This is a genomic window from Micromonospora taraxaci (genome assembly GCF_007830095.1).
Classification (GTDB): domain Bacteria; phylum Actinomycetota; class Actinomycetes; order Mycobacteriales; family Micromonosporaceae; genus Micromonospora; species Micromonospora taraxaci.
Genome location: NZ_VIWZ01000001.1, coordinates 4,448,165 through 4,505,835, shown reverse-complemented (window position 1 = coordinate 4,505,835; position 57,671 = coordinate 4,448,165). Strand labels below are relative to the sequence as shown.

The following is a 57,671-nucleotide window of genomic DNA, read 5'->3' as shown; positions in this document are numbered from 1 at the left end:
CACCGGGCGGTGGCGTTCGGTCGGGCCGCGCTGGAAGCCCTCGCCGCCGGCGAGCAGGACCCCGCTCTGGTCACCGGCGTGCCGGTGACCGGCCGGACGGCGTTCGTGTTCTCCGGCCAGGGCTCGCAGCGCCCCGGCATGGGCCTGGCCCTCTACGGAACCTTCCCGGTGTACGCGGAAGCGTTCGACGCTGCCTGCGCCGAACTGGACAGGCACCTGGACCGGCCGATCCGCGACGTCATCGCCGAGGGTGACGACCTGGACCAGACGGTCTACACGCAGTCGGCGTTGTTCGCCGTCGAGGTCGCGTTGTTCCGCCTGGTGGAGTCGTTCGGTGTCACCCCGGACTACCTGGTGGGGCATTCGATCGGTGAGATCGCCGCCGCGCACGTCGCCGGGGTGCTGTCCCTGCCTGATGCGGCGAGGCTGGTCACCGCCCGAGGTCGCCTCATGCAGGCCCTCCCGGCGGGCGGTGTCATGGTCGCGGTGCGGGCCACCGAGGCCGAGGTGCTGCCGTTGCTGTCCGACGGTGTGAGCATCGCCGCGATCAACGGACCTCGTTCGGTGGTGCTGTCCGGAGTGGCGGACGAGGTCGCGGCCGTCGCGGCGACGTTCAAGTCCAAGCGGCTGCGGGTGAGTCACGCGTTCCATTCGGTGTTGATGGAGCCGATGCTGGCCGAGTTCGCCTCGGTCGCGGCGACGCTGACCTACGAGTCGCCGCGCATCCCGATCGTGTCGAACGTGACCGGGCAGGTCGCGTCGACACAGGACGCCGCGTACTGGGTGCGGCACGTCCGCGAGGCGGTGCGCTTCGCCGACGGGATCACCACACTGGAGAGCCTGGGTGTCAGCACCTTTGTGGAGATCGGCCCGGACGGGGTGCTGTCGGCCATGGGTGCGGACTGCGTCAGCGACGCGGTGTTCGTACCAGTGCAACGCTCCGACCGGGACCAACCGACCACGCTGCTCACCGCCCTCGCGCAGGCTTTCGTGCGCGGCGTCGCTGTCGACTGGACGCCCTGCCTGACCGGCGGACGGTTGATCGACCTGCCCACCTACGCCTTCCAACGCCGCCGCTACTGGCCGGCCGCCGCCGTCGGCGAGGCCGGCGCCGGCACGCATCCGCTACTCGGCGCGATGGTCCCGCTGGCCGGCAGCGACGACGAGCGGGTACACACCGGCCACTGGAGCACCGGCTCGGTGCCCTGGCTGGCCGACCACCGCATCGCCGGCTCGGTCGTCGTGCCCGGCACCGCGCTGCTCGAACTGGTCCTCGCGGCCGGCACCGAGGCCGGCTGCGACCACGTCGACGACCTCGTGCTCTCCGCCCCGGTGGTGGCCGGCGAACGCGGCGTGCAGCTCCAGGTCCGGGTCGGCCCGGCCGACGACGCCGGACGTCGACCGGTCGCGGTGCACGCCACCACCGACGGGGTCCGGTGGGCGGCACACGCCACCGGTACGGTCAGCCCCGCCACAGTGCCCGCCCCGGACACCGACGAATGGCCGCCGCCCGGCGCGACCCCGCTCGACCTCGGCGACCTCTACCACGACCTGGCCGACCGTGGCCTCGACTACGGTCCCGCCTTCCGGGGGCTGCGCGGGGCCTGGCGCGCCACCGACGGCACCCTCCACGCCGATCTGGCCCTCGACGGTGACGCCGACGGGTACGCGGCGCACCCGGCGCTTCTGGACTCCGCCCTGCACGTCCTCGGCCTGACCGGCGACGCCGGCCGGGAGGCCAAGGTGCCGTTCTCCTGGACCGGTGTCACCCGCCACGGTCAGACCGGCAGCGCCGCCCGCGCCCGGCTGACCCGGACCGCCACCGACACCGTCCGGATCGATCTGACCGACGACCTCGGTCGCCCCACGGTCAGCGTGGAGTCCCTGCTCCTGCGGCCGTACGCCCCGCCGTCGGTGCTGCACACGCTGGCGTGGTCGCCGATCCCGGTGCCCGTGGAGTCGACCGCGCAGGACCTGACCGTGCTGCGCGTCCCGCAGGTCCCGGGCGACCAGGCCGCTGCCGCGCACGCGGTGACGGTGGAGGCGCTCGCCGCCGCGCAGGCCGTGCTCGCGCAGGACGACGCCCGTCTGCTCGTGCTCACCACCGGGGCGGTGGCCGCGAACCCGGACGACACGGTCCCGAACCCGGCCGGCGCCGCGGTCTGGGGCCTGATCCGCAGCGCCCAGTCCGAGAACCCGGGCCGCTTCCTGCTGGCCGACGCCGAACCCGGTGACGACCCGGACGACACCCGACTGGCAGCCATCGCCGCAGCCGGAGAGGACCAGGTCGCGGTACGCGGTGGCGCTGTCCTCGTACCCCGGCTCGTTCCGCACCGCCCGACCGGCGACGGCCCGGACTTCGGCACCGGGACCGTACTGGTCACCGGTGCCCTGGGCGCCCTCGGCAGGATCGTCACCCGGCACCTGGCGACCCGTCACGGCTGCACCGACCTGATCCTGCTCGGTCGCCGCGGCACGGACACGCCCGGTGCCGCCGAGCTGGTCGCCGACCTGGCCGGCCTCGGCGCCACCGCGATGGTGGTGGCCGCCGACGCGGCCGACCGGGACGCCCTCGCGGCGGTCCTCGCCGCAGCGCCCGACCTGACCGCCGTCGTCCACATCGCCGGAGTCCTCGACGACTGTACGATCGACCGCCTCACCCCGGACCGCACCGCCGCCGTCCTGCGACCGAAGGTCGACGCGGCCTGGCACCTGCACGAACTCACCAGCGACCGGGACCTCTCCGCCTTCGTGTTGTTCTCCTCCGCCGCCGGCGTCTTCGGCGGCCCGGGGCAGGGCAACTACGCCGCCGCCAACGCCTTCCTCGACGCCCTCGCGGCGCACCGGCGCGCCGCCGGCCTGCCCGCGACCTCGCTGGCCTGGGGACCGTGGGCGGACGGCATGGCCGCCGGTCTCGCCCCGGCGGAACTGGACCGGATGGCCCGCTCCGGTGTGCTGCCGCTGCCGACCGACGTGGCGCTCACCGCGCTGGACCAGGCCGGCGCCGACGGCCAGGCCCTGCTCGTACCGGTCCGGCTCGACCCGTCGGCGACCCCGTCGCACGTCCCCGGCGTGCTGCGCGGCATGGTCCGCGCGATCCCCCGGCAACGCGCGGGTCGGGCGTCCGGCGACGCCGCCCTGGTGCGCCGGCTCGCCGGTCTGGCACCGGCCGCACGCCGCGACCAACTGCTCGATCTGGTACGCACCCACGTGGCCGGCGTGCTGGGCCACGGCTCCGGACGGGCCGTTGTCGCCGACCGCCCGTTCAGCGAGTTCGGCTTCGACTCACTCGCCGCCGTCGAGCTGCGCAATGGGCTGAACGCCGCGACCGGGCTGCGGTTGGCCGCCACCCTGGTCTTCGACTACCCGACCCCAGTCGCCCTGGCCGACCACCTGAACACCGCTCTCGGCGGTGGCGACGACGGCCCCACGGCCGGTGTGAGCAGGGCGGTCACGGCCGACGAACCCATCGCGATCGTCGGCATGGCCTGCCGCTACCCCGGCGGTGTGACGACCCCCGAGGACCTGTGGCAGCTGGTCGACACCGGTGGTGACGCGATCGGGGAGTTCCCCCCTGACCGGGGCTGGGATGTAGGGGTGTTGTTCGATCCCGATCCTGACAATCCTGGGACCACGTACACCAAGGAGGGCGGTTTCCTCTACGACGCGGGCGACTTCGACGCGGGATTCTTCGGGATCTCGCCACGGGAGGCGCTCGCCATGGATCCGCAGCAGCGGCTGTTGTTGGAGACCTCCTGGGAGGCGTTCGAGCGGGCCGGGATCGACCCGGCGGTCGTACGGGGAGCGCAGGTGGGTGTGTTCGCTGGGGTGATGTACCACGACTACGTCAGCCGGCTCGGCTCGGCTGACGGAGTCGAGGGTCTGCTGGGTGTCGGCAACGCCGGCAGTGTGGTCTCCGGCCGGGTGGCGTACACCTTCGGTCTGGAGGGCCCGGCGGTCACCGTGGACACCGCGTGCTCGTCCTCCCTGGTGGCACTGCACCTCGCGGTGCGGGCGCTGCGCAACGGCGAGTGCGTCATGGCACTGGCTGGTGGGGTGACGGTGATGGCCACCCCGGGTACGTTCGTCGACTTCTCCCGGCAGCGCGGCCTGGCCCCCGACGGCCGGTGCAAGTCCTTCTCCGACGACGCCGACGGAACCGGCTGGGCGGAGGGCGCCGGCGTGCTGCTCGTCGAGCGGCTCTCCGACGCGGTCCGCAACGGTCACCGGGTGCTCGCCGTGGTACGCGGCACCGCTGTCAACCAGGACGGCGCGTCGAACGGGCTCACCGCCCCGAACGGCCCGTCGCAGCAGCGCGTCATCCGCGCCGCGTTGGCCGACGCCGGCCTGACCACCGCCGACGTGGACGCGGTCGAGGCGCACGGCACGGGCACCCGACTCGGCGATCCGATCGAGGCGCAGGCGTTGCTCGCCACCTACGGTCAGGATCGGCCCACCGACCAGCCGCTGTGGCTCGGCTCGATCAAGTCGAACATCGGGCACACCCAGGCCGCCGCCGGTGTCGCCGGGATCATCAAGATGCTGATGGCGATGCGGCACGACACCATGCCGCGGACCGTCCACGTCGAGCGGCCCACCGGGCACGTCGACTGGTCCGACGGTGCGGTGGAGCTGCTCGTCGACCCGAGGCCGTGGCCGGCCAGGGAGCGCCCGCGCCGGGCGGGAGTCTCGTCGTTCGGGGTGTCCGGCACCAACGCCCACGTGATCATCGAGGAGCCGCCGGTCATACCTGTGGCCGAGTCGGTCGCGACGGATCCCGGTGCGCCCTGGTTGTTGTCGGCGCGCAGCGCGACGGCGGTCGCCGGGCAGGCGCAACGGCTCGCGGCGTGGGACGGCGATGCCGGGGAAGCGGCGTACTCGCTGGCCGCTTCGCGTGCTGTCTTCGACCACCGCGCGGTGGTGCTCGGCCCGGACCATCGGGCCGGTCTTGCCGCGTTGGCCGACGGGTTGCCGTCCAGCGCTGTGGTGTCCGGTGTGGCCCGTTCCGCCGGTGTGGTGTTCGTGTTCCCCGGTCAGGGGTCCCAGTGGGTCGGGATGGCCGCCGGGTTGTTGGATGCCGAGCCGGTGTTCGCGGCTCGGATCGCGGAGTGTGCGGCGGCGCTGGCGCCGTTCGTGGACTGGAACCTCCTGGACGTGCTGCGCTCCGACGATCCGTTGGAGCGGGTGGACGTGGTGCAGCCGGTCCTCTGGGCGGTGCATGTCGCGTTGGCCGAGGTGTGGCGGTCCAGGGGTGTGACCCCCGATGCGGTGATCGGTCACTCGCAGGGCGAGATCGCGGCGGCCTGTGTGGCCGGGGCGCTGTCGCTGGGTGACGCCGCGAAGGTCGTCGCCCTGCGCAGTCAGGCCCTGCTGGCGATCGCCGGTAGTGGCGGGATGGTGTCGGTCAGCGCCGGCCTGGACGTGGTCACCCCGTTGTTGACCGAGGGTGTCAGTGTCGCGGTCGTCAACGGCCCGACCAGCGTCGTGGTGGCCGGTGCGGACCTGGATGCGTTCCTGGCCGCTGCGGAGGTGGCTGGGGTGCGGGCCAAGCGGGTCAAGGTGGACTACGCGTCGCACTGCGCGTTGGTCGAGCCGGTGGAGGCCGACCTGGCCCGCCTGCTCGACGGGGTGCAGCCCTTGCCCGGCACGGTGCCGGTGTTTTCCACTGTGGAGGACGGCGGTGTCATGGACGCCGCCTACTGGTACCGCAACCTGCGTCAACCGGTACGCCTGGACCTGGCGGTGCAGGCCGCACAGGCGGCGGGGCACCGGATCTTCATCGAGGTCAGCGCCCACCCGGTGCTCACCGGGGCGATCGAGGCCACCACCGTCGGCACGCTGCGCCGCGACGAAGGCGGCCCCGAGCGATTCGTGCGGTCGCTGGCCGAGGCATGGGTGCAGGGCGCACCCGTCGACTGGAACACCGTCATCCCCGCCACCCGGACCGTCGACCTGCCCACCTACCCCTTCCAACACCAGCGTTACTGGCCGGCCGGCGACACACCGGTGCCCGTCGTCGACCCGGTTGACAGCGAGTTCTGGCAGGCGGTGGAGAACGGCGACCTCACCCCCCTCGGGATCACCAACGACGGCGACGCCCTGCTGCCCGCCCTCACCGCCTGGCGGCGTACCCGCAAGGAACGCGGCACCACCGACACCTGGCGCTACACCGTCGGCTGGACCGCCCTGCCCGAGCCGCCCGACGCGTTGCTCACCGGCACCTGGCTGCTGATCACCACCGCCAACGCCCCGGCCGAGACCGAATTCGCCAGCGCCGCGATCGAGCAGGCTGGCGGCACTGCCGTCATCGTCGAGGTCGACCCGGCGACGACCGACCGGGCCACACTGACCGCACAGCTGAGAGCCGCGACCGGCCCCGAGCCCGCCGTCACCGGCGTGCTGTCCCTCCTGGCGGTCGCCCCGGACACCGACGGAGCCGTCCCGCGGTGCCTCACCGCGACAGTGCTGTTGGTCCAGGCCCTGGCCGACGCCGGAATCCCCGGCCGGCTCCGGATCGTCACCCGCGGCGCGGTCACCGTCGCCGCCACCGACGAGCCGCCGCTGACCGGGCCCGCCCAGGTCTGGGCCACCGGCCGGGTACTCGGCCTGGAACAGCCGGACCGCTGGGGCGCCCTGATCGACCTGCCGGCCCGGCTCGACAACGCCGCCCTCACCCGCTTCCAGGCAGCCGTCGCCGGCATCGACGACGAGGACCAGATCGCGGTACGCGAGGACGCCGTCCACGCCCGACGCCTCCGCCCCGCCCCCCTCGACAACCCGGCACCACCGAACGGGTGGACGCCCACCGGCACCACCCTGATCACCGGCGGCACCGGCGCGATCGGCGCACACGTGGCCCGCTGGCTGGCCGGACGCGGTGCCGAGCACCTGGTGCTCACCAGCCGTCGAGGCCCGGACGCCCCGGGCGCCGACGAGCTGCGTACCCACCTGGAACAGCTCGGTGCCCGGGTGACCATCGTCGCCTGCGACGCGGCCGACCGGGACGCGCTCACCAGCCTGCTCGACGGCATCGACGATCTCACCGCGGTCTTCCACGCCGCCGGCGTCGCCCGCTCGGCGCCGCTGGCCGACACCCGCCTGGACGAGTTCGCCGACGTGGTCAACGGCAAGGCGGCAGGTGCCGCAGTGCTCGACGACCTCGTCGGAGACGTCAGCGCGTTCGTTCTGTTCTCCTCCAACGCCGGGGTCTGGGGCGGGGGAGGGCAGGGCGCGTACGCGGCGGCCAACGCGTACCTCGACGCGCTCGCGGCCCGTCGCCGGGCCCGTGGTCTGCGCGCCACCTCGATCGCCTGGGGTGTGTGGGACGGCGGCGGCATGTCCGACGCCGTGATCGTCGAGCAGTTGCGCCGACGTGGCCTCGCCGCGATGGCGCCCGACCTGGCCATCGCCGCCATGGCCCGCACCCTGGACCACGACGAGACCTTCGTCGCCATCGCCGACGTGGACTGGCAGCGGTTCGCGCCCGCCTACGAGTCGGCCCGGCCCCGGCCGCTGCTGCACGAACTGCCGCAGGTACGCCGGATCCGCGACGCCGACCAGGCCGCGATCGGTGGCCAGGGGGCGTCCGCGCTCTACACCCGGCTACGCGACAGGTCTCGCGGCGAACGGCACCGGGCCCTGCTCCAGACGGTACGGGCGGAGGCCGCCGCTGTCCTCGGCCACCCGTCGGCCGATTCCGTCGAACCCGAGCGCGCGTTCCGGGAGTTGGGCTTCGACTCGGCGACCGCGATCGAGATGCGCAACCGGCTCAACGCGAGTACCGGCCTGCGGCTCGCCACCACCCTCATCTTCGACTACCCCAGCGCCCTGGTCCTCGCCGAGCACCTGCACGACGAGCTGTTCGGACCGGACGACCTCGACGACGACGCCCGCATCCGGCAGGCGCTCGCCGCGATCTCCCCGGCCCGGCTGCGTGCCGCCGGGTTGCTCGATGCGCTGTTGCGCCTCACCGACGGCGACGACGCCGAACCCGCCGCCGGGGAACCCGACGGCACCGACCTCGACGGGCTGGATGAGGACGACCTCATCCGGCTGGCGCTCGATTCCTCTCGCTGAACCACCGACGTGCGGAGCTCATGATGGCCACCTCCAGCGACAAGCTCGTCGAGGCACTGCGCTCCTCCCTGAAGGAGAACGAGCGTCTGCGCCACCAGCACCGCCGGCTCACCGAGGCGCAGCGGGAACCCATCGCTGTCGTCGGTATGGCCTGCCGGTATCCCGGCGGCGTCGACTCGCCCGAGGCCCTGTGGCGACTCGTCGCCGACGGCGCCAACGCCCTGTCGGGCTTCCCGGACGACCGTGGCTGGGACCCGGCCGCCTCGTACGCCCGCCCGGCGGGGTTCCTCGACGCGGCCGGTGAGTTCGACGCGGCGCTGTTCGGCATCTCGCCGCGCGAGGCCGTCGCCATGGACCCGCAGCAGCGGCTCCTCATGGAGACCGCCTGGGAGGCCCTGGAGCGCGGCGGCGTCGACCCGCTGTCGCTGCGCGGCCGCCAGGTCGGCGTCTTCGTCGGCTCCAACACCCAGGACTACGCGTCGGTCCTGATGCGGACGCCGATCGCCGACGAAGGTCACCTGCTGACCGGAAACGCGGCAGCCGTGGTCTCCGGCCGCCTGTCGTACTTCTTCGGCCTCGAAGGCCCGGCCATCACCGTCGACACCGCCTGCTCGTCCTCGCTGGTCGCGCTGCACCTGGCGGTCCAGTCGCTGCGGCAGGGCGAGTGCACGATGGCGCTGGCGGGCGGCGCGACAGTCATGTGCACCACCGGCGCGTTCGAGGAGTTCGAACGGCAGGGCGGCCTCGCGGCGGACGGCCGCTGCAAGTCCTTCGCCTCGGCCGCCGACGGCACCGGCTGGGGTGAGGGCGTCGGCCTGCTGCTGGTGGAACGTCTCAGCGACGCCCGCCGCAACGGCCACCAGGTGCTCGCCGTCATCCGGGGCACCGCCGTCAACCAGGACGGCGCGTCCAACGGCCTCACCGCACCGAACGGGCCGTCCCAGCAGCGGGTCATCCGGGCCGCCCTGGACAACGCCGGGCTGACCGGCGCCGACGTGGACGTGGTCGAGGCGCACGGCACCGGCACCGTCCTCGGTGACCCGATCGAGGCGCAGGCGCTGCTCGCCACGTACGGCCGTGACCGAGGGGAGCGCGACCCGCTCTGGCTCGGCTCGATCAAGTCGAACATCGGCCACACCCAGGCCGCCGCCGGTGTCGCCGGGATCATCAAGATGGTCATGGCGATGCGGCACCGCACGCTGCCGCAGACCCTGCACGTCGACGCGCCCACCCCGCACGTCGACTGGTCGGCCGGTGCGGTGGAGCTGCTCACCGAGGCCCGCCCCTGGCTGTCCGGCGACCAGCCGGCGCGAGCGGGTGTCTCCGCCTTCGGCGTCTCCGGGACCAACGCCCACGTCATCGTCGAGCAGGCCCCGGCCGGCGACGAGGAGGCGGGCCGCGAGCCGGCCACCGTCCCGGCGCCGCTGCTGCTCTCCGGCCACGATGACGCCGCCCTGCACGCCCAGGCGGCCCGCCTCGCCCGCCACCTCACCGACAGCGATGCCGACCCCGGCGACGTCGCGCACTCACTGGCCACCACCCGCGCCGGCCTGCGGCACCGCGCCGCAATCACCAGCACCGACCCGGCGGAACGGCTCGCCGCGTTGACGGCGCTCGCCGAGGGTCGCGGCGCGGCTGGCGTGGTGCGAGGCACCGTCTCCCGTGGCCCCCTCGCGTTCGTGTTCTCCGGTCAGGGCTCCCAGCGGCCGGGAATGGGCCTGGCGCTGGCCGACACGTTCCCGGTGTACGCGGAGGCGTTCGACGCGGCCTGCGCCGAACTGGACCGGCACCTCGACCGGCCGATCCGCGACGTCATCGCCCAGGGCGACGACCTCGACCAGACCGTCTACACCCAAGCGGCGTTGTTCGCCGTCGAGGTCGCGTTGTTCCGCCTGGTGGAGTCGTTCAGCGTCAGGCCGGACTACCTGGTCGGGCATTCGATCGGTGAGATCGCCGCCGCGCACGTCGCCGGGGTCATGTCGCTGGCCGACGCGGCGACGCTGGTCACCGCCCGAGGCCGCCTCATGCAGGCCCTCCCGACCGGCGGCGTCATGGTCGCCGTACGGGCCACCGAGGCCGAGGTGCTGCCGCTACTCACCGACGGCGTGACCATCGCCGCGATCAACGGCCCCCGCTCGGTCGTCCTCTCCGGTGTCGCCGACGAGGTCACGACGGTGGCGGCGCACTTCGAGAAGTCGAAGCAGCTGCGGGTGAGCCACGCGTTCCACTCGGTGTTGATGGAGCCGATGTTGGAGGCTTTCACCGAGGTCGCCGAGACGCTGACCTATGAGTCGCCGCGCATCCCGATCGTGTCGAACCTGACCGGGCAGGTCGCCGAGACACCTGACGCCGCGTACTGGGTGCGGCACGTCCGCGAGGCGGTCCGCTTCGCCGACGGCATCACCACACTGGAAGCCCTTGGCGTCAGCACGTTCGTGGAGATCGGGCCCGACGGGGTCCTGTCCGCGATGGGCGCGGACTGCGTCAGCGAAGCGGTGTTCGTACCCGTGCAACGCTCCGACCGGGACCAACCTGCCACGCTGCTCACCGCCCTCGCGCAGGCCTTCGTACGCGGCGTCGCCGTGGACTGGACGCCGTGCCACCCGGGCGCCCGCACGATCGACCTGCCCACCTACGCCTTCCAACGCCGCTACTACTGGCCGGACCTGCCGAAACCCACGAGCGACACCCCCGACCAGTGGCGTTACCGGGAGACCTGGCAGCCCGTCGACGCCCCACCCGTCGGCACCCTCGCCGGGGTGTGGCGCATCGTCGCCGACCCGGCGGACCCGACCGCGCAACAGCTGCACGACCTGCTGACCCGACACGGGGCCACCCCGGAGATCGGCAGCGCCAGGCACCTCAGCGACGAGGTGGCCGGCATCCTCCACGTGCCCTCGCGTACCGGCGATCTCGACGCCACGGCCGACCTGCTCGCCCTGGTCCAGGCGGCGGCCACCGCCGGGATCACCGCGCCGATCTGGACCGTCACCACCGCAGCCGTCACCACGGGCACCGACGACATCGCACCCGACCCCGCCCAGGCCGCGATCTGGGGCCTCGGCCGGGTGGCCGCCCTCGAACACCCGGACACCTGGGGCGGCCTCGTCGACCTGACCGGCGACGTCACCGACCAGCTCATCGCCGTCCTGGCCGGGAGCACCGGAGAAGACCAGGTCGCGATCCGTGCCGACGGCCTGCACGCCCGTCGCATCGACCGCGCCCCCGCCCCGGCGGCCACCGAACCCTGGCAGCCGACCGGCACCGTCCTGGTCACCGGCGGCACCGGCGCGCTCGGCGCCCACGTCGCCCGCTGGGCCGCGCACAACGGCGCCGAGCGGGTCGTCCTGGTCAGCCGCCGGGGCGCGAACGCCCCCGGCCTGGACGCACTGACCGCCGACCTGGCCGGGACCGGCTGCCACATCACCGCCGTAGCCTGCGACGTCACCGACCGCGAAGCCCTCGCCGCCCTCGTCGCGACGCTCCGCGCGGACGGCACCCCGGTCCGTTCGGTCGTGCACACCGCAGGCGTCGCCCACCTGACCCCACTGGCCGGACTGGACCCCACCGAGATCGGTGAACTCGGCGCCGCGAAGGTGCTCGGTGCCCGGCACCTCGACGAACTCCTCGGCGACGAACTCGACGCCTTCGTGCTCTTCTCGTCCATCGCGGGCGTGTGGGGCAGCGGGGACCAGGGCGGATACGCCGCCGCGAACGCGTACCTCGACGCCCTCGCCGCCCGCCGGGCCGCCCAGGGCCGCCCCGCCACCGCCATCGCCTGGGGCCCGTGGGCCGGCGGCGGCATGGCCGACGCCGGCGTCTCCGCCCAGCTCGCGCGGCGCGGCGTCACCGCGATGAACCCCGCCCGCGCCATCGCCGCGCTGACCCACGCCGTCTCCGCCGGCGACACCACAGTGGTGGTCGCCGACGTGGACTGGTCACGCTTCGGACCCGCCTTCACGGTACGACGCAACAGCCCCCTGCTCAGCCCGCTGCTCACCGACGTCGAGGAGCAGCCGCAGTCCACCGGCCCGGCCACCGACCTGCTGGCCGGCCGTACCGTCGAGGAGCGCCGCGCGTACCTGCTGCACCTGGTACGCAGCGAGGCCGCCGCAGTCCTCGGTCACGACTCCGCCGACGCCGTCCCGGCCGACCGCCCCTTCCGGGAACTCGGCTTCGACTCGCTGACCGCTGTGGAGCTGCGCAGCCGCCTCGCCGCCGCGACCGGCCTGCGCCTGCCGACCACCGTCGCCTTCGACTACCCGTACGCCGCCGTCCTCGCCGCCGAACTGGACACCCTGCTGTCCGGGACGGAACGCGCTGCGCAGACCGTCGCACCGTCCGCCGGTGTTACCGACGAGCCGATCGCCATCATCGGGATGGCCTGCCGCTACCCGGGCGACGTCGGCTCACCCGAGGACCTGTGGCGTCTCGTCGAGTCCGGCGCCGACGCGATCGCCGGGTTCCCCGCCGACCGTGGCTGGGACCTGGACGCCCTCTACGACCCCGACCCGGACCAGCCCGGCGCCTCCTACACCCGCGCCGGTGGGTTCGTCGCCGACGTCGCCGGTTTCGACGCGGCGTTCTTCGGCATCTCACCGCGCGAGGCGCTGGCCATGGACCCGCAGCAGCGACTGCTGATGGAGACCGCGTGGGAGGCTGTCGAGCGGGCCGGTATCGACCCCGCCGGCCTGCGCGGCGAACCCGCGGGTGTCTTCGTCGGAGCGTCCTTCTCCGGCTACGGCACCGGTGACCAGATCGCCGACGGGGTCGAGGGGTACCGACTCACCGGCACCGCGGCAAGTGTCACTTCCGGCCGGATCGCGTACACCCTCGGCTGGGAGGGCCCGGCCGTCACCGTGGACACCGCCTGCTCGTCGTCGCTGGTGGCGCTGCACCTGGCCGTCCGCTCGCTACGGTCGGGTGAGTGCTCCCTCGCGCTGGCCGGTGGCGTCACGGTGATGGCCAGCCCGGACGCGTTCGTGGAGTTCTCCCGCCAGCGGGGCCTGTCCGCCGACGGCCGCTGCAAGTCGTTCGCAGCGGGCGCGGACGGCACCGGCTGGTCCGAGGGCGCGGGCATCCTCTTGGTCGAGCGGCTCTCCGACGCCGTCCGCAACGGCCACCGCGTCCTCGCCGTGGTCCGGGGCACCGCCGTGAACCAGGACGGCGCCTCCAACGGCCTGACCGCCCCGAACGGCCCCGCCCAGCAGCGGGTCATCCGGGCCGCGCTGGCCGACGCCGGCCTCGCCCCGACCGACGTGGACGCTGTCGAGGCACACGGCACCGGCACCCGGCTCGGTGACCCGATCGAGGCGCAGGCGTTGCTCAGCGCGTACGGGCAGGACCGCCCGACCGGTCGGCCGCTCTGGCTCGGCTCGGTCAAGTCGAACATCGGGCACACCGTCGCGGCGGCCGGCGTCGCCGGGATCATCAAGATGGTCATGGCGATGCGGCACCGGGTGCTGCCCCGCACGCTGCACGTGGACGAACCCACCCCGCACGTCGACTGGGCCTCCGGGGCGGTGTCGCTGCTGACCGAGCCGCAGCCGTGGCCCGAGGCGGACCGTCCAGCCCGCGCCGCCGTGTCCTCCTTCGGTATCAGCGGCACCAACGCCCACGCGATCCTGGAAGCGCCCCCGACGCCGGAACCCCAGACCGCGCCGCCGACGCCGGTTGCCCTGCCGGTGCCGTGGACCCTGGGCGCCGCCGAGCCGGGCGCGTTGAGCGCCCAGGCCGGAAGGCTGCTGCCGTACCGCGACGCGAACCCGGTCGACCTGGGCCACTCCCTCACCCGACGCGGCAGCTTCCCGCACCGGGCCGTGGTGTTCGGCCCGGACGCCCTGGAGGCGCTCGCCGAGGGCCGCACCGATGCCGGCCTGGTGACCGGTGACGTGGTCGACGGCAAGCTCGCGTTCGTCTTCTCCGGCCAGGGTTCGCAACGACCGGGCATGGGCCTGGCACTGGCCGACACGTTCCCGGTGTACGCGGAAGCGTTCGACGCGGCCTGCGCCGAACTGGACCGCCACCTCGACCGGCCGGTCCGTGAGGTGATCGCCGACGGCGACGACCTGGATCAGACGGTCTACACCCAGGCGGCGTTGTTCGCCGTCGAGGTCGCGTTGTTCCGCCTGGTCGAGTCGTTCGGGGTAACGCCGGACTACCTCGTCGGGCACTCGATCGGTGAGATCGCCGCCGCGCACGTGGCCGGGGTGCTGTCCCTGGCCGACGCGGCGAGGCTGGTCACCGCCCGGGGCCGGTTGATGCAGGCGTTGCCGGTCGGCGGTGTCATGGTCGCCGTACGGGCCACCGAGGCGGAGGTCTTGCCGCTGCTGACCGGCGGGGTGTCGGTCGCGGCGATCAACGGCCCGCGGTCGATCGTGCTGTCCGGTGTGGCCGACGAGGTCACCGATGTAGCAGCGCACTTCGAGAAGTCGAAGCGGTTGCGGGTCAGTCACGCGTTCCATTCGGTGTTGATGGAGCCGATGCTGAAGGCTTTCACCGAGGTTGCCGAGACGCTGACCTACGAGTCGCCGCGCATCCCGATCGTGTCGAACGTGACCGGGCAGGTCGCCGAGGCGCAGGACGCCGCCTACTGGGTGCGGCACGTCCGGGAAGCGGTCCGCTTCGCCGACGGCATCACCACACTGGAAGGCCTCGGGGTCAGCACGTACGTGGAGATCGGCCCGGACGGGGTGCTGTCCGCCATGGGCGCGGACTGCGTCACCGACGCGGTGTTCGTACCAGTGCAACGCTCTGACCGCGACCAACCTGCCACGCTGCTGACCGCTCTCGCGCAGGCTTTCGTGCGCGGCGTCGCTGTCGACTGGACGCCCTGCCTGACCGGCGGGCGGTTGATCGACCTGCCCACCTACGCCTTCCAGCACCAGCGCTACTGGCCCGCCGCCACGGTGACCGGCAACGGCGACGCCGTCGACCACCCGCTGCTCGGCGGCACGCTCACCCTCGCCGGCGACAGCGACGAACGGATCTTCACCGGCCGCTGGTCGCGGACCGCCCTGCCGTGGCTCACCGACCACCAGGTCGCCGGCGACGTCGTCGTCCCCGGCACCGCGCTGCTCGAACTCGCCCTCGCCGCCGGCGTCGAGGTCGGCTGTGACCGCGTCGACGACCTCGTCCTGGCCGCCCCGCTGGTGCTCGGCGAGCAACGGATCGAGGTCCAGGTCCGCACCGGCGCCGACGACGGTTCCGGCCGTCGCACCGTCACCGTCCACGCCAGCCCGGACGGCAGCCGGTGGACCACCCACGCCACCGGCACCCTCAGCACCGCCGAAACCCTCGACGAGGCCACGCCGACCACCTGGCCACCCGCCGGATCTGACGCGATCGACACCACCGGTCTCTACGACGCCCTGCGCCGTCGAGGTCTCGACTATGGTCCCGCGTTCCGCGGGCTGCGCCAGGCCTGGCTGGACGCCGACGGTGCCGTCCACGCCGAGGTGGAGCTGCCCACCTCAGTGGACGGCAGCAGGTACGGCGTACACCCGGCGTTGCTGGACACCGCCCTGCACCCACTCGGCCTCGGCGTCCTGGGCGACGACGACGGTCAGGCCCGGGTGCCGTTCGCCTGGTCCGGCGTCACACTGCGGGCCTCCGGCGCGGTGACCGCCCGGGTGCGGCTGGCCGACGCCGGCACCGACGCCGTCAGCGTCCACCTCACCGACACCCTCGGGCGGACCCTGTTGACCGCCGACTCCCTGGTGCTGCGCCGGTACGCCGAGCGCACCGCCAACACCGACGGCCTGCACCGGCTCGACTGGATTCCGGTCGAGGCACCCGGCACCTCCGACCGCACCGGGACCGAGGTGCTGCGCGTACCCGCCACCGCCACCGACGACCCGGTCACCGCCACCCATGCCACCACCACCGCCGTCCTGGCCGCGCTGCGCGACGCCGTCGAGCGGGACATCCGACTCGCTGTCGTCACCAGCGGCGCGGTCGCCAGCGGCCCCGACGACGCGGTCACCGATCTGGCCGGTGCGGCCGTCTGGGGTCTGGTCCGCAGCGCCCAGACCGAGAACCCCGGCCGGTTCCTGCTCGTCGACACCGACGGCGACGACCACCTGGGCGCCGTCCTCGCCACCGGCGAGGAGCAGATCGCCGTCCGCGACGGCATGCTGCGCGCACCCCGCCTGGCCCGGGTCACCGAACCCGCAGACGGTCACGACTTCGGCACCGGCACGGTAGTGGTCACCGGCGCGTTCGGCACCCTCGGCCGGCTGCTCACCCGCCACCTGGTCACCCGGTACGGCGTCACCGACCTGCTGCTGCTCAGCCGCCGTGGCCCGGACGCCCCGGAGGCCGCCGACCTGACCGCGGAGCTCGCCGAACTCGGCGCGACGAGCACCGTCCTGGCCTGCGACCTGGCCGACCGCGCCGCCCTCGCCGCCGCCATCGACGGCGCCGGCAGCCTGACCGGGGTCCTGCACATCGCCGGGGTGATCGACGACGGTGTGGTCACCGCGCTCACCCCCGAACGCCTCGCCGCGGTGCTCCGCCCGAAGGTCGACGCCGCCTGGCACCTGCACGAACTCACCGCCGGGCACCCAGTGACCGCCTTCGTGACGTTCTCCTCGGCTGCCGGTCTGCTCGGCAGCCCCGGCCAGGCCAACTACGCGGCCGCGAACGCCTTCCTCGACGCCCTCGCCGACCTACGCCACCAGGCCGGCCTGCCGGCCTCGTCGCTCGCCTGGGGGCCGTGGGCCGCCGGAATGGCCGCCGACCTGGACCCGGACGCGGTCCAGCGACTCAGCCGGGGCGGCCTCGCCCTGATCACACCCGAGGACGGTCTCGGGCTCTTCGACGCGGCCGGCCAACACACCACTGTCGTCCCCCTCCGGCTCACCTCCGGCCGTCACGCGCCGGCCACCGTCCACCCGCTGCTGCGCAACCTCATCCGAGTTACGCGACGGGGCACCGCGCGGGCCGCCACCGGCGACGACTCCCTGGTCCGGCGACTCGCGGCACTGCGTCCGGCCGACCAACGGGAAGTCCTCCTCGACCTGGTCCGCACCCACGTCGCGAGCGTGCTGGGCCACGGCTCGGGGCAGGCGGTCGCCCCCGGCAAGGCGTTCCAGGAAACCGGTTTCGATTCGCTCGCCGCCGTCGAGCTCCGTAACGGCCTGAACGCCGCGACCGGCCTGCGGCTGCCGGCCACCCTCGTCTTCGACCACCCGACCCCGGCCGCCCTCGCCGCCCACCTGCACGAGACGCTGATCGGCGCCGACCGTCCCGACACCCCGGAGGTCGCCGCGTCCGGCCACGCCGACGAGCCGATCGCCATCGTCGGCATGGCCTGCCGCTACCCCGGCGGAATCAGCTCACCCGAGGACCTGTGGCGACTCGTCGAGACCGGCAGCGACGCGATCGGCGACTTCCCCGCCGACCGAGGCTGGGACGTGGACCGCCTCTACCACGCCGACCCGGATCACCCCGGCACCTCGTACACCCGGTCCGGCGGCTTCCTCGCCGACGCCGCCGACTTCGACGCCCCGTTCTTCGGGCTCGGCCCGCGCGAGGCCCTCGCCACGGACCCCCAACAGCGGCTGCTGTTGGAAACCTCGTGGGAGGCCTTCGAACGGGCCGGCATCGACCCGGCGACCGTACGCGGCAGCCGCACCGGTGTCTTCGCCGGCGTCATGTACCACGACTACGTGTCCCGCCTCGACCCCGACGGCGACGCCGTCGAAGGTCTGCTCGGTATCGGCAACGCGGGCAGCGTCATCTCCGGCCGGATCGCGTACACCTTCGGGCTGGAAGGCCCGGCGGTCACCGTGGACACCGCCTGCTCGTCGTCGCTGGTGGCGCTGCACCTGGCCGTCCAGGCGATCCGCACCGGCGAGTGCACCATGGCGCTCGCCGGTGGCGTCACCGTCATGGCCACCCCGGGCACCTTCATCGAGTTCTCCCGTCAGCGCGGGCTCTCCGCCGACGGCCGCTGCAAGTCCTTCGGTGCGGGGGCGGACGGCACCGGCTGGTCCGAGGGCGTCGGCATGCTCGTTGTCGAACGCCTCTCCGACGCCCACCGCAACGGCCACCCGATCCTCGCCGTGATCCGGGGCAGCGCCGTCAACTCCGACGGCGCCTCCAACGGCCTGACCGCCCCCAACGGCCCCGCCCAGCAGCGGGTCATCCGCGCCGCGCTGGCCAGCGCCGGCCTGAGCACCGCCGACGTCGACACCGTCGAGGCGCACGGCACCGGCACCGTGCTCGGTGACCCGATCGAGGCGCAGGCGCTGCTCGCCACCTACGGCCAGGACCGCCCGGACGACCAACCACTGTGGCTCGGCTCGATCAAGTCGAACATGGGCCACACCCAGGCTGCCGCCGGTGTCGCCGGCATCATCAAGATGATCGAGGCGATGCGGCACGGCATCCTGCCCCGCACCCTGCACGCCGATGACCCGTCCCCGCACATCGACTGGTCGGCCGGAGCGGTCTCGCTGCTCACCGAGGAACGGCAGTGGACAGTGCCGGGCCGCCCGCGTCGCGCTGCGGTGTCCTCGTTCGGCGTCTCCGGAACCAACGCCCACGTCATCCTGGAAGCCGCCCCCGAACCGACACCCGTGCCCCGACACGCGGGCAGCGGGCCGGCGGTCTGGCCGCTCACCGCGACCACCCCCGACGGTCTCCGCGACCAGGGCACCCGGCTGCTGACCCATCTGGAGACCCACCCCGCGCTGGACCCCGCCGACGTCGGGCACACCCTCACCACGCGCGGCGCGTTCCCGCACCGGGCTGTGGTGTTCGGCCCGGACGCCCTGGAAGCGCTCGCCGAGGGCCGCACCGATGCCGGTCTGGTGACCGGTGACGTGGTCGACGGCAAGCTCGCGTTCGTCTTCTCCGGCCAGGGTTCGCAACGACCGGGCATGGGCCTGGATCTTTACGACACGTTCCCGGTGTACGCGGAGGCGTTCGACGCGGCCTGCGCCGAGCTGGACCGGCACCTCGATCGGCCGATCCGCGAGGTCATCGCCCAGGGTGACGACCTCGACCAGACCGTCTACACCCAGGCGGCGTTGTTCGCCGTCGAGGTCGCGTTGTTCCGCCTCGTCGAGTCGTTCGGGGTCACCCCGGACTTCCTGGTGGGGCACTCGATCGGTGAGATCGCCGCCGCGCGCGTGGCCGGGGTGCTGTCCCTGGCTGATGCGGCGACGCTGGTCACCGCCCGGGGCCGCCTGATGCAGGCGCTTCCGGCCGGTGGGGTGATGGTCGCGGTGCGGGCCACCGAGGCAGAGGTGCTGCCGTTGCTGACCGACGGGGTGAGCATCGCCGCGATCAACGGCCCCCGCTCGGTGGTGCTGTCTGGTGCTGCCGACGAGGTGGCGGCCGTGGCAGCGAGTTTCAAGTCGAAGCAGTTGCGGGTCAGCCACGCGTTCCACTCCGTGCTGATGGAGCCGATGCTGGCCGAGTTCGCCCAGGTCGCCGAAACCCTCACCTACGAGTCCCCGCGCATCCCCGTCGTGTCCAACGTGACCGGACAGGTCGCGTCGACACAGGATGCCGCCTACTGGGTGCGGCACGTCCGCGAAGCGGTCCGCTTCGCCGACGGCATTGCCACACTGGAGAGCCTGGGTGTCAGCACGTTCGTGGAGATCGGCCCCGACGGGGTCCTGTCCGCGATGGGTGCGGACTGCGTCACCGACGCGGTGTTCGTACCAGTGCAACGCTCTGACCGCGACCAACCTGCCACGCTGCTGACCGCCCTCGCGCAGGCTTTCGTGCGCGGCGTCGCTGTCGACTGGGCGCCGTGCCACCCCGGCGGACGGCTGGTCGACCTGCCCACCTACGCCTTCCAGCACCGCCGCTACTGGCCGGCCGGCCCGGCCGCCGAGCGCCGCGACCGCACCGGCCACCCGCTCTTCGACACCGCGATCACCCTCGCCGAGGCGAGCGGGGAACGCGTCCTCACCGGCCACTGGTCCGTCGCGACAGTGCCGTGGCTCGCCGACCACCGGGTCGACGGCGCCCTCCTGGTCCCCGGCACCGCGCTCGTGGAGGCCGCCCTCGCGGCCGGCACCGGTGACCGGCTGGACGACCTGGTCCTCGCCGCCCCGCTCGTCCTCGACGACGGAGGTGCCCAGATCCAGGTGCGGGTCGGCCCGGCCACCGACGACGGCCGCCGGCCGGTCACCATCCACGCCAGCACCGACGGTACGAACTGGACCGCCCACGCCACCGGCACCCTCGCACCCCCCGACGAGACGCCAGTCGTCCCGGTGGGCCGCTCGGCCGCCGCGGCACCACTGGACGTGGACGGGCTCTACGACGAGCTGCTCCGGCGCGGCCTCGACTACGGGCCGGCGTTCCAGGGCGTCCGGACCGCCTGGCGCGACACCGACGGCACAGTGCACGCCGACGTCGTGCTCCCCGACGACGTGGGCGTCGACGGCTACGGCATCCACCCGGCCCTGCTCGACGCCGCCCTGCACGCTCTCGGCCTCGACGACCAGACCGGCGACGGCGCTGCCAAGGTGCCGTTCGCGTGGTCCGGCGTCACCGTCCACCAGCCCGGCGTCACCGCCGGCCAGGTCCGTCTGAGCGTCAGCGACGCCATCCAGGTCACGCTGGCCGACGCCGTCGGCGACCCGGTCGTCTCCGTGGCCGCCCTGCGGCTGCGGGCGTACGCGCCGCCGTCGGTGCTGCACCGCCTCGACTGGACGCCGATCGACCTGCCCGCCACCGGCGACCGCGACACCGTCATCCTGCGGATCCCGGCGGACGGCACCGACCCCGTGGCCGCCACGCGCACCGCGACCGCCCGCACGCTCGCCGCCCTCCAGTCGGCCGTCGACACCGACACCCGTCTCACAGTGGTCACCGCCGGAGCCACCCACGGCGACATCACCCACCTCTCCGGAGCCGCCGTCTGGGGTCTCGTCCGTGCCGCCCAGTCGGAGCACCCCGGCCGGTTCACGCTCGTCGACGCCGAGCCCGGCACCGGCGAGGCGGAGATCCAGGCCGCAGCGGCAGCCGAGCAGTCCCAGATCGCCATCGGCGTGGACGGCGTCTTCACCCCCGTCCTCACGCCGTACGCGACGGGCAGCGACGAGACCGCCGGACTGGGCACCGGCACCGTGCTGGTCACCGGCGGCCTCGGTGGACTCGGCCGGGTCGTCGCCCGCCACCTGGTCACCCGGCACGGCGTCACCGACCTGGTGCTGCTCAGCCGGCAGGGCCCGGACGCCCCGGGCGCCGACACCCTGGTGCGCGACCTCGCCGCCGCCGGAGCCACCGCGACAGTGGTCGCCTGCGACGCCGCCGACCGCACCGCGCTGGCCGAGGTACTCGACGGCCTCACCAACCTGACAGCTGTCGTCCACCTCGCCGGGATGCTCGACGACGGAGTGGTCACCGCGTTGACCGAGGACCGCCTCGCCACCGTCCTGCGCCCCAAGGCCGAGGCCGCCTGGCACCTGCACGAGCTGACCCGGGACCGGCAGTTGACAGCGTTCGTGTTGTTCTCCTCGGCGGCCGGCGTCGTCGGCGGACCGGGGCAGGGCAACTACGCGGCCGCCAACACGTTCCTCGACGCGCTCGCCGCGTACCGCAGAAGGGCCGGCCTGCCCGGCACCTCTCTGGCCTGGGGGCCGTGGGCCGCCGGCATGGCCGCCACCCTCACCGAGGCCGACCTGGCCCGGATGGCCCGCACCGGCGTCCTGCCGATGACCGAGGCGCAGGCCCTGACCGCGTTCGACCTGAGCCTCGGCGCCGCCGAGCCGGCCCTGGTGCCGCTGCGACTCGACCCGACGGCCACCCCGGCCAGTGTGCCGGTGGTGCTACGCGGCCTGCTGCGGGAGGCGCCGAAGCGCCGCACCACCCGACGCGGACCCGACCGTACGCTCGCCGAGCAGATCGCCTCGACCGATCCGGCCGCCCGGAGCGAGGCGGTGCTGACCGTCGTCCTCACCCAGGTGGCGGCCACGATCGGCGACGGGGGAGCGCACACCGTCGACCCGGACCTGGAGTTCACCGGCCTCGGGTTCACCTCACTCGCGGCTGTCGAACTGCGCAACGGCCTCAACGCCGCCACCGGGCTCAGCCTGCCGGCGACGCTCACCTTCGACTACCCGACGCCGCGCGCTCTCGCCGACCACCTGCTGAGCACGCTCGCCCCGGCCCGCACCCCGCGACTGCTCGACGAACTGGCCCGGCTGGAGCAGGCGTTCACCGCCCTACTGCCCGACGAGGTCGCCGAACTGGCCGTGCGGGACGGCGTCGCGGCCCGGCTGAAGGCACTCACCGGCCAGTGGGCCGAGGTGACCGGGGCGTCCGCGCCGGTCACCGAAACGCTCGACGAAGCCAGCGACGACGAGCTGTTCGCGTTCATCGACCGCCGGCTCGGCGCGTCCTGACCGGCTCGCACACTCTCTCGGACAGGTGATTCCCATGGCGAACGAAGATCGGCTCCGCGAATATCTCAAGCGCGTCACCGCCGAACTGCACGAGACCAGCGAGCGGTTGCAGGAAGCAGAGGCGCGGCACCGCGAGCCGATCGCCATCATCGCCATGAGCTGCCGGTTTCCCGGCGGCGTCGACTCCCCGGAGTCGCTGTGGCAGCTCGTCGACTCGGGTGTCGACGCGATCGGGGAGTTCCCGGCCGAACGGGGCTGGGAGGTGGAGAAGCTCTACCACCCCGACCCGGACCACCCGGGCACGTCGTACACCCGACACGGGGGCTTCCTGCACGAGGCCGGCGACTTCGACGCCGCGTTCTTCGGCATCTCACCCCGGGAGGCGCTGGCCACCGACGCGCAGCAACGCCTGCTGCTGGAGACGTCCTGGGAGACGTTCGAGCGGGCGGGCATCGACCCGGCCACCCTCAAGGGCAGCCGCACCGGCGTCTTCACCGGCGTGATGTACCACGACTACGCCGCCCTGGTCGGTGAGCTGGGCGACTCCGCCGAGGGTTCGCTCGGCACCGGCAGCACCGGCAGCATCGCCTCCGGCCGGATCGCGTACACGTTCGGACTCGAGGGCACCGCCGTCACAGTGGACACCGCCTGCTCGTCGTCCCTTGTCGCCCTGCACCTGGCCGCCCAGGCGCTGCGGCAGGGGGAGTGCGACCTGGCGCTGGCCGGTGGTGTCACGGTGATGGCCACCCCGGGGGCGTTCCTGGCCTTCTCCCGCCAGCGGGGCCTCGCCCCGGACGGACGCTGCAAGCCGTTCTCCGACGACGCAGACGGGACCGGCTGGGGTGAGGGCGTCGGTATGCTGCTCGTCGAGCGGCTCTCCGACGCCGTCCGCAACGGCCACCCGGTGCTCGCCGTGGTGCGGGGGAGTGCTGTCAACCAGGACGGCGCGTCGAACGGCCTGACCGCCCCGAACGGCCCGTCCCAGCAACGCGTCATCCGGGCCGCGTTGAGCAACGCTGGCCTCACCACCGCCGACGTCGACGCCGTCGAGGCGCATGGCACCGGCACCACGTTGGGCGACCCGATCGAGGCGCAGGCGCTGCTTGCGACGTACGGTCAGGACCGCCCCGCCGACCAGCCGCTGTGGCTCGGCTCGATCAAGTCGAACATCGGCCACACCCAGGCTGCCGCCGGCGTCGCCGGGATCATCAAAATGGTCGAGGCGATGCGCCACGGCCGGATCCCGCGCAGCCTGCACGCCGACCAGCCGTCCACGCACGTCGACTGGACCGCCGGCGCGGTCCGCATCGCCGCCGACAACCAGCCGTGGCCGCAGCGCCCGGGCCCGCGCCGCGCGGGCGTCTCCTCGTTCGGGGTGTCCGGTACGAACGCGCACATCATCATCGAAGAGCCGCCGTCGATCGAGGTGCCGCCCCGCACGGAGACCGTGGCGCCCGCCCAGGTGCCGTGGGTGCTCTCCGCCCGGTCACCCGAGGCGCTGCGGGGGCAGGCCGCCCGGCTGGCGTCGGTGGATGCCGACAGGGTCGACGTCGGGTTCACCCTGGCCGCACACCGTACGGCGCACCCGCATCGGGCGGTCGTGTTCGGGCGTGACGATCTTGCGTCGGTGGCTGCCGGTGAGCCCGGCCCGGTCGTCGGGTCGGTGATACGCGGCAAGACGGCGTTCGTGTTCTCCGGTCAGGGTTCGCAACGGCCGGGCATGGGCCTGGACCTCCACCACACGTTCCCGGTGTACGCGGAAGCGTTCGACGCGGCCTGCGCCGAACTGGACCGGCACCTGGACCGGTCGATCCGCGACGTGATCGCCGAGGGTGACGACCTGGATCAGACGGTCTACACGCAGTCGGCGTTGTTCGCCGTCGAGGTTGCCCTGTTCCGCCTGGTGGAGTCATTCGGTGTCACCCCGGACTACCTGGTCGGGCACTCGATCGGTGAGATCGCCGCCGCGCACGTCGCCGGGGTGCTGTCCCTTCCGGACTCGGCCAGACTGGTCACCGCCCGAGGCCGTCTCATGCAGGCCCTCCCGGCCGGCGGCGTGATGGTCGCGGTACGGGCCACCGAGGCAGAGGTGCTGCCGCTGCTGACCGACGGGGTGAGCATCGCCGCGATCAACGGACCCCGCTCGATCGTCCTCTCCGGTGTCGCCGACGAGGTTGCGGCCGTCGCGGCGACGTTCAAGTCCAAGCGGCTGCGGGTGAGTCACGCGTTCCACTCGGTGTTGATGGAGCCGATGCTGGCCGAGTTTGCCCAGGTCGCGGCAACCCTCACCTACGAGTCGCCGCGCATCCCCGTGGTGTCGAACGTGACCGGGCAGGTCGCCGAGACACCTGACGCCGCGTACTGGGTGCGGCACGTGCGGGAAGCGGTCCGCTTCGCCGACGGCATCACCACACTGGAAGCCCTTGGCGTCAGCACGTTCGTGGAGATCGGCCCCGACGGGGTCCTGTCCGCGATGGGCGCGGACTGCGTCAGCGACGCGGTGTTCGTACCAGTGCAACGATCTGACCGGGACCAACCGACCACGCTGCTCACCGCCCTCGCGCAGGCCTACGTGCGCGGCGTCGCTGTCGACTGGACACCCTGCTACCCCGGCGCGCGGCGCGTCGACCTGCCCACCTACGCCTTCCACCACCAGCGGTACTGGCCGGTCGGCACCGGCACCCCCACCGGTAGCGGCGGCACCGGCCACCCCATGCTGGACACCGCCATCACCCTGGCCGGAGCGGACGAACTCGTCGTCACCGGCCGGTGGACCGTCGCCACCCACCAGTGGCTCGCCGACCACTCCCTCTCCGGGACTGTCGTCGTCCCCGGCGCCGCCCTCGTCGATCTGGCCCTGGCCGCCGGCGACCGGGTCGGCTGCGACCGGATCGAGGAACTCACCACCGGTATCCCGCTCACCATCGGCAGCGACGCCGTGCACGTCCAGGTCCGGGTCGGCGCCCCGGACAGCGACGGGCGTCGTCAGGTCGGCGTCCACGCGAGCCAGGACGCCGAAACGTGGACCGAGCACGCCTCCGGCGTCCTCACCTCTGAGCCCGGCGCGGCGAACCCGCCGCCGCCGCCGGCCTGGCCGCCGTCCGCCGCGACAGCCGTCGCCCTGGACGGCCTCTACGAGGCCTTCGCCGACCGTGGCCTGCTCTACGGCCCGACGTTCCGCGCGCTGCGTGCCGCGTGGCGCGACCAGGAACAGGTGTACGCGGAGATCACGCTCGACGAAACCGTGCCCGTCGAGGGTTTCCCACTGCACCCGGCGGTGCTCGACGCCGCCCTGCACGCCATCGGCGCCGGTGACCTGCTGCCCGCCCACGCCGACGGGGCCAGCGTGCCCTTCAGCTGGTCCGGCGTGACAGTGCACGCGACCGGCGGCTCCGCAGTCCGCGCCCGGATCCGCAGCCTCGGCGCCGATTCCGTCCGGCTGGACCTGACCGACACCGCCGGCCAGCCGGTACTCACCGTCGACCGACTCGTCCTGCGCCCAATCACCACAGCCGCCGCAGGCGCCGGCACCGACGATGCGCTGTTCCACCTCGGCTGGATTCCGCTGACGCCGTCCGCCGCCACCGTCACCGGCCCAGTGGTGATCCACCGGGTCGAACCCGCCAACGCCGACGTCGTCACCGGCGCGCACGAGCGCACCGCCGCCGTCCTGGAGACCCTCCAGTCCTGGCTTGCCGCAGGACCGCAGGACGGCGCGCGGCTGGTGGTCGTCACGACCGGCGCGGTCGCCACTGCCGACGAGCCGGTCACCGACCCCGGGGCCGCCGCCGTCTGGGGACTCGTCCGGGCGGCTCAGTCCGAGCACCCCGATCGGTTCGTCCTGGTCGACGTCGACGGCACCGACGAGTCCGAGGCGGCGCTGCCGAACCTGCTCGCCACCGGGGAGCCGCAGGCCGCGTTGCGCAACGGCGTCGCGACCGCGCCCCGGCTGATCCGGCCACCCGCGGGCACCCCGCCACGACCCCTCGCCCTGACCAACGGCACGGTGCTGGTCACCGGCGCCACCGGGCAACTCGGCCGGCTGGTGGCCCGGCACCTGGTCACCACCCACGGGGTACGTGACCTGCTGCTGCTGAGCCGTCGGGGCGCCGATGCCCCGGACGCGGCGGAACTCCTGGCGGAACTCGCCGCGCTGGGGGCGTCCGCGCGGATAGTCGCGGTGGACGTGGCCGACCGCGAGGCCCTGGCCGAGGTGGTCGCCGGTGTCCCGGACCTGTCCGGTGTGGTGCACGCGGCCGGTGTGCTGGACGACGGTGTCGTCAGTGGGTTGAGCGTGGATCGGCTGTCGGCGGTGTTGCGGGCGAAGGTGGACGCGGGTTGGTATCTGCACGAGCTGACCCGGGATCGGGAGTTGTCGGCGTTCGTGGTGTTCTCGTCGGCGGCCGGGGTGTTCGGCAACGCGGGTCAGGGCGCGTACGCGGCGGGGAACGCGTTCCTGGACGCTCTGGCGCAGCACCGGCGTGGGCTGGGTCTGCCGGCGGTCTCCCTCGCCTGGGGGCCCTGGGATGTCGGCATGGCCGCCGACATCGACGCCGCCGACCGGGAACGCCTCCTCCGGGGCGGTGCCCGCGAACTGAGCGCGGAGCAGGGCCTCGCGCTCTTCGACCGGGCGGCGGCCGAGGACACGGCCGTCACCGTGCCCGTGCGGCTCGACCTGCGCGCGATCCGGGCAGCCGGGACCGTCCCGACCATCCTCCGGCATCTGGTACGCGTACGCCGCGCCGCCGCGGCCTCGGCTCCGCTGCGGGACCGACTCGCGAACCTCGACCACGACGCGCGCCGGGCCGCCCTTCTCGATCTGGTGTCGTCGCGGGTGGCGGCGGTGCTGGGGCATCCGCAGGGGTGGTCGGTGGATGGCATGCAGGCGTTCGGTGAGTTGGGGTTCGACTCGTTGACGGCTGTGGAGTTCCGCAACGGGTTGTCGTCAGCGACGGGGTTGCGGTTGTCCGCGACGACGGTGTTTGACTACCCGACGCCGGACGCCCTGGTCGACCACCTGTTGGCCGAGCTGTCCGGGGTGACGGCGGCGAAGACCGTCACGGCGACGGCACGTGCGGACGAGCCGCTCGCGATCGTGGGGATGGCGTGTCGTTTCCCAGGTGGGGTGGATTCGCCGGACGCTCTGTGGCGGCTTGTCGACTCCGACGGTGACGGCATCGGCGACTTCCCCGCCGATCGCGGGTGGGACCTGGAGGCGTTGGCGGAGACGTCCCTGACCAGCAGGGGCGGATTCCTGACCAACGCCGCGGATTTCGACGCGGAGTTCTTCGGGATCTCGCCGCGTGAGGCCCTTGCCATGGACCCGCAGCAGCGCCTGTTGTTGGAGGTGAGTTGGGAGGCTCTGGAACGAGCGGGAATCGACCCACAATCGATGCGCGGTTCCGACACCGGTGTCTTCTCGGGATTGATGTACCACGACTACGCCGGCCTGGCCCAGCAGAGCCCCGATGGTCTTGCGGGGTTTTTGGGGACGGGTAATTCGGGGAGTGTGGTGTCGGGTCGGGTTTCGTATTCGTTTGGGTTTGAGGGTCCGGCGGTGACGGTGGATACGGCGTGTTCGTCGTCGTTGGTGGCGTTGCATGTGGCGGGTCTGTCGTTGCGGCGTGGTGAGTGTTCGTTGGCGTTGGTGGGTGGGGTGACGGTGATGGCGACGCCGTCGGCTTTTGTGGAGTTTTCGCGGCAGCGGGGGTTGTCGTCGGATGGTGTGTGTCGGTCGTTTGCGGAGGGTGCGGGGGGTACTGGTTGGTCTGAGGGTGTGGGTGTGGTGTTGGTGGAGCGGTTGTCGGATGCTCTGCGTAATGGTCGTCGGGTGTTGGCGGTGGTGGCGGGGAGTGCGGTTAATCAGGATGGTGCGTCGAATGGTTTGACGGCGCCGAATGGTCCGTCGCAGCAGCGGGTTATTCGGGCGGCGTTGGCTGATGCGGGTGTGTCGGCCGGTGATGTGGATGTGGTGGAGGCGCACGGTACGGCGACGGTGTTGGGTGATCCGATCGAGGCGCAGGCGTTGTTGGCGACCTACGGTCAGGAAAGGTCCGCCGACCGGCCGTTGTGGTTGGGGTCGGTGAAGTCGAACCTGGGTCACACTCAGGCGGCTGCCGGTGTCGCGGGGATCATCAAGATGGTGCAGGCGATGCGGCACGAGACTCTGCCGCGGACGTTGCATGTGGATGCGCCGACGTCGCATGTCGACTGGTCCGCTGGTGAGGTGCGGTTGCTCACCGAGGCGCAGCCCTGGCCGGTGAACGGACGCCCCCGACGCGCTGGTGTGTCGTCGTTCGGTATCTCCGGCACCAACGCGCACGTCATCCTGGAAGAACCGCCGGCGGTCGAGGCGCCGCCCCGCACCGAGGCCGTCACACCCGCCCAGGTGCCGTGGGTGCTGTCGGCCCGCTCACCGGAGGCGCTGCACGGGCAGGCCGCCCGGCTCGCGGCGGTGGACGCCGACCCGGTCGACATCGGGTTCACCCTGGCCGCACACCGTACGACGCACCCGCATCGAGCTGTCGCTTTCGGCCCGGACGACCTGGCGGCGCTCGCCGCCGGTGAGCCCGGCCCGGTCGTCGGGTCCGTGGTGCGCGGCAAGACCGCGTTCGTGTTCTCCGGCCAGGGGTCACAACGGCCCGGTATGGGCCTGCACCTCTACGACACGTTCCCGCGTTATGCCGAGGCGTTCGACGCGGCCTGCGCCGAACTGGACCGGCACCTCGACCGGCCGATCCGCGACGTCATCGCCCAGGGCGACGACCTCGACCAGACCGTCTACACCCAAGCGGCGTTGTTCGCCGTCGAGGTCGCGTTGTTCCGCCTGGTGGAGTCGTTCAGCGTCAGGCCGGACTACCTGGTCGGGCACTCCATTGGTGAGATCGCCGCCGCGCACGTGGCCGGGGTGCTGTCCCTGCCTGATGCGGCGAGGCTGGTCACCGCGCGAGGTCGTCTCATGCAGGCCCTCCCGGCGGGCGGGGTCATGGTCGCGGTGCGGGCCACCGAGGCCAAGGTGCTGCCGCTGCTGACCGACGGGGTGTCCGTCGCGGCGATCAACGGCCCGCGCTCGGTGGTGCTGTCCGGTGCGGCCGACGAGGTTGCGGCCGTCGCGGCGCACTTCAAGAAGTCGAAGCAGTTGCGGGTCAGCCACGCGTTCCACTCGGTGCTGATGGAGCCGATGCTGAAGGCTTTCACCGAGGTGGCCGGAACCCTCACTTACGACACGCCCCGCATCCCGATCGTGTCGAACGTGACCGGGCAGCTCGCCGAGGTGCAGGACGCCGCCTACTGGGTGCGGCACGTTCGCGAGGCGGTCCGGTTCGCCGACGGGATCACCGCCCTGGAGAGTCTGGGGGTCTCGACGTTCGTGGAGATCGGCCCGGACGGGGTGCTCTCCGCGATGGGCGCGGACTGCGTCACCGACGCGGTGTTCGTACCCCTGCAACGCTCTGACCGGGACCAACCTGCCACGCTGCTGACTGCTCTCGCGCAGGCTTTCGTGCGCGGCGTCGCTGTCGACTGGACGCCCTGCCTGACCGGCGGACGTCCCGTCGACCTGCCCACCTACGCCTTCCAGCGCCGTCGCTACTGGCCGACCGCCCCCGAAGCCGCCGCCGACGCGGCCAGCATCGGGCTCGGAACCGTCGACCACCCGTTCTGGGCCGCCGCCGCCGACCTGCCCGAGCAGGACAGCCTGCTGCTCACCGGCCGTCTCTCCTCCCGCACGCAGCCCTGGATGGCTGACCACCTGATCGGCGGCACACTGCTGGTCCCCGGTGCCGCGCTGGTCGACCTCGCCCTGGCCGCCGGCGAACACGCCGGCCTGAACCGCCTCGACGAACTGACCATCGAGGCCCCTCTGGTCCTACCGGGCAGCGGCAGCACGCTGACCATCCGCGCCCTGGTCGGCCCGCCCACCGACGACAGCCCGGGCGTGCAACGGCGGGACGTCACCCTCTACGCACGCCCCGACGACACCGGCGACTGGCAGCGGCACGCCACCGGCATCCTCACCGCCGCCGAAGCGGTGGAGACCCCCGGCCACTGGACACCGGAGGCGACCGAGGAAGTACCGGTCGACGGCGTCTACCCCGGCTTCGCCGAGATCGGGTTCGAGTACGGGCCGCACCTGCGCGGACTCCACCGGGCCTGGCGCCGCGACGGCGAGCTCCTCGCGGACGTGGCCCTCGCCGACGACCTCACAGTGGACGGCTTCCTCCTGCACCCCGCGCTCCTTGACGCCGCCCTGCACGGCCTTGCCCTCGGCGTCCTCGACTCCGACACGACAGGCCTCCCGTTCAGCTGGACCGGAGTGACAGTGCACGCCACCGGGGCGCGCGCGGCCCGGGTGCGGATCAGCCGCGCCGGCACCGACGCGGTCGCCCTCGACCTGCGCGACGCCGAGAACCAGCCCATCGCCACCGTCGACCGGCTCGTCCTGCGCCCCCACACCCCGACGACGAGCACGACCCTTCGCCCGTACCGGATCGAGTGGACGCCGATCCCCGAGCTGGACGTGCCCGCGACCCTGCTCACCGACCACGCGGATCTGGCGGCGACGCTCGCCGCCGGCAGCGTGCCGGCCGGCCCGGTCCTCTGGTACGCCGAGTCCGACCCCGCCGCCGACCCGGTGACCGCAGCGCACACCACCGCCGCCCGCACCCTGGCGGTGCTCCAGTCCTGGTTGACCGACGACCGGCTCGCCGGTGTGCGGCTGGTCATCGCGACCCGGCACGCCGTGCAGGCCGGCGACGAGCCGCTGACCGATCTCGCCGGCGCCGCCGTCCACGGGTTGGTACGCAGCGCCCAGGCCGAACACCCGGACCGGTTCGTGCTTGTCGACATCGACGACGGACCCGGCTCGTTGGCGGTGCTCCCGGCGGCCGCTCAGTGCGGTGAGCCGCAACTGGCGATCCGTGGCGGAGTGGTCAGCGTGCCCCGGCTCGTCCGACCGCCGGTCGAGGAACCACGTCCGTTCACCTTCGGCACCGGAACCGTCCTGGTCACCGGTGCGCTGGGCACGCTCGGCCAGTTGGTGGCCCGGCACCTGGTCACCACGCACGGCGTACGCGACCTGCTGCTGGTCAGCCGCCGTGGCGCCGAAACCCCCGGAGCTGCCGAGTACGTGGCGGAACTCGCCGCGCTCGGCGCGTCCGCCCGACTGGTGGCCGTGGACGCCACCGACCGGGCAGCCCTCGCCCAGGTCGTCGCCGACACCCCGGACCTGTCCGGTGTGGTGCACCTCGCCGGTGTCTTGGACGACGGTGTGGTCAGTGGGTTGAGCGTGGACCGTCTGTCGGCGGTGTTGCGGGCGAAGGTGGATGCGGGTTGGTATCTGCACGAGTTGACCCGGGATCGGGGGTTGTCGGCGTTCGTGGTGTTCTCGTCGGCGGCCGGGGTGTTCGGCAACGCGGGTCAGGGCGCGTACGCGGCGGGGAACGCGTTCCTGGACGCGTTGGCGCAGCACCGGCGTGGGCTGGGCCTGCCAGCGGTCTCCCTCGCCTGGGGTCTCTGGGCCGACGCCAGCGAGCTGAGCGCCACCGCCGACCAACGCCGCCTCGGCCGAGGCGGGGTGCTCCCGCTCACCGCCGAGCAGGGACTCGCCCTGCTCGACGCAGGCTGCGTGGCGGCACCGCCGGTCAGCGTGCCGATCCTGCTGGACCTCGCGGCGGTGGCCGCCTCCGGCACCGTGCCCGCACTCCTGCGGCACCTCGTCCGACCCGCGCGCCGGGTGGCCGCCGCCTCGGTCGACAGGTCGTCGCTGCGGGCACAGCTCGCCGACCTGCCGCCACACGAACGGCGTGCCCACCTCCTCGACCTGGTGTCGTCGCGGGTGGCGACGGTGCTGGGTCATCCGCACGGGTGGTCGGTGGATGGTGGGCAGGCGTTCGGTGAGTTGGGGTTCGACTCGTTGACGGCTGTGGAGTTCCGCAACGGGTTGTCGGCGGCGACGGGGTTGCGGTTGTCCGCGACGACGGTGTTCGACTATCCGACGCCGGACGCCCTGGTCGACCACCTGCTGGCCGAGCTGACCGACACGGCGGTGACGCGGACCGGTGCTCGGACCGAGGCGGCGGCGGACGAGCCCCTCGCGATCGTCGGCATGGCCTGCCGCTTCCCGGGCGGAGTGGACTCACCCGAGGGTCTGTGGCGGCTTGTCGACTCCGGCGATGACGGCATCGGCGACTTCCCCACCGACCGCGGCTGGGACCTGGACACGCTCTTCAACACGGACGAATCCCGGACGGACACCTCGTACACCCGCCGGGGCGGCTTCCTCGCCGACGCCGCCGAGTTCGACGCCGAGTTCTTCGGGATCTCGCCGCGTGAGGCCCTTGCCATGGACCCGCAGCAGCGCCTGTTGTTGGAGGTGAGTTGGGAGGCAGTGGAACGAGCGGGAATCGACCCACAATCGCTCCGCGGCTCCGACACCGGCGTTTTCGCCGGCCTGATGTACCACGACTACGGCCCATACGCCCAACAGAGCCCCGACGGTCTTGCGGGGTTTTTGGGGACGGGTAATTCGGGGAGTGTGGTGTCGGGTCGGGTTTCGTATTCGTTTGGGTTTGAGGGTCCGGCGGTGACGGTGGATACGGCGTGTTCGTCGTCGTTGGTGGCGTTGCATGTGGCGGGTCAGTCGTTGCGGCGTGGTGAGTGTTCGTTGGCGTTGGTGGGTGGGGTGACGGTGATGGCGACGCCGTCGGCTTTTGTGGAGTTTTCGCGGCAGCGGGGGTTGTCGTCGGATGGTGTGTGTCGGTCGTTTGCGGAGGGTGCGGGGGGTACTGGTTGGTCTGAGGGTGTGGGTGTGGTGTTGGTGGAGCGGTTGTCGGATGCTCTGCGTAATGGTCGTCGGGTGTTGGCGGTGGTGGCGGGGAGTGCGGTTAATCAGGATGGTGCGTCGAATGGTTTGACGGCGCCGAATGGTCCGTCGCAGCAGCGGGTTATTCGGGCGGCGTTGGCTGATGCGGGTGTGTCGGCCGGTGATGTGGATGTGGTGGAGGCGCACGGTACGGCGACGGTGTTGGGTGATCCGATCGAGGCGCAGGCGCTCCTCGCGACCTATGGGCAGGATCGCCCTGGTCGGCCGTTGTGGTTGGGGTCGGTGAAGTCGAACCTGGGTCATACGCAGGCGGCTGCCGGTGTCGCGGGGATCATCAAGATGGTGCAGGCGATGCGGCACGAAACCTTGCCGCGGACGTTGCATGTGGATGCGCCGACCTCGCATGTCGACTGGTCCGCTGGTGAGGTGCGGTTGCTCACCGAGGCGCAGCCCTGGCCGGTGAACGGACGCCCCCGACGCGCTGGTGTGTCCTCGTTCGGCATCTCCGGCACCAACGCGCACGTCATCCTCGAAGAACCACCGACCGTGCAAACCCCTGCCGAAGGCAGGCCGGACGCGCCCGAGGTCGTGCCGTGGGTGCTGTCCGCCCGCTCACCCGAGGCGCTGCACGGGCAGGCCGCCCGACTGGCGTCGGTGGAGGCCGACCCGCGCGACGTCGGCTTCTCGTTGCTGTCGTCGCGGTCGACCCACACCCATCGGGCAGTGGTGTTCGGGCCCGACGAGCTGGCGGCGCTCGCCGCCGGTGAGCCCGGCCCGGTCGTCGGGTCGGTGGTGCGCGGCAAGACCGCGTTCGTGTTCTCCGGCCAGGGGTCACAACGGCCCGGTATGGGCCTGGCGCTGGCCGACACGTTCCCGGTGTACGCGGAGGCGTTCGACGCGGCCTGCGCCGAGCTGGACCGGCACCTGGACCGGCCGATCCGCGAGGTCATCGCTGACGGAACCGACCTGGACCAGACCGTCTACACCCAATCGGCGTTGTTCGCCGTCGAGGTGGCCCTGTTCCGCCTGGTGGAGTCGTTCGGGGTCAGGCCGGACTTCCTGGTGGGGCATTCGATCGGTGAGATCGCCGCCGCGCACGTCGCGGGGGTGCTGTCCCTGCCCGACGCGGCCAGACTGGTCACCGCCCGAGGTCGCCTCATGCAGGCCCTCCCGGCCGGCGGGGTCATGGTCGCGGTGCGGGCCACCGAGGCAGAGGTGCTGCCGCTGCTGACCGACGGGGTGAGCATCGCCGCGATCAACGGGCCGCGCTCGATCGTGCTCTCCGGTGTGGCCGGCGAGGTCACCGCCGTAGCAGCGCACTTCGAGAAGTCGAAGCAGTTGCGGGTCAGTCACGCGTTCCATTCGGTGTTGATGGAGCCGATGCTGGCCGAGTTCGCCCAGGTCGCGGCAACCCTCACCTACGACACGCCGCGCATCCCGATCGTGTCGAACGTGACCGGGCAGGTCGCCGAAGCACCTGACGCCGCGTACTGGGTGCGGCACGTGCGCGAGGCGGTCCGCTTCGCCGACGGCATCACCACACTGGAAGGCCTGGGTGTCAGCACGTTCGTGGAGATCGGCCCGGACGGGGTCCTGTCGGCCATGGGTGCGGACTGCGTCAGCAACGCGGTGTTCGTACCAGTGCAACGCTCCGACCGGGACCAACCGACCACGCTGCTGACCGCCCTCGCGCAGGCCTTCGTGCGCGGCGTCGCTGTGGACTGGACACCCTGCCTGACCGGCGGACGGTTGATCGACCTGCCCACCTACGCCTTCCACCACCAGCGCTACTGGCCGAGGCCTGGCACCCGGGCGACGAGCCCGACCGACGCCGCCTTCTGGGATGCCGTCGAACGTGCCGACCTCGACACCCTCACCCAGACCCTGAAACTCGACGACAGCACCGCCCTCACCCCACTGCTTCCCGCCCTGGCGTCCTGGCGACGCGACCACACCACCGCGCCACTCGGCCGGTACGGCATCGACTGGACCCCACTACCCCAGGCGGGCACACCCACCGGGACCTGGCTGATCACCGAACCGGCCGGCGACACCCGCGTCTCGGACGCCCTGGCCGCCAGCGGCCTCGACGTGCGGCGCGGCACCCCGGACGCGGAGACGACACCCGACGTCAGCGGCATCGCCGTCGTGGTGGACGACCCCGCGAGCGCACTGCACGCCGTCCAGGCCCACCAGTCCCTGGGCACCGACATCCCACTCTGGCTGATCACCAGCGGCGCGGTGGCCGCCACCCCGCACGACCCGGCGCCCACCCCGCCCGCCGCAGCCGTCTGGGGCCTCGGCCGGGTCACCGCCCTGGAACTCCACAACGCCTGGGGCGGCCTCGTCGACCTGCCCGCCGGCAGCGACCCGATCGACGGACGGTTGCTCGCCACCGCACTGACCGGCACCGGAGGCGAGGACCAGGTCGCCGTCCGCGCCGGGCTGCTCGGCCGGCGACTCGTTCCGTCGGCCGGCGCGGGCCGGCAGTGGCAGCCGCGCGGCACCGTCCTGATCACCGGCGGCACCGGCGCGCTCGGCGCTCACGCCGCCCGGTGGGCCGCCGGCCACGGCGCCGACCACCTGGTCCTGCTCAGCCGCCGGGGAGACACCGCACCCGGTGCCGCGGACCTGCGCGACGAACTGACCGCCGCCGGGGCGCGAGTCACCATCCGCGCGGTCGACCTGGCCGACCGCGACGCCATCGGTACGGTCGTCGCGGACCTGAATGCGGCCGGTGACACGGTCACCGCGGTGCTGCACACGGCCGGCGTCGCCACCCGCGCTCCCCTCGCGGAGCTGACAGCTGACGCCATCGCCGAGGTCACGGCCGCCAAGGTGCTCGGCGCGACACACCTGGACGACCTGTTCCGGGACGCCCCACTGGACGCCTTCGTGTTGTTCTCCTCCATCGCCGGTGTCTGGGGCAGCGGCGACCACGCCGCGTACGCGGCCGCCAACGCGGCACTGGACGCCGTCGCCGAACAGCGCCGGTCCCGTGGGCTCACCGCGACCTCGATCGGCTGGGGACCGTGGGCCGACGGTGGCATGGCCGCCGACAGCGCCGTGGACGAACAACTACGCCGGCGCGGCCTTCGTCCGATGGCCCCCGAGCGGGCCCTGCGCGGCCTGCGGTCGGCGGTCGGCGACGACCGCACCAGTGTCGTCGTCGCCGACGTCGACTGGGCGACGTTCGCCCCGGCGTTCACCGCGGCCCGGCCCAGCCCGCTGCTCGACGGTGTCCCGGAGGTCCACGCCCTCACCACCGAACCGGAGTCGACAGCCGACGACGGGTGGCGGTCCGAGCTGCTGGCACTTGCCGGCACCGAACGGACCCACGCCGTGCTGGAGACAGTCCGGGCCCACGTCGCGGAGGTCCTGCGGCTGCGGTCGTCGCACGCCGTCGACCCGGGCCGTTCCTTCACCGAGATCGGCTTCGACTCGCTGACCGGTGTCGAACTACGCAACCGTCTCGGCGCGGCCACCGGACTGCGACTGCCCAGCACCCTGGTCTTCGACCACCCGACACCTGAGGCACTCGCCGCGTACCTGGAGAACGAGGTCGTCGGGGTGACCGACCCGACCCCGGTCGCCGCCGCGCCGGCCCGCACCGACGAGCCGATCGCGATCGTCGCGATGTCCTGCCGCTTCCCCGGCGGCATCGGCTCGCCCGAGGACCTGTGGCGGTTGCTCGCCGACGGCGGCGACGCCATCGGCGCGTTCCCCACCGACCGTGGATGGGACCTGGACGCCCTCTACGACCCGGACCCGGACGCCATCGGCACCACCTACGTACGCGAAGGCGGCTTCCTGGCCGACGCCACCGAGTTCGACGCCGGGTTCTTCGGCATCTCGCCCCGCGAGGCGCTGGCCATGGACCCGCAGCAGCGGTTGTTGCTGGAAACAGCGTGGGAGGCGTTCGAACGCGGCGGCGTGCCGGCCGACGCGCTCCGCGGAAGCCAGACGGGTGTCTTCGTCGGCACCAACAACCTCGACTATGGTCCGCTGCTGACCGGTGAGCAGGAGGCCGCCGAAGGGTACGTCAGCACCGGTAACGCGGCGAGCGTCGTCTCCGGGCGGATCTCCTACACCTTCGGGCTGGAAGGCCCGGCGGTCACCGTGGACACTGCCTGCTCGTCGTCGCTGGTCGCCCTGCACTGGGCAAGCCAGGCCCTGCGGCAGGGCGAGTGCGACCTCGCCCTGGCCGGCGGCGTGACGGTGATGTCCACGCCGGGGGCGTTCATCGAGTTCAGCCGCCAGCGGGGCCTGTCCGCCACCGCCCGCTGCCGGGCGTTCTCGGCCGACGCCGACGGGACGATCTGGGGTGAGGGTGTCGGCATGCTCCTCCTGGAACGTCTCAGCGACGCGGTAGCGAACGACCACCCGGTGCTCGCTGTGGTCCGGGGGAGCGCTGTCAACCAGGACGGCGCGTCGAATGGGCTGACCGCCCCGAACGGGCCGTCGCAGCAGCGGGTGATCCGGGCGGCGCTGGCCAACGCGGGCGTGTCCGCCGCCGACGTCGACGTGGTGGAGGCGCACGGCACCGGCACCAAACTGGGCGACCCCATCGAGGCGCAGGCGCTGCTCGCGACGTACGGGCGGGGTCGACCCGCCGACCAGCCGCTGTGGCTGGGATCGGTGAAGTCGAACATCGGCCACACCCAGGCCGCCGCCGGCGTCGCCGGCATCATCAAGATGGTCGAGGCGATGCGGCACGAAACCCTGCCGCGTACGCTGCACGCCGACCAACCCAGCCCGCACGTGGACTGGACCACCGGTTCGGTGGCCCTGCTCACCGAAGAGCGGCAGTGGGCGCGGACCGGTGGCCGGCCGCGTCGGGCCGGCATCTCGTCGTTCGGGTTCAGCGGCACGAACGCCCACGCCGTCCTGGAGGAGCCGCCGACCCGCACGCCGTCCATGCCCACCGAGCCCTCGCAGGCGCCCGTGTTGGCACTGCCGCTGTCGGCCCGTACCGGGCCCGCGCTGCGGGAGCAGGGTGCTCGACTGCGGCAACGCCTCTCGGCGGGAGCCGACCCGAAGGACCTGCTCCACTCGCTGACGACCACCCGCAGCGTCCTGGAGGAGCGCGCGGTGGTGGTCGGCACCGACACGGAAGCCCTGGTCGCTGGTCTCGACGCCCTGGCTGCCGGCGCTGACCACCCCCGGGTGGTCACCGGATCGGCGGTACGCGGGCGGACGGCCTTCGTCTTCTCCGGGCAGGGCTCCCAGCGGCCCGGCATGGGCCTGGAGTTGGCCGACACGTTCCCGGTGTACGCGGAGGCGTTCGACGCGGCCTGCGCCGAGCTCGACAGGCACCTCGACCGGTCGATCCGCGACGTCATCGTCGACGGTGACGACCTGGACCAGACGGTCTACACCCAGTCGGCGTTGTTCGCCGTCGAGGTCGCCCTGTTCCGGCTGGTCGAGTCGTTCGGGGTGACTCCGGACTTCCTGGTGGGGCATTCGATCGGTGAGATCGCCGCCGCGCACGTCGCCGGTGTGCTGTCCCTGTCCGACGCGGCAGCGTTGGTCACCGCTCGGGGCCGGCTGATGCAGGCGTTGCCGGCCGGTGGGGTGATGGTCGCGGTGCGGGCCACCGAGGCGGAGGTGCTGCCGCTGCTGACCGATGGTGTGAACATCGCCGCGATCAACGGGCCCCGCTCGGTCGTCCTCTCCGGTGCGGCCGACGAGGTCGCGCAGGTAGCGGCGGCCTTCGAGAAGTCGAAGCGGCTGCGGGTCAGTCATGCGTTCCATTCGGTGCTGATGGAGCCGATGCTGGCCGAGTTCGCCTCTGTCGCGGCGGCGCTGACCTACGAGTCGCCGCGCATCCCCGTGGTGTCGAACGTGACCGGGCAGGTCGCCGAGACACCTGACGCCGCGTACTGGGTGCGGCACGTGCGGGAAGCGGTCCGGTTCGCCGACGGCATCACCACACTGGAAGGCCTCGGTGTCAGCACGTTCGTGGAGATCGGCCCCGACGGGGTGCTGTCCGCCATGGGCGCGGACTGCGTCACCGACGCCGCCTTCGTCGCGGTGCAGAGATCTGATCGCGACCAGCCCACCACCCTCCTCACGGCACTGGCCAGCGCCTTCGTCCGCGGTGTCCCCGTCGACTGGCAACGGCTGGCTCGGGGTGGCCGACGCGTCGACCTGCCCACCTACCCCTTCCAGCGCGTCCGGTTCTGGCCGTCCCCGGTCGAACCGGTCACCGTCGACCCGGTGGACAGCGAGTTCTGGCAGGCCGTCGAGGACGGCGACCTCAGCCCGCTCGGCATCACCGGCGACAACGCCGACCTGCTGCCCGCCCTGACCGCCTGGCGTCACGAACGACGAGCCACCCGAACCCGCGACTCGTGGCGCTACGAGGAGGCGTGGACGCCGATCGCCACGTCCACCACGACGGTCGCCGGTACGTGGCTGGTGCTCGGCGACGACGCGTACCTCGCAGTGGTTGCCGAAACCCTCACCGCGCACGGCGCCGAGGTGCGCGGTGTCCCGGACCTCGGCGTGGACCGGGCCGTGACGGCCGACCGGCTGCGCCTGGCCGCCGCCGGCGGCCCGATCGCCGGTGCCGTCGCGGCCGGTGGCACCCCCGAGGCGGCGCTCACAGTCGTCCAGGCCTACGTCGACGCCGCCGTCGACGCGCCGCTCTGGATGGTGACCACGGCGGCCGTCGCCGCCGAGCCCGGCGAACCGGTCGACCCGTCCGCCGCGGCGGTGTGGGGCCTGGGCCGGGTCGCCGCCCTGGAACTGCCGCACCGGTGGGGCGGCCTCCTGGACGTGCCGGCGGACTGGACGGGCGACCACCTCGCCGCCGCCCTCGGCGGCGGTGGCGAGGACCAGCTCGCCATCCGTGGCGATCGGATGCTCGGCCGACGCCTCCGGCACGCCACCGCGCCCGCCGGAAGCTGGCGTCCGCGCGGCACGATCCTGGTCGTCGGCGACACCAGCGGCGACATCGCCCGCTGGGCGGTGGCCGAGGGCGCCGAGCGGGTCATCGTCACCGAGCGGGTCGCCGAGATGGACGACGGCATCGTCACCGTCGAGGCCTGCGCCGGAGACGACCACGCCGCGCTGGCCGACCTGCTGGACCGCGTCCGCGCCGACGGCGTCGCGCTGAGCGCCGTCGTCCTCGCCGACCGCTCCGAGCCCGCACCTACCCCGCTGACCGACACCACACCCGACGCCTGGGACACCCCGGCGGTACGCCGGGCCCGGCACCTGACCGCCCTCGTCGACGATGACCTGGACGCGTTCGTCGTCTTCACCTCGGTGGCCGGCACCTGGGGCGGAGGACTGCAGACCGCCGCAGCGGTGGCCGCCACCACTGTGGAAGCGCTCGCCCAGCAATCCGGTGCCACAACGATCGCCTGGGGACCCTGGACCGGAAGCGACGAGCGCCTCCGTCGTCACGGTCTGAACGCCCTACCCCCGAACGCCGCCCTCGACGCGATGGCAACCGCCGCCGGCACGCCCGGTCGGGTCGTCCTCGCCGACGTCGACTGGCCCCGATTCGCCAGCGCGTTCGCCGGAACCCGACCCAGCCGACTGCTCGCCGACCTGCCCGAGGTGCCGGTGTCGGCCGCCGAGCAGCCGCCCGCCGGAGACGCCGGGGCCACCGCCGCGCTGCGCGACGAGTGGCGTGCCCGCACCGAACCGGAACAGGAACGGGCGGCTCTCGACCTGGTACGCGGCACCGTCGCCGCCGTCCTGGGGCACGGCACCCTGGAAGCCGTCCCGCCCACCCGGGCCTTCACCGAGCTGGGCTTCGATTCGCTCACCGCCGTCGAGCTGCGCAACCGGCTCGGCCGCGTCACCGGCCTGAACCTGCCACCCACGGCAGCGTTCGACCACCCGACCGCGCAGGCCCTCGCCCGTCACATCCGGGACGCCGTCATCGGCGACGGCCTGGACCTGACCGGCGGGCTCTTCGCCGAACTGGACCGCCTCGAAGCCGGCCTCGAGCTGTCCACACCGGACAGCACCACGAGGAGCCGGACCGTCCTGCGACTCCAAGCCTTCATCAACCGCCTCAACGACGTCGTCGAGCCGGTCACCGAGGAAGCGCCACCGCTCGAAGAAGCCAGTGACGAGGAACTGTTCGCCTTCATCCGCAGCGAACTCGGCCGCGCCTGACCGGGCCGGGCCAAGGAGGACCACACTCATGACAGACGACTTCCCGGTTCCCGCCATCGAGGACTGGCAGCGGCTCACCCTGAGCGTGCTGCGCAAGTCCGGAAAGGCGGACGAGAACACCCGGGCGGACGAGGCCGCGGACCTGCTGGCCACCACCACGTACGACGGATTCCCGCTGGCCCCGCTCTACACCTCGCACCACACCACGGTGCCGGACGGCGTACCCGGGCAGGCTCCGTTCACCCGGGGCGGTGGGGTCGGCGGCCGGTGGGACGTGCGGACCGTGCACACCGACCCCGACCCGGTACGCAGCGCGGCGGCAGCCCGTGCCGACCTGCACGGCGGGGCGACCTCGCTGTGGCTGCGGGCGACGGCACCCGAGCAACTCGGCGAGCTGCTCGCCGGGATCCCACTGGACCGCACCGGCATCGTGCTCGACGCCGGCACCGAGACCGACAAGGCCGCCGCCGCCCTGTTGGACGTGGCCACCCGGCAGCACATCGACCCACGCGTGTTGCGCGGCAACCTCGGCGCCGACCCGTTCGGCGCGTACGCGGCCAGCGGCGTCGAACCGGAACTCCGGGTCGCCGCGGAGCTGGCGGCCCAGTCGGTGGCGGCGCACCCGGAGTTGCGGGCGCTGACCGTCGACGCGACCACCTACCACGACGCGGGCGGCAGTGACGCCGAGGAGTTGGGGTGCGCGCTGGCCACCGGCGTCGCGTACCTGAGGGCGATGAGCGATCGGGGGATCCCGCTGACGAGGTCGCTCGCCCAGCTCGAATTCCGGTACGCGGCGACCGCCGACCAGTTTGCCACGATCGCGAAGTTCCGCGCGGCCCGCCGACTCTGGCACCGGGTCACCGAGGTGGCCGGCGCCAACCGGCCGTCGGCGCAGCGGCAGCACGCGGTCACCTCGGCCGCGATGATGACCGCCCGGGATCCGTGGAGCAACCTGCTGCGGACCACGATCGCCGGCTTCGGCGCCGGCGTCGGTGGCGCCGGGGCGATCACCGTCCAGCCGTTCGACCTGGCCCTGGGCCGACCGGACGAGACGGCCCAGCGGATCGCCCGCAACACCCAGATCATCCTGCTCGACGAGGTGCACCTGCATCGGGTCACCGACCCGGCCGGCGGATCCTGGTACGTCGAGTCACGCACCGAGGCCCTGGCCCGCGCGGCCTGGGACTGGTTCACCACCATCGAACGGGCCGGCGGCATCGGGGCGGCGCTGCGCAGCGGTCTGGTCGCCGACCGGCTGGCCGCCACCTGGGAGCGCCGGGCCACGCGGGTGGCCCGCCGGCAGGACGCGATCACCGGGGTCAGCGAGTTCCCCGATCTGGACGAACAGGTCCCCGCCCGCCATGCCGGCTCGCCCGCCCCGGTCGGCGGCCTGCCCCGCCACCGTTACGCGTACCGCTTCGAGGAGTTGCGTCGCCGGGCCGACGACGCGCCGACGACGCCGGTGGTGCACCTGGTCGCCATCGGACGGACGTCCGACCACAACGCCCGGGTCACCTTCACCGCGAACCTGTTCGCCGCCGGCGGCATCCGCACCGTGACGACCGCCCCCGGCGACGCGGTCCCGCCCGGCGCCGTGGTCTGCCTCTGCTCGTCCGACCGGGTGTACGCCGAGCAGGCCGCGCTGGTCGCGGCCGCGCTCCGGCAGGCCGGTGCGGCGAAGGTCTGGCTGGCCGGGCGGCCCGGCGGGCATCCCGGCGTCGACGACTACCTGTACGCCGGCTGCGACGCGGTGCGCGTGTTGGAGACCACCCTCGACGACCTCGGAGTGCCCCGATGATCCCCTCGTACGCCGACGTCGCGCTCGGCACACCACCCGAGCCGAGTGGTCCGGCCCCGGAGCCGACCGATGTGTGGCAGACCCCGGAGGGGATCGGCGTCAAGCGGTTCTACACGGCGGACGACCTGGCGGGGGTGGACTTTCTCGACTCGCTGCCCGGCATCGCCCCGTTCGTCCGTGGCCCCTACCCGACCATGTACACCACCCGTCCGTGGACGGTCCGTCAGTACGCCGGCTTCTCCACGGCGCAGGAGTCCAACGCGTTCTACCGGCGCAACCTGGCCGGCGGCCAGAAGGGCCTGTCTGTCGCGTTCGACCTGGCCACCCACCGCGGCTACGACTCCGACCACCCCCGGGTGGCCGGTGACGTGGGCATGGCCGGGGTGGCGATCGACTCGATCCTCGACATGCGGGAGCTGTTCGCCGGTATCCCGCTGGACCGGATCAGCGTGTCGATGACCATGAACGGCGCGGTGCTGCCGATCCTCGCCCTCTACATCGTCACCGCCGAGGAGCAGGGGGTCACGCCCGAGCAGTTGGCGGGGACCATCCAGAACGACATCCTCAAGGAGTTCATGGTCCGCAACACCTACATCTATCCGCCGGAGCCGTCGATGCGGATCGTGGCGGACATCTTCGCCTACATCTCGCAGCGGATGCCCCGGTTCAACTCGATCTCCATCTCCGGCTACCACATGCACGAGGCCGGCGCGACAGCCGACCTGGAGCTGGCGTACACCCTCGCGGACGGCGCCGAGTACGTGCGCGCCGGCAAGACCGCCGGGCTGGACGTCGACGCGTTCGCTCCCCGGCTGTCGTTCTTCTGGGCGGTCGGTATGCACTTCTTCATGGAGGTGGCGAAGCTGCGGGCCGGCCGCCTGCTGTGGGCGCGGCTGCTGCGCGACGCCGGCGCGACCGACCCGAAGTCGCTGTCGCTGCGGACCCACTGTCAGACGTCCGGCTGGTCGTTGACCGCGCAGGACCCGTACAACAACGTGGTGCGGACCTGTGTCGAGGCGATGGCGGCCACCCAGGGCCACACGCAGTCGCTGCACACGAACGCGTTAGACGAGGCGTTGGCGTTGCCGACCGACTTCTCCGCCCGGATCGCCCGCAACACCCAGCTGCTGCTGCAGCAGGAGTCGGGCACCACCCAGGTGATCGACCCGTGGGGCGGCAGCGCCTACCTGGAGCGGCTCACCCACGACCTGGCGCAACGCGCGTGGGGTCACATCCGGGAGGTCGAGCGGGCCGGCGGCATGGCCCGGGCCATCGAGCAGGGGTTGCCGAAGTTGCGGATCGAGGAGGCCGCCGCGCGTACCCAGGCGCGGATCGACTCGGGCCGGCAACCGGTGATCGGCGTGAACCGGCACCGGCCGGTCGTCGAGGACCCCATCGAGGTGCGCAAGGTGGACAACACGGCGGTCCGCGCCGAGCAGGTCGCGAAGCTTCGCCGGCTGCGGGCCGAACGCGACCAGCCGGCGTGCGACGCCGCTTTGGCCGCGCTCACCCGTGGCGCCACCGACCCGTCGGCCAACCTGCTCGACCTGGCCGTCACCGCCGCCCGGGCCCATGCCACCGTCGGGGAGATCTCCGCGGCCCTGGAGTCGGCGTACGGCCGGCACGTCGCCCGCATCCGCACGACCGAGGGGGTGTACCGCGACGAGGCGGGCACCGATCCCGGTGTCGCGCGGGCCCGTGCCGCCGCCGACGCGTTCGCCGACCGGCGGGGTGCCCGCCCGCGCATCCTGGTGGCCAAGATGGGCCAGGACGGTCACGACCGCGGTCAGAAGGTCGTCGCCACCGCCTTCGCCGACCTGGGGTTCGACGTCGAGGTCGGTCCGCTGTTCCAGACGCCGGACGAGGTCGCCCGGCAGGCCGTCGACGCGGACGTGCACGTCGTCGGCGTCAACTCGCTCGCCGCCGGCCACCTCACCCTGGTGCCCGCGTTGCGCGAGGCGCTGACCGCCCTGGGCCGCGCGGACATCATGATCGTTGTCGGTGGGGTGGTGCCTCCCGGTGACATCGCAGCGCTCCGCCGGGCCGGCGCCGCGGCCGTCTTCCCGCCCGGCACGGTGCTCGCCGAGGCGGCATCGGACCTGCTGGAACGACTGCTCCGCTGAGGTCGCACCCCGCCCGAGTACACCGGTGGCCGCTCCCGAACGGGAGCGGCCACCGTGCGTCGCGGCCCCGTCCACCTGACGGGCTCGGCCGAGCGTTCGTCGCCAAGATCCGCGCAACATCCGGGATCCTGCTGCCTCCCGCGCGGCGGAGGCAGCAACATCCCCGATGTTGCTGGCTCCAGCGCGGTGGAAACAGCAACGTCGGGGAAGTTGCGCGGATCTTGGTGGGGCGCGGCGACCGCGTGGGGCGCGGCGACCGCGTGGGGCGCGGTGGCGCGGGCGCCTAGCGGTGCGCGGCCAGGCGGCCGGTTGTGCGGGTCTTCGGGGCCACCGGGGCGAGCACGGTGATGGCGGTGACGACGAGGCCCTGTTCGGCCAGCCAGCGGCCGCTGAAGCCGCTGAGCCGGCGACCGTGCACCCAGGGCCCGGTCACCAGCAGCGCGGCGGTGAACGTGCCGTTCAGCGGGTCTATGACGATGTTCGCGTCCTCGAAGTCGAGCCACCGCGCGGTCAACGGGAACCAGGCCTTGTAGACCGACTCCTTGGCGCTGAACAGCAGCCGGTCCCAGGCGACACCGGGGTGGTCCCGCAGCAGGACGGCGATGCGGTCCCGCTCCTCGGCCAGGGAGACGGCTTCGAGCACGCCGTTGGCGAGGGCGTCGTTGGGCTCGGCGTCGATGCCGACGGTGGTGACCTTCTCCTGTTCGGCGAGGACGGCGGCCCGGTAGCCGGCGCAGTGGGTGATGCTGCCGACCATCCCGAACGGCCACTGGGGCTCGCCCCGGGTGCCGGGCAGGACCGGCGCGGGAGCGATCCCGATCCGTCGCATCGCCTGGCGGGCGCACCAACGGGCCGTGGTGAACTCGCGGCGGCGCTTGTCCACCGCCTTGCGGACGACGGCCTCCTCTTCGGGGAAGAGGTCGGCGCCGGGCGGGTCCACGAACGTGTCGACGGCCGTCACGGCGCCGGGAAGAATGGACTCGATCATGGCTTCCTCCGCGCCGGAGAAACGGTTCCGGAGTCAGCGGCAACCAGCCTGACGCCGGTGGGCGGCAGTGGCTGAGCACGGCTGACATTGGTCACGCTTCAACAGTATCGGCGCTGGTAGCCGCAGGGAACGAACGCTGCAGCTTTCACGGGCCGCGCCCGCCGGGCTAAGGGAGTGCCCTCGACGGCTAGGGGCCGGGCAGCAGGTGGGGGATCCGGTCGCGGGCCGTCGTGCCGCTGCCGCCGGCAGGGGTACGGCCCGCGATCCGCCCCGGGTCACTCGGCGATCTTGGTCCGGCCGGTCCAGGTGAACAGCAGTGGGGAGCCGTCACCGACGCGGCGCTCGAAGTGCTCGTAACCGGCCAGGTAGGGCACCTTGATCTTCCCGTAGACCAGCTGCTCGACGCTGGCCACCACCGTGCGGGGGACGCCGTCGGGTCCACCCTGGAGGAACACCAGCACGGGCTCGGACGTCGGTGCAAGGGCCGGCCGGTCGAGCGTCAGATACTGCTGGGGCATCGGATCGTTCCTCTCCGCCAGGGAGCGTCGTTGCTCCGGAATCCAGCATGCTGGCGTCTCCGGCCTCGACACAGACCCCTAGTACCGCGGTGTCACACGCGCGGCGGACCGCGAGGTGCGGAAGGCCGCGGTTCGTTTCAGCTCTTCAGGCCGTGCTCGATCGCCTCGATGACGCGCGGCCGCAGGTCGGCCGTGCTGACGATGGCGTCGACCGAGCCGACCTCGACGGCCCGCTGGATGCTGTGCACCCGGTCGAACTCCGCTGCCACCTCGCCCAGCTTCTCCGCGCGGACCGCCGAGCGCACCTCGGCGAGCCGGGCGTTCACTGCCGCGCGCTCCGTGCCGGTCGTCCCCGCCACCTGCGCGTGCAGGTCCGCGACCCGGGGGTCCTTGGCGGTACGGGTGTTGACCTCTCCGGAGAAGACGACAGCCGCGGCCGGGGCGCCGCCGAGCACCGAGGCGAACGATCCTTCCAGCGCGAGCACCGTCATGGTCGGATTGAGGGCCTTGGAGAAGACCACGAACGCACCGCCGTGGTAGCGGGAGATCACGCAGAAGACGATCGGCCCGTCGAAGTTCACGATCGCCCGGCCGATCTCGGCGCCGTACTCCAGCTGCAGGTGGCGCATCGACTCGGGGGAGCCGTCGAAGCCGGACAGGTTGGCCAGGACGACGAGCGGACGGTTGCCGGACGCCGCGTTGATGGCCCGTGCCGTCTTCTTCGACGAGCGGGGGAACAGGGTGCCCGCCGTGTAGGTGTCCGGCCCGTCGGTGGGCGGGAACCCGCGCCGGGGTACGGGCCGCGACTCGATGCCGATGAGGCAGACGGGATAGCCGCCGACGTGCGCGTCCTGGACCACCGACGTGTCGGCGTCGGCCATCCCGGCCCAGCGTTCGAGGACGGGGTGGTCCTGATCGGACAGGGCGCGCATGACAGTACGGATGTCGAAGGCCTTCTTGCGGTCCGGGTTGTGGGTCGCCGAGAAGATCTGCCCGACGGTGGTGAAGTCGCTGCCGTCGACGGTGTGCGGGTAGTCGGAGACGTCCCGGTCCACCGGGTCGTCGGTGTCCGCCCGCCGGGGCCCGGTCTCCCCGGGTACGACGTAGGTGTGGTCGTAGTGGGCCATCAGCACGTCCCGGGCCGCCGGCAGGTCGGGTGCCCAGTACTGGGCCTGCCCGTTGGGCCCCATCACCCGGTCGTAGCCACCGATGCCGAAGTTGTCCTCGGCGGACACGCCGCCGGAGAAGTCCAACGAGTGCTTGCCGGTGAGCACCATCGCCGAATCCGGGGTCATCACCAGGATGCCCTTGGTGTGCATGAGCATCGTCGCCTCGGCGTTCCAGTACGGCTGCGCGCCCACGTTGATGCCGGCCACCACGATGTTGATCTCACCGCCGGCCTGGGTGAAGGTCACGACGCGCTTGAGCGCGGCGGCCACCCAGTCCATGTTCTCGGTCCCGGAACTCATCGAGATGCGGGCGCCGGCCGACAGCGCGAACCATTCGAGGGGCACCCGCAGGTGCGCGGCGAGGTCGAGGGCGGCGATGACGCGGGCGCACTCGGGTTCGGAGAGTGCGCCCAGCGACTTCGTCGGGTCGCCGAGCAGCACCACACGGGTGATCCCCTCCGGGTACCGCTCGGTCGGGGTGGTCACCACGCCGGCGACGATGGCCGCCGAGTTCCTCCCCTTCGGCCGGTCGACCGGCACGAGCGTCCCGGACGGGTCGAGGTCGTACTCGGTGAATCGGCCGAGCAGCCCGGTCAGCTCGTACGGGTAGGTCGTGCCCCGGCGCGCGGCGCGCAGCACCTTCTGCCGGTAGTCGTCCAACGGGCGCACCGCGTCGGTGGACGGCGCGCCCACGTGCAGCCGGGCACCGCTGCCCGGATCCACTGTGATCGTCACCGCCACGTCCCCGGCCGCGCGCGGCTGGCGGGCGATGAACTGCACCTCCTCCAGCCCGGCCCCGACCGTCGTCGGCAGGATCCGCTGGACCAGCGCGTTCAGCTCGTCGCGCGACAGGTTGGTGGGCGGCCAGACGTACATCAGGATCCGGTTGGTGTCGAAGCGCTTGTCCTGCGGGCGCCGCGCCTGGATGTCGCGGATCGCGTCCAGGGCCAGGGTGGTGGCCTCCTCCAGGGCGGGCAGCGCCACCAGCCGTCCGTCGGTCTCCCGCAGCGGGGTCAGGTCGCGGATCTGGCCCATGGCGATCAGCCGTTCGTCGGCCGGGTTGCTGCGTGCCACTGCCTTGAAGAGGTAGATCTCCTCGTCGGCCGAGGACAGTCGGGTCAGGTCGAACTCGCGGAGCCGTTCCAGTTGCAGGCGTTGGGCGATCTGCGGGTGCAGGCCCCGGATCAGCCGGTCCTCGGTGAAGCCGCTCTCGCCGGGCCGGAACGTGAAGTAGTGGTGCATGACCGAGCCGGTGGAGCTGGCCACGGTGGCGGTCACCCGCTCGACGGTCGAGGGCAGCGGGTGGTCCGCGAAGAGCTTCCCGAGCCGTACGGCGATCGCGTCGTCGTCGTCGGGTTGGTCGCCCAGCGCGACGTAGAGGTCCGCGACCAGCCCGGCCGGGGCGTCGGCGGCCAGCTCGGCGAGTGCGGTGAGGGTTTCGGGGAGACCGGGGATGTCGGTGGCGCCCGCCACGATGTGCGTGGCGCCGTGCTGGGCGGTGACGAAGCCGCCTCGCGCGGTGACGGCCCGCAGCCCCCGGTTGCCGTAGTAGCGCCGGGTCAGCACCTCCAGCAGGGGGCCGTGCTCGGTGTCGCCCCCGCGTCGGATGCGCTGGCCGATGATCCGTACGAGGGGCTGCCGGCAGGCGACCATCCGTTGCACGCGCTCGGCCCGGTCCGGGGCGTCCGGGTGCCGGTCGAGGTGTCGCAGGTCGGCGCGGACCTCGGCGTAGTCCTCGGCGCGGGTGCGGCGCAGCAGGGGCTGGGCGTACCAGCGGAACACCAGACCGCGGGCCAGGTCGGCGATCGCGGGGAAGCGGACCTGGGTGGCCTCGACCAGTCGTTCGAGGACGATCCCGGCGGGTTCGCGGTGGTCGCCGGCGGGCGCCGGTCCCGCGAGCAGGTGGCGCAGCACCTCGGAGACGACCGGCACCGCGGCGGCCATGCGTTGTTGGGCCAGGAAGATCCGGAAGACGGCGTCCTCCAGCTCCGGTGTCCGGTCGAGGCTGGTCACGCCGTAGTGGGCGAGGACCCGTTCGAGGCGTACCACGAAGGTGGGGGAGACGCCGGCCCGTTCGACGTCGAGGCTCTGCAGGTAGCTGTGGAGGAACTCGCGCGGGGTGTGCACGGCGCTGCCCGGCTGGGCGTCGGCGGCGTGACGCGGCTTGTTGCGGGCCAGCTCCGCCAGGTTCGCGAAGATCGTCAGGAGGTCGAGCGGGACAGTCGGCGAACCGGTACCCGCGACGGGGTGGGGCGTGATCTCGCCCGGACCGACGTCGTAGCCGAGCAGGAGGGCGCGCAGATCGTCCAGGGCCTGCGTCGCCGACGGTCCGGCCGGGGCCGGCGGCAGGTCGATCTCGACGGTCTCGGCCGCGCCCGACGTCTCCTCGGCGGCGTCGGCCAGCGGTTCGAGGCGCATCAGGGGGGTGCCGGTCTCGACCTGGCTGCCGACCGAGACCGGGCACTCGCGTACCCGGGCGCGGAAGGGGGCCCGGAGCACGTTCTCCATCTTCATGCTCTCCAGCACGAGGATGGGTGCGCCCGCCTCGACCTCGTCACCGGCGGCGAGGGGAGTGGCGACGACGAGGGCGGGTGCGGGGGAGCGGACCACGCCGCCCTCGTCCCTGCTGACCCGGTGGGTGACGCCGTCGACCTCGACAGTGTGGATCGGCCCGTGGGTGGCGGTCACCAACCGGAAACGCTCCCCGTTGACCAGCATCTGCCCCCGGTGCTCGTCGAACCGCTGCATCTGCACGTCCAGGCGGTGGACGTCGCCGCCCGCCGACAGACCGACGCGGAACCGCTCGCGGCTCACCCGGGACACCGCGACCCGGTAGCCGACGCCGCGCAGCTTGAGGTCGAGCGGGCGCCCGGTCTCGTGCTGCGCCTGCGGCCGGCCTCCGTGCGCGGTGGTGAACAGGCGTTGCCGGCTGACCTCCTCCTCGTCCTGGTAGGCCTCGATGGCGGCCGCGGCGAGAGCGAGCGCGGAGTGGCGGTGGGTGACCAGGCGACCCTCGGCGCGGACCCGGTCGATCCAGCCGGTGTCGGCGGAGCCGTCGATCACCTCGGACTGGTCGAGCAGGTCCAGGACGAAGCTCTTGTTGGTGGCGCCGCCCTCGATGATGACCGTCGTCTCGGCCATGGCCCGGCGCAGGCGGCCGAGGGCTTCGTCGCGGTCCCGGCCGTACGCGATGATCTTGGCGATCATCGAGTCGAAGGCCGCCGGGATGCTGTCGCCCTCGCTGACGCCCGTGTCCACCCGGATGCCCGGGCCGGCCGGTAGCGCGAGCCGGACGATCCTGCCGGGGGAGGGCGCGAAGTCGCGGTCCGGGTCCTCGGCGTTCAGGCGGGCCTCCACCGCGTGACCCGCCTCGACCGGCGTCGCACCGTCGAGGCGGCCACCGCCGGCCACGTGCAGCTGGAGTTTGACCAGGTCGGTGCCGGTGGTGATCTCGGTAATCGGGTGCTCGACCTGCAGGCGCGTGTTGACCTCCAGGAACGCGAAGAGCTTCTGAGCCGGGTGGTACAGGAACTCAACAGTGCCGGCTCCCCGGTAGCCGACCGCCAGCGCGAGCCGCACCGCCGCAGCCTTCACCTCGGCGACCTGTTCCGCCGCCAGCACCGGCGACGCGGACTCCTCGATGATCTTCTGGTTGCGACGCTGCACCGAGCAGTCCCGTACGCCGAGCGCCCAGGCGCCGCCCTGCCCGTCGGCGATCATCTGCACCTCGACGTGCCGGGCACCGGTGACGAGGCGTTCCAGGAAGACGACGCCTGAGCCGAAGGCCCGCAGCGCCTCCTGGCTGGTCCGCTCGTAGGCGTCGGTGAGGTCCTCCGCCGAGTCGACCCGCCGGATGCCACGCCCACCACCGCCGGCGGTCGCCTTGAGCATGAGTGGATAGCCGATCTGTTCGCCCGCGCGCAGGGCGTCCTGCAGGGTGGCGACCTCGCCCCGGCTCCACGGGGCGACCGGCACGCCGACCTCCTCGGCGATCAGCTTCGAGCCGATCTTGTCCCCGAGCTTGCGCATCGCCTCCGCGCTCGGTCCGACGAACGTCACGCCGATCCGCTCGCACAGCTCGGCGAACGCCGGATCCTCCGCGACGAAGCCCCAACCGACCCAGGCCGCGTCGGCGCCGGTCTCGACCAGGGCGCGTTCCAGCAGCTCGTGGTTGAGGTAGGGGCGGGTGGCCGCGGCGCCCAACGGGTACGTCACGTCGGCCGCTCGGACGAAGGTCGCCGTCCGGTCCTCGTCGGTGTAGAGGGCGACGGTCTCGACCTGGTCGCCCGACTCCGCGGACAGGTCCCGTACGGCATGGATCAGCCGCATCGCGGCCTCGCCCCGATTGATGATCGCGATACGCCTGAACACCGGTCGACCCCTCCCCCGTCGTCCGACGCTTCGACAGACGACGATTCCGAGTGACCCGCGCGCGCATCGCGGTACGGTCACGGCCGGACCGTAGCCCGCCTCCGGGAGCAGCCAACACCCCTAGGGCCTGTGTCGAAGCCCTTGGCCGGCCTGCGGCGGGCCCGGGCGACGACCGGCCGCGTTGGATATTCGCCCGGATACAACACCGGTATCCGAACGAATATCCGCCTTGCCGGACCGCCGCCCGGACTCCGCCTCGGCTCGACTGAGGACTTCGACACAGGCCCTAGCTTCGCCTCGCCCGGGAGGCCGCCCAGCGTGACGACACCGAACCGACAGGGGGGTCGGGCGTGGTCTTGCGGCCGGTCGTCTCGCGGTACGCCCCGGCGATCCCGGCCAGGCCGCGGCTCAGTTCCGAGCCGCGCACTCCGGCGTAGCCGACGACCAGCGCCGGCGGTCGGTCGTCGGCTCGCAGGGCGTAGAAGCGGCCGCCACGGACCAGTACCGAGCGCCGCCGCGCCGCCTGCACCAGCGCCTCCTCGTCGCACCGCTCGGGCAGCACCAGGTACGCCTGCAGTCCGTTGTGCCCGCCGAACACCGTGCTGCCCGGCATCTCACGGGCGACGAATTGGTGGACCGCCTGACGGCGCTTCTGGATGTCGGCGGCGAGTCGGCGTAGGTGCCGGTCGAAGACCCCGGTGTCGATCAGCCGGGCCAGCGCGAGTTGTTCCAGGCTGGAGCAGCCGATGTCCCAGCCGGCGCGGAGCCGCTCGATCGGCGCGGTGAGCGCGGCTGGGGTGGCCAGCCAGCCGAGGCGCAGCGCCGGGGCGAGGACCTTGCTGGCGCTGCCGGCGTAGATCACCCGGTCCGGGCCGAGACTCTGCAGTGCCGGCATCCGCTGCGCGGGGGCCACGAAGGCCGCGTCGAAGTCGTCCTCGACGATGTAGCCGTCGACCGTTTCGGCCCAGGCCACGAGTTGCTCCCGGCGTTGCGCGCTGAGGGTGGCACCGGTGGGGAACTGGCTGGCCGGGGTGACGAGCACGGCGCGGACCCCGCTCGCGGCCAGCGCGTCGACCCGGATGCCGTCGGCGTCCACGGGGAGGCCCACCGGGCGCAGGCCGGCGTCGGCGATGAACTCCCACTCGCCCGGGTGACCCGGGTCCTCCACCCCGACGGTCTGGTGGCCCCGGTCGCGCAGTTCCCGGCAGAGCAGTGCGAGCCCCTGGGCGAACCCTGAGGTGATCATGAGGTGTTCGGGTCGGCTGCGGACGCCCCGCACCCGACCGAGGTAGCCGGCGAGGGTGTGCCGAACGACCGGCAGGCCCGACGGTGGGGCGTACCCCAGCTCGCGGTGACCGGCCGAGGTGACCACCGCGCTGACCGCCCGGATCCAGTCCTGGCGGGGGAAGGTCGAGCTGTGCAGGCCGCCGGTGCGCAGGTCCCAGACCGCCGCCGTCGACGTGCTGTCGTCCGGGGTGAGCGCCGAGCCGCTGTCGGTGCGTGCCGTCGCCGCCACGGAGGTGCCCGAGCCGTGCTGGGAGACGAGGTACCCCTCGGCGCAGAGCTGTTCGTACGCCTCGACGACCACACTGCGGGACACCCCGAGGTCGACGGCGAGTTGCCGGCTCGACGGTAGCCGGGTGCCGGGACGAAGCGTTCCCTCCTCGATCTGTGTGCGAAATGCGTTACGGAGCTGCACTGCCAGCGTTTCACGCGATTGACCATCTATTGACAGGCTTAGATTCAGGGACAAGTGGTCCGCTCCGGCGTCGTCGAAGTGGTATGGACAGCGTGATCTGCGCCTGAGGAAAGTGTTGGTCGGACGCGCAACCACCTGCTGTCGGCGAATCAGGGCGTACGTTCCGAGTATGTCCAATATGGACCTCGGCATCGTCACCGGCCTCGACGCACGGGTGGTCGTGCGAGTCCTTTTGTGCTGGGGGGAAGAGTCCGACCTGCCGCGTCACGCGGCGGGGTCAACGCCAACGGGGGCGCGTGAATCGGGCTGCTCAGAGGGGGTTTCGCAGTGTCCTCATTGTCGGCCAAGACTGCCACGCGGCTCATTGGGTCGCATTCCGTGGCGGTACGGCGTATGCCACCAACCAACTCAATTCCAATAGACGTGACATCTGTCACACTGTCGCCAATCGATCCTTTGTCGCTCTACACGGCGCTCGCCGAAGTTCGTTCTCCGGACGATCTGTATCTCTTCGAAAGCCTGGACGGCCCGGCCCAGGACCGCCACGCGGCCGCCGTCGGCTGGGATGCCCTCGCCGAGGTGCGGTTCATCGCCGACCGCCTCGAGGTGATCTCCGACGGACCGCTCGGCGACGCCCTGGCGGCCGTGCTCACCGCGGTCCTGGGCGAGCCGGTCCGGCAACGCGCCCGGGAACGGGTCTGGTCCGTCGCCGGGCCGCCCGAGGTGTGGGCGGCGATCCGGGCCGTGCAACGGGCGTTCGCGGTGCGGACCACCGCGCCCGCCGACAGCTTCGCCTTCGGCTTCCTCACCACCCTCGCGTACGAGGCCGCGCGGGACATGGACGAACTCTCCGTCGACCGGGTGGTCGACGACATCCCGCGCTGCACCCTCGTCCTGTTCCGGCACACCGTCTGGTGGGACCTGCGCACCGGCACTGTGCGGCACCTCGCCGCCACCGGCCCGCACCTGCCGGAGGACACCGCGGCCCACCGGCTGCCGGACCTCCTCGCCGGGTTGCCGGACGGCGACCGGGAGGTGCCGGTCGCCCCACCGCCCAGCCTGGTCCGGGACACCGTCGACGAGGAGACGTTCGCCGCCCGGGTCAAGCAGTGCCTCCGGCACATCGAGGTGGGGGACAGCTACCAGATTCAGATCGGTCACCGGATCGACGTGGAGACCACTCTCACCCCGCTGGAGGTCTACCGACGGCTGCGGCACCGCAACCCGTCGCCCTACATGTACCTCACGCCCTGGGCCGGCGAAACCGTCATCGGGGCGAGCCCGGAGCTGTTCCTCCGCATCGAACAGGGCCGGCTGTCCATGCGTCCGATCGCCGGCACCGCGGCGCGCAGCGCCGACCCGGAGACCGACCGCCGGCTGGTGGCCGAGCTGACGGCCAGCGAGAAGGAACGCGCCGAGCACGTCATGCTCGTCGACCTCTGCCGCAACGACATCGGTCGGGTCTGCGTGCCGGGGACGCTCAGCGTCGACACGATGTTCGACGTCGAGCCGTTCGCGTACGTGCACCACCTCGTCTCCACCGTCTCCGGGCAACTCGCCGACGACGCCGACGCCTGGGCGGCGATCTGCGCCGCCTTCCCCGCCGGCACCATGACCGGCGCGCCGAAGCTGCGGGCCATGGAGATCATCGACGGGCTGGAGGACGAACCCCGGGGCGTGTACGCCGGCGCGATCGGCCTGGTCGACGTGCGCGGGTTCGCGGTGCTCGCACTCTGCATCCGTACCGCCGTGCACGACGGCCACCGCTACCGCACCCAGGCCTCCGCCGGGGTCGTGGCCGACTCCAACCCCGACGCCGAGTGGCGGGAGACGCTGGCCAAGATGAGCGCCACCTTCTGGGCCCTGACCGGTACGGAGCTGCTGCCGTGAAGGTTCTGCTCGTCGACGCGTACGACAGTTTCACCCACATCATCGACCAGTACCTACGCACCCTCGGCGCGCGGACCGTGGTGGTCCGTTCCCGCTCCCGGACCAGCGACGAGTTGACCGCCCTGCGACCGGACGCGGTGGTGCTCGGCCCAGGGCCCGGCCACCCCGCCGAGTCCGGGCACGTGGAGCTGGTGCACGCCTTCGCCGGCCAGGTGCCGCTGCTCGGCGTCTGCCTCGGCCATCAGGCGATCGGTCTCGCCTACGGCGGGTCGGTCGCCGTCGCCCGGCACCTGATGCACGGCAAGACGAGCGTGGTCGGCCACGACGGCCGGGGCGTCTTCGCCGGGGCGTCCGCCCCGCTGACCGTCACCCGCTACCACTCGCTCATCGTCGCGGACCCGGCGCCGCCGGACCTGGAGGTCACCGCGCGGTCGTCCGACGACGGCTACGTGATGGGGGTACGACACCTGAGCCTGCCGGTGGAGGGGGTGCAGTTCCACCCGGAGAGCGTGCTCACCGAGGACGGGCTGCGTCTGTTCGACAACTTCCTGCGAAGCGCCACGGCGCTGCCGGTGGCCGGTTCACGGGCGGCGGGGTCGTCATGACCGACCAGTCGGCACCCCTCGCCGTGGTCACCGGCGCGGCGGGCGGCATCGGCCGGGCCGTGACGGCCGCCCTGACCGGCTCCGGGCACCGGGTGCTCGGCGTCGACGTCGACCCGGCCGTCGACCCGGCGGCGTACGCCTCGCTGGTCGCCGACGTGGCCGTGCCGGAGCAGGTGGAGCAGCTCTTCGCGCGGATCAACGAGCGGTACGGCCAACCGACGGTGCTGGTCAACAACGCCGGCGTCTACCACGCCCGGGACTTCCTCGACTACGACCCGAAGACGTACGCGCAGGTGCTCGACGTCAACCTGGGTGCCGCGTTCTTCTGCACCCAGTCGTTCGTCCGCGCGCTGATCGCCGCCGGTCGCCCCGGCACTGTGGTCAACGTCGCCTCGATCAGCGGGCAGTCCGGCAGCCCGGACGCCGCGTACGGGGCGTCGAAGGGCGCGTGCATCGCGCTGACACACAGCCTCGGCCGGGCGCTCGCCGAGCACCACATCCGGGTCAACGCGGTCGCCCCGGGCCTGGTCGACACCCCGATGGCCGCCCGGATTCCGGCCGAGCGTCGCGACGACTACCGGGCCCGGATCCCGGCCGGCCGGTTCGGCTCGCCGGCCGAGGTCGCCGCGGCGGTCGCCTGGTTGGCCGGTCCGGAGAGCAGCTACGTCACCGCTTCCGTGATGGACGTCAACGGCGGTCTGCACTGACCTGCGTCCCGGCCCGCCACAACCGCACGGCAGCCGGCTCATTCCTGGAAAGGATCCGACCATGTGGCTTCCGACCACCGGCCCGGCGGCGGACTTCGCCGTCGACTACCTGGCCCTGCACCAGGCGTTCTACGACCGCACCCTCGACCCGTCCGAGCTGGACGCCTGGCGCGCACGGCAACTGCGTACGGTGCTCGACCAGGTGTCCACCGGTTCACCGTTCTACGCCCGTCACCTGGCCGACGTCGACCTGTCGGCGATCACCCCGGCGACCCTCGACCGGTTGCCCTTCACCACGAAGACGCACCTGCGGCAGGAGATGCTCGACGTGCTCAGCCGGCCGCTGGCCGACGGGGTGTTTTTCTACGAGACGACAGGCACGACGGGCCGCGCGACG

The 57,671-nt window shown here is 72.7% G+C and carries 13 protein-coding genes (2 of these 13 running past the window's edge); 9 read left to right on the top strand and 4 right to left on the bottom strand.

What is annotated here, in order from left to right; translation table 11 throughout:
- From FHU34_RS33810 to scpA, 5 genes are all read left to right on the top strand, one after another.
- Window positions 1-8,076: the 3' portion of a type I polyketide synthase gene (locus FHU34_RS33810; RefSeq protein WP_244311758.1), read on the top strand. The gene continues 7,527 nt to the left of window position 1, outside the view; only the last 8,076 of its 15,603 coding nucleotides appear in the window; its start codon lies off the left edge, out of view; its stop codon occupies window positions 8,074-8,076.
- A 23-nt stretch (window positions 8,077-8,099) separates the two neighbouring features.
- Window positions 8,100-22,448: a type I polyketide synthase gene (locus FHU34_RS33805; protein WP_244311757.1), complete on the top strand. Its 14,349-nt coding sequence runs from the start codon at window positions 8,100-8,102 to the stop codon at window positions 22,446-22,448.
- Between the two features lie 34 nt (window positions 22,449-22,482).
- On the top strand, window positions 22,483-41,406 hold the full coding sequence (locus tag FHU34_RS33800) for a type I polyketide synthase (RefSeq protein WP_244311756.1): 18,924 nt from the start codon (window positions 22,483-22,485) through the stop codon (window positions 41,404-41,406).
- Window positions 41,407-41,434: 28 nt separating this feature from the next.
- Window positions 41,435-43,204 (top strand): methylmalonyl-CoA mutase subunit beta, encoded by a 1,770-nt coding sequence (locus tag FHU34_RS20665; RefSeq protein WP_145783113.1) that lies wholly within the window; start codon window positions 41,435-41,437, stop codon window positions 43,202-43,204.
- Between the two features lie 71 nt (window positions 43,205-43,275).
- Window positions 43,276-45,327, top strand: a complete 2,052-nt coding sequence (gene scpA, locus FHU34_RS20660) for a methylmalonyl-CoA mutase (RefSeq protein WP_425280580.1) — start codon at window positions 43,276-43,278, stop codon at window positions 45,325-45,327.
- A gap of 283 nt (window positions 45,328-45,610) precedes the next feature.
- Here the strand turns inward: scpA and FHU34_RS20655 are convergent, their stop codons facing one another.
- The 4 genes from FHU34_RS20655 to pdxR all read right to left on the bottom strand — a co-directional run bounded on the left by FHU34_RS20655 (window position 45,611) and on the right by pdxR (window position 54,072).
- Window positions 45,611-46,315 carry a 4'-phosphopantetheinyl transferase family protein gene (locus tag FHU34_RS20655; RefSeq protein ID WP_145783109.1) on the bottom strand — a complete coding sequence of 235 codons (705 nt, stop codon included), beginning with the start codon at window positions 46,313-46,315 and terminating at the stop codon, window positions 45,611-45,613.
- A 275-nt stretch (window positions 46,316-46,590) separates the two neighbouring features.
- Window positions 46,591-46,833, bottom strand: a complete 243-nt coding sequence (locus tag FHU34_RS20650) for a DUF5988 family protein (protein ID WP_145783107.1) — start codon at window positions 46,831-46,833, stop codon at window positions 46,591-46,593.
- A 137-nt stretch (window positions 46,834-46,970) separates the two neighbouring features.
- Window positions 46,971-52,373 carry an ATP-binding protein gene (locus FHU34_RS20645; protein ID WP_145783105.1) on the bottom strand — a complete coding sequence of 1,801 codons (5,403 nt, stop codon included), beginning with the start codon at window positions 52,371-52,373 and terminating at the stop codon, window positions 46,971-46,973.
- A gap of 286 nt (window positions 52,374-52,659) precedes the next feature.
- Window positions 52,660-54,072 (bottom strand): MocR-like pyridoxine biosynthesis transcription factor PdxR, encoded by a 1,413-nt coding sequence (pdxR, locus tag FHU34_RS20640; protein WP_244311755.1) that lies wholly within the window; start codon window positions 54,070-54,072, stop codon window positions 52,660-52,662.
- Between the two features lie 456 nt (window positions 54,073-54,528).
- On the opposite strand from pdxR, the gene FHU34_RS20635 reads away from it, so the two are divergent.
- From FHU34_RS20635 to FHU34_RS20620, 4 genes are all read left to right on the top strand, one after another.
- A complete protein-coding gene (locus FHU34_RS20635; RefSeq protein ID WP_244311754.1) occupies window positions 54,529-55,962 on the top strand; it encodes an anthranilate synthase component I family protein in 1,434 nt (477 codons plus the stop codon).
- Window positions 55,959-56,567 (top strand): anthranilate synthase component II, encoded by a 609-nt coding sequence (locus FHU34_RS20630; protein ID WP_145783100.1) that lies wholly within the window; start codon window positions 55,959-55,961, stop codon window positions 56,565-56,567. Before FHU34_RS20635 ends, FHU34_RS20630 begins: the two co-directional genes overlap by 4 nt.
- Window positions 56,564-57,274 carry an SDR family NAD(P)-dependent oxidoreductase gene (locus FHU34_RS20625; RefSeq protein WP_145783098.1) on the top strand — a complete coding sequence of 237 codons (711 nt, stop codon included), beginning with the start codon at window positions 56,564-56,566 and terminating at the stop codon, window positions 57,272-57,274. The genes FHU34_RS20630 and FHU34_RS20625 overlap by 4 nt, the downstream gene beginning before the upstream one ends.
- 61 nt (window positions 57,275-57,335) lie before the next feature.
- Window positions 57,336-57,671, top strand: partial view of a phenylacetate--CoA ligase family protein gene (locus FHU34_RS20620; RefSeq protein ID WP_145783096.1) — the 5' end (the start) only. 1,089 nt of this gene lie beyond the right edge of the window; the window shows 336 of its 1,425 coding nt (coding positions 1-336); it begins with the start codon at window positions 57,336-57,338; its stop codon lies off the right edge, out of view.

Excerpts from the sequence above, each read along its gene's own strand:
- FHU34_RS33800 (WP_244311756.1), top strand. The coding sequence starts at position 22,483 with ATGGCGAACGAAGATCGGCTCCGCGAATATCTCAAGCGCGTCACCGCC.
- FHU34_RS20650 (WP_145783107.1), bottom strand. The coding sequence starts at position 46,833 with ATGCCCCAGCAGTATCTGACGCTCGACCGGCCGGCCCTTGCACCGACG.
- FHU34_RS33805 (WP_244311757.1), top strand. The coding sequence starts at position 8,100 with ATGGCCACCTCCAGCGACAAGCTCGTCGAGGCACTGCGCTCCTCCCTG.
- FHU34_RS20625 (WP_145783098.1), top strand. The coding sequence starts at position 56,564 with ATGACCGACCAGTCGGCACCCCTCGCCGTGGTCACCGGCGCGGCGGGC.
- FHU34_RS20665 (WP_145783113.1), top strand. The coding sequence starts at position 41,435 with ATGACAGACGACTTCCCGGTTCCCGCCATCGAGGACTGGCAGCGGCTC.
- FHU34_RS20655 (WP_145783109.1), bottom strand. The coding sequence starts at position 46,315 with ATGATCGAGTCCATTCTTCCCGGCGCCGTGACGGCCGTCGACACGTTC.